This is a genomic window from Sphingobium scionense (genome assembly GCF_014197035.1).
In the GTDB taxonomy this organism is placed as follows: domain Bacteria; phylum Pseudomonadota; class Alphaproteobacteria; order Sphingomonadales; family Sphingomonadaceae; genus Sphingobium; species Sphingobium scionense.
In genome coordinates this window covers 1-54,458 of sequence record NZ_JACIEU010000028.1, presented here as the reverse complement: position 1 = coordinate 54,458, position 54,458 = coordinate 1, and the positions used below count along the sequence as shown (strand labels likewise).

Genomic DNA, 54,458 nt, shown 5'->3' with positions numbered 1-54,458 from the left:
TCAAGCGCGGGACCGTGATCAAATCGATCCGCCTGACTGGCGACCCGCAAGAGATCGATTGTCGATATGATGGCATCAGGGGACTAGTGTTGCGCGCGGAATTTGTGCGCAAGCGCTGATCACATGATCGTGGCTGGGAACGAATAGGGGAGGGCAAAAGGCGCGCAACTACATCGGGATCACATTTGGAGGGCATATGAGCGAAGTATCTGACCGCGTAATCAAGATCGTCATCGAGCATATGGGGGTTTATCCCGATCAGGTGACGCCAGAGGCCAGCTTTCTCGAAGATCTGGGTGGAGACAGTCTGGATGTCGTGGAATTAGTGATGGCCTTTGAAGACGAGTTCGGCATCGAGATCGCTGACGCGGATGCCGAGGGGATCAACACCGTGCAAGACGCCATTCGCTATGTTGAAGCAGCCAAAAAGATCTGATTTTTCCGAGCCCATTTGTGCCCCTGCTGGAGACCGGATGCCGAAATTGGTAGATTGCGCAGAAAGGTGCAACAGCAGCGATCTCCATATCCTGCCTAGTGCTTGTCCTTCATAGCAGCGCCCTCTCGTCGATGCCCCGCCGGAGGCGCTTCAAAAAGACGGCGGAGCTGCCGCGAGAGGCAAACGGCTACGAATATCCATGGTTCGGCGCGTCTTCTGAATGGCGGCGTGGGCGGCAGCCCCGGTGATTCCAAATCGCTTGCCAATTTCCGGTCCGCTCAGGCCTTCATCATAAAGCCGGAGCATCGCCTCACCGAGTGCAAATCTTTCTCCGCGCGCTGCCGCTGCCAGCGAAATCCTCTCCAAATAGCGAGCCAGCGACGGTCCCAGGAGCTCCAGCGCCGGCGATTGCGGCTTGCCAGTCCAGCGATCATGGAAATGCCATCCATAGCGGTCCATCACCGCCGCAATCTCGCAATAGCAAACCCGGTCAAGGTTGGGCAGACGAAATATATCCGCTTGCTCGCATCGCGATAAATGGCTCAGGCGCATTTTCTCGATTGGGGTGCCGGTAACAGTCGATGCCGGATCATCCGCCCTATCCAGCCGCCCGAGGCAGTTGCGCGTTCGCGTAGAGATAATGTGCCAAGCTTCCAGGCTTGCGATCAAAACGTCGACCTTTGGGCGCTTCGTTTCAAGCTGGATCTGGAACATGGCCATAGTTCGCTTTCTCGATCACGCACATATCCTAAACCTTCCGCCACTCCGATGATCATATCAGTTCTGTAACATCTCCGCGAAGCAGTCCGACAATCTTTGCGACCGTGCTGCTACGTCAACTCTGTCCTTTGATGGTATTTTCAATCCAGTTCGACGCGGCCTCCCTGCTGCGTGGCTTGGAAGAGCGCAGCAGCCACGATATGATGATCAAAGATCGGGAGGCCGCCATGTTCGCGCAAGCTCGCTACGCTTATCACGAAAATTCGATGCTTTTCGTCCAGTATGTACTGACGGCGCAGATGATTTTCGCTGCCGTGGCTCTCGCGGTACATATCATATCCTGGATGCTGGGCGCACCTGTCGGCTTCTTCGACACGCCGGCGCTGCTTACCGCGGTAGCGCCTGTCATGCGTGTCATGCTTCTGCCCTCGCTGGGCTGGGCTGCCGGCCTTATCGCGAACTGGTTCCTTGACGATACTATGGACGAAGCTGGTCCCTACCAGCTCATCGGCGATGCGGCGGGCCAGGCTGCATGTCTGCTGCTTTTTCCCAAAGCACTGGCACTGAGCGCAATTGCGATTTGAAGACCGCGCTGAGTTGCAAATATCATGCATAGTCGGTTGGATAGCGCGTTGCATCAAGCGCAGGGGCGATACGGTTCCCTCAGTCCTGATGGAATACTCCGTGTCCGCCATTGCGTCGGAAATGGTCGGGGCATCGTTCCCGACCATTGTCGCACCAAAGTAAAGTCGATATCAATTCCCTCGATCACGCATGGCCAGGCGATCGTCGCACCGCCATCGCATGCCGGTCGCTGCGTTGTGTGGTCAAGGCACTACTCAGGCGAAATTCAGATATTTAACGGTAAGGGACATGGCATTCCCCAAACCAGGCATGGCCTTATGGATCCGGAGTTCAACAGTTGAGTACGCCCAATTTCTACAATGAACGCGCCGCGGCGGAACGCATCGCGGCTGAACAGGAGAGCCTTCCGCAACGCCGTGAGCAGCATGTCCGCTGCGCCGAGCGATGGGAAGAAATGGCGCAGGCCGCACAGGAGACGGAGCGGCGCACGGCTATCAACGAGGCCGATAAGCGGGCGAAGATATTGTCATGACCAGCGCCGGCTTGCAGTTGCCTCCGGACTATCGTCCCTCGACCGACGAGGAGTTCATGAATCCGCGGCAGCTGGAATATTTCCGGCAGCGCTTGCTGGCTTGGAAAAGACAGATCCTGGACGAGGCAGAATCGACGCTTAACGTGCTGCAGATGGAGTCGCTCGGCGAACCGGATCTCAATGACCGCGCCTCGAACGAAACCGATTGGTCGATCGAACTGCGAACGCGCGATCGCCAGCGCAAGGTCATCGCGAAGATCGACGCTGCGCTCAGGAGGATCGAGGAAGGCGAATATGGATATTGCGAAGTGACCGGCGAACCCATCTCGCTACGCCGCCTCGAGGCCCGGCCCATCGCGTCGATGACGCTCGAAGCCCAGGAAAAGCATGAGCGCCGAGAGAAAGTCTCGCGCGAGGGATAAGCGTCACGCCAAAGGAATATCAGCCGCCGTTGGCAGAAACGACCCCGGCCAGGATCGCCTTCGAGGCGGCGCACAGGTCCCCGGCGAAGATCGTTCCAGGCCTGGCCTGGAATGCCGGCGAGGACGCAGGGGCGCGGATGAAACGACGTAGAGCGATAGTTCGCGGACCGCCCGCGTTTCCGCCGACTTCGAACCATATGATCCAGTAATCTCCCGAACGATAGCCGCGAAGGAAGCGTCGCCGTGGCACCGGACCATCAACAAAATCCGTACTGTTGAAGGGGCCGTCTGCTTCAGAGATTCCACCAGAGGCGAAGACCCTAGCGATCTCGGAGGACACAGTTTCCGGAAGCTCGGCCATTTTGTACACAGCCCGCGCGCCGTCCAGATCGCACTGCGGCAGGGTTGGCATATCGGGATGGTTTCTTTCCTGCCAGGTTGCGGGCGGCAGCGCGTTCCCCTGCGGCACTATATCGCCAGGCGCTGACGCCAGCGCGAGCTCCGCGCCAAGAAGCAGGACGACGCTTGCGACGCCCTTCAAGATCACATCACCTGACTGCGCCACATATCGCGTCACGATCTTGCCCTTTCCAGCCATCGACCGTTGAATATCCGCCACCCGATGATACCGGCACCAACACCGAGCAGGCCGCCCAACAGATAGGCCGTGGGTGCGTCGTGCGGAACGAAAAAACCTCCAGCCACATAGCCACTGATCGCGGCCGTTCGTGTAACCACGCCATAGATCGCAGCGACCTTGCCGTGATCGACAGACGGAACTTCGGATTGCAGCAGTGTCCGCACTGCGACATTGTGAACGCTGTTTGCCGCGCCGCCGACGATGAAAGCCAAAGCAACGATCGCCAGCCCACCGGGCACAAGGCCGATGAGCAGCATGGTTCCCCCCATCACCGTGGCTGTACCGAAGGCCGCCAGGCCAAGCCGTTGGCCAATGACCCGTTCGGAAAGCGCTGCGCCGACGAGCATTCCACCGGCCCATAGTGCCGTCAGTATGCCGAAAACCGTTGGCCCTCTTGCCAGCGTCATGGTCACCAGAAATACGAACGCGACATCGGCGACTGCAGTCGCGAAAACTTCCAGACTGAGCGCAGCCGTTGCCATCATGATGCGCCGATTGCCAAGCAGGGGCCGATAGTCGGCGAGCAAGGCACGTTCTCCTTCCTCATGCCGCTGCGGCCTGCGGCGCAACCCGCTGAGCGCCACAATGAGAAGCAGCAACATGAAGCTGGCCGCGTCGATCAGCAAGGCGTTGGTCGATCCCACCCAACCGACCAGCACGCCACCGGCGATGGGGCCGGCAAGCATGCCAAGGCTGCGAACCATTTCAAGGAAGCCGTTGGCACGTGCCAGCGTCATGCCCAGCGCGCTCGCCAACACGGGGATCAGCGTGAAAGTCGCGGCGCTGCTGACAGTGAATAACAGGCTCAGCACGGCGGCGCCAACGAGCGTCAGGGAGGGAATATGAGCGATGAGCGCGATCGCTACGGCCTGCAGCCCAGACGTCGCGATCAGAATATGCGCTGCGTCGCGGCGGTCGATCAAGCGCCCTGCCCAGGGCGCGGTGATGAGACCCGGGAGCAGTTCCGCGATCAGCAGCGCCGGCACACCAAAGGGCCAGGCCGTATCGGCCGTCCGGAACATGAGCGTCAGCAACGTGATTTCGTCGCCAATGGTCGAAACTGTGAGGGTGGCGAGGACCAGCCATCCCCAGCTTCGCCGGAAAACGACCGTCATCTCTCTGCCTGTCCCTTGATCATTTCCAGCATGTGGTCAGCGCGTCTTCGATGCGCCGTGCCCATTGCGCAAGAGGCGTGCCGACATTGGCTTCCATCATGAACCGGCCCGAATGGCTATCGCTGAAATTGCCGGGCCCCTCCAGCGTGAAAAGGGTGCCATCCATCGTTATGAGAATATCTATGAGAATATCCTTGTCGGAAAATCCCGGTGGATCGGGCTGGAGTGGTTCGATCCGCTTCATCTCGCCGATCAACCTGCGCATCGCCGGACAGGTTATGCTGTCGGCTTGCTGCACGGTGCGGCCGCGCGCGCCGCATCCAGTAATCGAGTTGGCGCGTCTCGGGATTGAGCCGGATCGTACCGAACTCGATCCGAGTTTCATCCTGCCATGACGGTTTGATCGTCAGCGTCGCCCAAGCAGGGCCAAGTAGTGATTCCGGAGTTTCGGGTACGGCCCGCGCGACACAGGAGCCGCTGACTGCCAAGGCGAGGGCGCATATAGTTGCCGGGAATCTTTGTGTCATGTCGCCCCCACCTGTGACAAGCCCCGCCATGCTTCCAAGACGCGGCGGGGCCTGGGTCGCGCTACACTGCATAAGGCGTTCCACGGCCCTCGCGACCATGGCGGAGATTACTCCCAGCCGGGACCCATGGCCAAATCATATCACTCCTATATCTGGAATATATTGGAGGGGATGCGACCAAAGCGTGCAGCGACGCCTTCGTCAGCCTGACTGAAACACCGTCATGCGGCGAATACCGGGTATGGCGTCGATATCCGCTTCGATCGCTGCGACCCTTTCCAGGTGCTCGCTTGGCCAGACTCGCGAGACGCTGACATCGCCCTCATCGGTTTCAATTTCAATGAGCCGCGTCTGCGGTGACAGATCGAACACGCGTACCAGCTGGTTACCAACTTCGGGCGTGATGAAGCGGATACCTGGACCTACGATGAGAAGCTGCCAGGGGCGGGAGGCGGGGTCAGTCAAGGTCACCTGCTATCGCGGAGCGCACAAAGCATGCCCGTTCGGTGACTGGAGCAAAGGGAAGCATCATCAGTTCGTATCCCAGTTCGGTATAGACCGCCACCATGGCCTCATAGGTGGCTTCTGCTTCGGCAAAATCCTGCCTTCTCTCCGCGTCGGCCATGAAGATCGCGCGCCAGGGCGGTGCGATGAACACGCGAGGCTGGTAGCGGAACAGCCTTGCCGCCTCGCTCAAATGGGCCGGGACGGGAAGGCCGGATACGCGCAGATAGCCCGACACATCGGGAACGCCGCGATCGAAGATTACCGGGCCTGCACGAGCATGCGCTTCATGCCAGGAGAGCAATTCCCAGGCCAGCATCAACTCCGCAAAAGCGGCGCGGTCCGACCAGGGCAGGGCGGTGCCTCCGATCGCGACCTGATCGCGAATGATAGCGCGGCCCGCTTCGGGCATATAATGAAAGCCTTCAAGCGCCAGAGCGTCGATCAGCGTAGTCTTCCCGGAGCCTGGCCCTCCGGTGATGATATGGAAGGCGGGCGGATTAGCGGGGCGTGGAATCACCGGCTCTCCGGCACGGCAATATCAATGATGCCCGGCGCTGCGGCGATCGCGTCTACCAGGCTGTCGACGGTTTCCATCCGATGACTGGGCCAGTCGCGCGACACGGTGACATAGCCGGCATCGGTCTGCACGTTGATCGTTGCGGTGGCCGGAAGCAGATCGAGGAGCGATGCGAGCTTGTCCTGAATATCAGGCGTGATGCGGTCGATCCCTGGCCCAACCATCAGGAGCTGCCACGAGAGCCGGGAAGCGTCAGTCATGGGTTTGTCTCCTGTATATCCGTGCGCCACATCAACTGGAGGAATGGTGTTGGCTCGTGTAGGCTTGCGCCAGTGACAGTGATGCTGGTCCATGGGCTGTCGGGCGAAGGCAAGGTCGTGATGGTCGCCAGGCGATAGGGAAGCGTCGCCAGGACCAGATGGGCGTGATCGTTGAAAGCGATGATGCCGGTGCGATGCGCGTCGCCATCGACCGCCCACAGCCCAATCCAGGGGTAGAGGGCGCTGAAGCTCTCGCTTGCTGCGACATAGCGATAACCGGCAATGACAGGAATACCGCGACGATCGGGTTGTGGTCGCACATAGCCGGGCCGGTAGGGATCAGCGACAATACGCGGTTTGTCGATACCGGTGACGATGCCATCCTTACCCCAGACGAAATCGCCGCCGAGCCAGCAACCGCTTGTCGACAAACGCACGCCGCTCTGGACCTGATCGACACGAGCAAAGCGGGCGTCGTCACTTTGCAGCATCAGGCCCCAAGCGTAGCGCAGCGCGCCCACACGCTGCTCACCGGGGGGCGGCCATCCCGTGCTCGTGTCATAGCGCCCGCCCACGTCCTCAACGGAAAGGGATGCCGCGCTCAGGGGAACAGTTTCGCCGACCGGAGCCTGACAAGATGGCATCATCGCATAGGCGCTTGTCGCGGGCAGGGCAGCGACCGACAGGACCAGAGCGATAATCCGTCGGGGAGCGCGGAGCGTTTCGATAGCGAAGCCGCTCACCGGCGCCCCATGACAAGGGCGTCCGGATCGATGATCGTTATCGCGTCCCCGGAACTGTTCGCGACTGCATCAGCGATGCCGAACAATTCGACGCGTCCGCCATCATTATAGATGCGCCCAGCCACTGTACCATGCAGGATAGCCCGTGCGCCTCTTTCCACCTTCAGATCGCCCGCGATCGTGCCATGCAGAATGAAGCGCCTCCCGCTGCAAAGCGTGGCGCCGCCGGTGATGGTGCCATAGAGCGCGATATCTTCCTCTATCGCAAACGGACCATCAATGGTGTCGTGGACTGCCTTCACACCAGATTCTCTATCGATACTCTGACCTCAATACGTCGCCTGCGCCCCAAAGTCATGGCAAGTTCCCATACATACCCGCTGGCACTCTCCGGAAAAACCGGGCGCTCTGATTTCCCGGCGGCATCGCCAACTAACAGGGGGAGGGCAAACCCGGCGCGAGTGTCCGGTGCCCGATACCGGGAGCAGCGGACATGGTGGGAAGAATAGGGCCGAGATCACTGCCTGTCATTAGGACGGGGAGGCCCTCGCTATCAAAATCGGATATCCCGCATGTCCCATAGGATATGTCGCGTCGAGCGTATCGTTCCCGCCCAACGGTCTCTCACGCGATATAGGATCGGACGCGCTCGGCCTCCGCAACCGAATGAAATCGGACATGCGCGCCGTCCTGGGGATCAAGTTCAATAGACAGCGGGCGCGCGAGCAAATCGAGCGCGATACCCTGGGTCAGCCGGGACATCTCTTCCTTGCTCAAGGCATAGAGCGGGGTAGGGCCGTTTTCGATCCTTGTCATCAGTGTCTCTCCGTCCCTCTGGCACGGTCTTTGCCGCTAGAACCAGGTTGAGGCCAGAGGTCTTCATCGAATTCACCGGACGAACAGAGCATAATAGTTGGCCACGCAGCCCTGACCACCTCACCAAAGTTGATCGACTTTTGGGGCAAAGTCGGCGCTAGTCCACCGCACGAGCATCGATATTCTAAAAAAATGGCGGGAATTGGACCTTATTTGACACGGGCTGGTCTGTAGTTCCGAATGTCCGGGAGTCCGTTTCCGGACTCCCCTTTCTCATTTCAATAGTCCATCGCCGGCATCGGCGCGGCCTTCTCCTCCTTGGGCAGTTCGGCAACGAGCGCTTCCGTGGTGATGAGCAGCGAGGCGACCGAGGCCGCGTCCTGCAGGGCGGTGCGCACGACCTTGGCCGGATCGATCACGCCCGCCTGGACGAGATCCTGATATTCGGCGGTGGCGGCATTGAAGCCCCAGTTGTAGTCGGAACTCTCGAGCAACTTGCCGACGATCCAGGCGCCGTCTTCGCCGGCATTCTCGGCGATCTGCCGCGCAGGCGCGCGCAGCGCCCGGCGGATGATGTCGATACCGGACTGCTGGTCGTCATTGGCGGCCTTCAGGCCATCGAGCGCCTTGATCGCGCGCAGCAGCGCGACGCCGCCCCCCGGCAGGATGCCTTCCTCGACCGCTGCGCGGGTGGCGTGGAGCGCGTCGTCGACGCGGTCCTTCTTCTCCTTGACCTCGACCTCGGTCGCGCCGCCGACCCGGATCACCGCGACACCGCCGGCGAGCTTGGCCACACGTTCCTGCAGCTTCTCGCGGTCATAGTCGGAGGAGGTGGTCTCGATCTGCTGACGCAGCTGCGCGACGCGGCCGTCGATATCGTCCTTCTGACCCACGCCGTCGATGATGGTCGTGTTGTCCTTGTCGATCGTGACCTTTTTCGCGTGGCCGAGCATGTTGATCGTGACATTTTCGAGCTTGATACCGAGATCCTCGGAGACGACATTGCCGTCGGTCAGGATCGCGATATCCTCGAGCATTGCCTTGCGGCGATCGCCGAAGCCCGGCGCCTTGACAGCCGCGATCTTGAGGCCACCGCGCAGCTTATTGACGACCAGCGTCGCGAGCGCTTCGCCCTCGACATCCTCGGCGATGATCAAAAGCGGCCGGCCGGACTGAACAACCTTCTCAAGCAGGGGTACGAGCGCCTGCAGGTTCGAGAGCTTCTTCTCGTGGATCAGGATATACGGGTCATCCAGCTCGACCTTGAGCTTCTCGGCATTGGTAATGAAGTAGGGCGAGAGATAGCCGCGGTCGAACTGCATGCCCTCGACTGTCTCGAGCTCGGTCTCGAGGCTCTTGGCCTCCTCGACCGTGATCACGCCTTCGTTACCGACCTTCTCCATCGCCTCGGCGAGGATACGGCCCACTTCCTCATCGCCGTTGGCCGAGATGGTCGCGACCTGTGCGATCTCGCTATTTGCGCCGACCTTCTTGGCGTGGCTCTCGAGGTCCTTGACCACGGTGCTCACAGCCAGATCGATGCCACGCTTCACGTCCATCGGGTTCATGCCGGCAGCGACCGCCTTCGAACCCTCACGCACGATCGCCTGGGCGAGTACGGTGGCGGTGGTCGTGCCGTCACCGGCCTTGTCGTTCTGCTTGTTGGCGACCTCGCGCAGCATCTGCGCGCCCATATTCTCGAACTTGTCGGCGAGTTCGATTTCCTTGGCGACCGTCACACCGTCCTTGGTGATGCGGGGAGCCCCGAACGACTTTTCGATGACCACATTGCGGCCCTTGGGGCCGAGGGTCACCTTCACCGCGTTGGCCAGCGTATCCACGCCGCGCAACATGCGGTCCCGCGCGTCGGACGCAAACTTCACTTCCTTGGCAGCCATCTGCCTGCTCCTTTCTTCAATTCCTTCCTGATGGTTAGAGGGGGTACAGGCTGGCTCAGGCCGCCTGCTTGAGCTGCGCAACCGTCTCGATCACGCCGAGGATGTCGCTCTCCTTCATGATGAGCAGATCCTCGCCGTCGATCTTGACCTCGGTGCCCGACCATTTGCCGAACAGGATACGGTCGCCGGCCTTGACGGACAACTCGACCAGTTGGCCGCTATCATCACGGGAGCCCGGACCCACCGCGACGACTTCGCCTTCCTGCGGCTTTTCCTTGGCGGTATCGGGGATGATGATGCCGCCCGAGGTCTTCTCCTCGGCCTCGATGCGGCGGACGACCACACGGTCGTGCAAGGGGCGGAAATGCATGGCAAAACCTCCAGATGCAAAACAGGTTGTGATAGCCCTCCCGTTCGTCAGAACGGCAGGTTTGCGTGAACTAGGAAAGGAGATTTTTCCGTTCAAGAGGGTTTATGAAAAAAATTGGCACTCGATGCATCCAGGTGCCAATGCCGCCCTTATCAGAGGCTTAGAGAAAAAATTTCCTCTTGACTCGACTCAGGGGCGTACCAAAATCTTGGATCGCGTCGGGCGTAGCCCGCGTTTGAGAAAAGGAGCGACAAAAGGAAAGGAGTTAGGCCATGTCGCAGCCATTTTCCCGTTTCCTGCATCCCTTTGACGTCGCGCATCATCCAAGCCTGGAGCCGGAAGTGAAACGCGCCATTCTCGCCTCCTGGGCGTCCGACCGTTCAGCGGTAAAGGACCAGCCGGCGATGCGAAAGCCACCCGGAGTGAAGCGCGCTGTCCCGATCGACGAGATCTTCGCCGCGATGCGCTCGCTCGATCAACTGCGGGCAGACGGCCGATCGCTACAATGAGCGATCGTGCGTTCATCGAGCAGTTGGAGGGCTACGGCCTCACCACGGCCGAAATCCATTATTACCGGCCCGATGCGCCTTCGCTTCTCCAACTGTTCGTCTGGCAGGAATATGATCTGGCACCGGACTTCCCAGCGCTGTTCGACTTCCTCGACCATTGGCGGCGCGAGATCGAGGCTGCGCTTCATTCGGTCCGGATCGCCCATGGTGGGTTGATCGGTCCAAGGGAATGGCGCGCGGTCGACGGCATCATCCCGTTCAAGTGAAACGCGGTCTTGCCGAACGTTGGCGCAGGCGGGGCGGACGCTCGGTGCGCCTCGTCCTTGCCTTCGATGACATCATGGAGTTCGCCCTGGCGCTTCTCTCGGTCCCGCCGGAAGAACTCAAGGCGCTGGGCTGGACCTTCGCCGATCGCAAGCGGCTCCTTGATCATTTCCTGGCATCGGGAAAGGCGGCGCAGGGCGTGCCGCCTGAACGGCTCGGCGCGACCCCGATCGAACTCGACCTGCCCCAGCGCGACGTAGATCGCCTCCAGTATTTCGCGCGGCGCGAACTGCCCAAGGCCGCGAGCAACGCGGGCGCGATCGATCGGGTGCTCAGCGTGCTCGACGCCGCATCGCATCGCGGCTAACGCCGTTCAAACCGCACAGCCCGGAGAGGTGTCTGTCTGTAACTTCAGGAATGGAGCAGTTTCGAGGTCATCGAATATCACCAAGGTCAGGGCGGGCGGCAGCACGAGCGAGATACGGCGCACGGCGTCGCCACCGGTTCGTTCCAGCCACGCGACCAGGCGATCGGCAACGCGCCCACGAGAGGCGGTTTATATCCCGGATTGGCGTTAGCGGGACGAGTCCCCTGTCTCCTCGTCAGGCCGGAAGTTGGAAAAGGACCCGGGACGATCGTCCCGGGCCACTCGTCAGGCCGCTCTCGCATAGATCGGAATGCGGCGGACATTCTCGTTCGCCGCCTCGGTCTTCGGCAGGGTGACCGTCAGTACGCCGTTCCGGAAAGTGGCGCTGACATGCTCGCGGTCGATCCCGCGCGGCAGGGCGATGCGCCGCTCGAACCGGCCGTAGTTGCGCTCCGAATAGCCGCGCGCCTTATCCTCGATCTCGGCGCGCTTCTCGCCGCGCAACGTCAGCACGCCTTCCTCGACGGTGAACTCGACGTCCTTCTCGTCGAGGCCCGGCAGTTCGGCGGTGACGCGGATTTCCCCGTCGGTTTCGCCAAGCTCGACATGCGGCCAGGACAGGCCACGATCGAACCCGCCGGGAGCCGGCGTTCCGAAGCCGCGGAAGACATCGTCGAACAGGCGGTTCACCTCGCGATGGAGCGAGAGCAGCGGGTGGGTCTCGGGCTCGCGCGCATGGTCTGCGCCGACCGCGACCGGGAACCGGTTTTCCTGCCGGCTCCAGAGTATGAGATCACGAATGGCCATGAGGTCATCTCCTTTTCTGGCTGGATGTGGGGTGGGGCGTGGCCTGCCGGCCCGCCCCGGAAGGGCAGGACCGGCAAACCGTCGTTTAGGATCAGGCCGCTTCGCGGGCCTCGTCCTTTGGCGCCTCGATGCGATCGTTGGCAGCCTGGCCGCCGATCGCGATCTTGCGCGGCTTCATGGCCTCGGGCACGACCCGCTTCAGCGCGATCGAGAGGAGACCGTTCTCGAACCGGGCGTCGCCCGCCTCGATGAAGTCCGCAAGCTGGAAACGCCGCTCGAAAGCACGCGCCGCGATGCCGCGGTGCAGATACTCGCCCCGACCGTCATCTTCCGCACGCTTGCCGGTGACGGTCAGCAGGTTCTGCTGGGCGACCACCTCGATGTCCGAGGGGTTCAAGCCCGCGACCGCGAGCGTGATGCGGTAGCTGTCCTCGCCATCCTTGACGATGTCGAAGGGCGGATAGCCGTCATGCTCGCGAGCGCCTGTCTCGAGTAGGTTGAACAGACGGTCAAACCCGACCGTCGAACGCCGATAGGGCGCAAAGTCGAAATTGGTCCTCATATCCAAATCCTCCATAGAAGCGATCTGGGCACAAGGAGCGCCGGTACAGAAGAGCCGACGCCCTCTATGTCCCACCGGACCCGAACACGGCGCCCGGCAGAGCAGAGCTAGGAAAGCTCACAATCCATTTCAAGAGGTGTTTCCGTCTGCAATTTACGCGGGCTCAACCTGACTGGAGGGAGCCCCCGACCGTATGAGTCCATCGCCCAGCATCGTGTCTAAGGGATATGATAGGTTAGAAAAAACCCTTGCCTGTCCGAGGCGATGTCCAGCGCCATTTACGCCGTTTGGAACGGTACAGGTCCGCCCAGGAACATTCTTGGACTGCAGATGAACAACCGCGCCACGCACTGGCTTCTCCAATCTCGGCATCGACCCGCCTATTGGAGCGCCTGTTCGCTACCATTGTAAGGCAGATTGCCTGTGCGGTGTCGCTATTTGAAGAGCGAACTCTGGATCGCGGCCTATGTTGGAGATGAGCAAGCGTCCTGGGCGCGACCTTCCGGTGTCACGGCATCGAGGAAATCGGCTGACGGCACGAAATAGAGAGAACCTGTCACTGCTCGGCTGACGTCGAGCAAACGATCATAATTGCCGGTCGGAAACCCGATAAACATATTGTCCAGCATCCGCTCGATTCGCGTCGGCGAGCGCGCATAGCCGATGAAATAAGTACCGAACTCGCCCTTGCCGACATCTCCAAAGGGCATGTTGTCGCGGAGAATCTGCAACTGTTCGCCATTCTCCTCGATATTGGTGAGGACATTGTGCGCGAAGCTCGGCTTGAGGATCTCATCAAGCTCGATGTCCGACAGCTTCTCGCGCCCAACAATTTGCTCCTGCTGCTCGACGGGAATGGCGTTCCACTTATCAAGGTCGTGCAGATATTTCTGGACGATCACATAACTGCCGCCGGAGAAGGCCGGGTCATCCTCCGGCCCGACTATGGTGGCGTCTCTTGCGGCCTGCTCGACGGGGTTCTCCGTGCCATCGACGAAGCCGAGCAGATCGCGATCGTCAAAATAGCGGAAACCATGCACCTCGTCCGTCACCGAGGCGACGCCGGCGAGTCGCTTCACGATCTGCGCCGCCATCTCGAAGCACAGGTCCTGCCGCGCGGCGCGAATGTGGAACAGGAGGTCGCCTGGTGTGGACGGTGCGTGATGCACGCCGCGGATTTCACGGAAGGGGTGCAGTTCCTTCGGGCGCGGCAAACCGAACAGCCGATCCCAGGCGTCGGAGCCAATCCCCATGATGCAGGAAAGCCCGCCGTCCGCTGCCCGGAACCCGACGCCGCGCACTAGCGAGGAGAGAATGGCGCAAAGATTCCGCACTGCCGTCTCCGGCTTCTCACCCGCGTCCATGGACACGACAAGGAAAATAGCAGCCCGCGTAAGTCGCGCATCGACAGCCTGAGAACGCGCAGTGACGTCTTGAGCGACAGTGGAAGGCAAACTTGTCTCCTGTGATCGGACCCGACCCTCGATATGACACGGAGTCGCAATGTGGTCGATCGCCCGGCTGTGGGCGACCGACTCACGCTCGAACTCTGACTTACGTCAGCTTGTACGATTTCGCGCCGGTTCGCGAGCACTGCGCTATCGCTGCTCAGATAGTCGTCGGGAGGGGCATGCCGTCTTCGTCGCTGGCATATGAACGCGCCTGGACAAGCTTCATGATCGTTCCTCGCGTGCATAAATCGGGCCGGTCGGGCGCCAGGCGCCGGCCTCCGGCCGCTCGATAGGGCAGGCGCATCGTTCACAAAGCGCGGTATAGCCACCCTGTTTGCGCCGGTTGAGCGTTGTTAATGAAGGCTTGTGTCGGGTTAAAATGCAAAGCCATGACATGGTGGAAATCTATGCGATCGGCACGAACTTGTCAGCCGGCAAACAACGGGGGCAATCGGCTTCGCAGCCGTCACACTTGCAACCACTGCACCGGCGCTGTGGGCCTGTTATGCTATGGCGGCCTTTGGCATGGGCTGGGTCTACCCATCGGTCTCCGCGCTCGCAGCCAATTCAGTAGCGTCACATGAGTAGGGAGCGGCCGCGGGAACCGTCGCAGCGGCGCAGGGGCTGGGTGCCAGCCTCGGGCCGAACGTCGGCACCTTCGTCTACGCCAGCGACAATGGCGCGCCGTTCGCGCTGATCGCGGCGATGCTGCTGGTCACCGCACCATGGCCGCAACGCAGCTATGGTGACGCCAGCTGCGGTTGCGGCTAGGCGGGTCTTTCACGAATCCAACAACAAGGAAGTGCAAACGATATGAACAACAGCGATCTTGCCGAAAAGCTGGCCGCCGAGCAGGGCGTTACCAAGGCTGACGCGAAGAAACTCGTCGACGCCCTGTTCGCCGCTATCGGCGATGCTGCGGCCAAGGGCGAGGAAATTTCGCTGAACGGCTTCGGCAAATTCAAGGTGAAGGACAACCCGGCACGCGAGGGCCGCAATCCTGCGACCGGTGAGCCGATGCAGATCAAGGCATCGAAGAAACTCACATTCACGCTCGCCAAGGCAGTCAAGGACAAGCTGAACAGCTAAGCTCGTGGGAGGTGAAGGCGCATCGCCCGGAGATCCGGGCGGTGCGCCGGATCGCTTCATGATCGGCGAGGGATTCCTTATAGTCTTTTCGACATCATCTTTAAAAATCCGTCTCGGCTAACATTAAGACAGGTACATCCTGCCATCTTGTTGCGTGTAATGCGCTTGGGGGGCTTTGAGGTGCCTCACCATCATGCCGTGCGGCGTGAACTACTCGGTCATTTCAGAGCAACGCTGTTGTCGATGTTCCTTCGTTGACGAACTATTCTGAAGGGCTCGGTGGCGCGGGTTTAGCCTTTTCGCGTTGCAGCGCCTCCTCATGAAGTTCACGCGCAATCTGACGACCCAGGAGCCTGGCAAGACGCAGGATCGCAGCCTCCGCGGCAGGCGAGATAGTAGGGCCCATATCCGGAGCGCGCCGCTTCTTCTTCATTGCGGCTTTCCTCCCGAACCTGAATTTCTCCCCGTTGCAGACCCTGAGCGCAGATCCGGGCGGAGCGAGGAAGGAAAGGACGAAGGGGGGAGGATTGGAACGGGCATCCCGCGCACGATCGGGGCATTGTTACGATGGTCGGCCGGTTCCATGCCCATCAAAGCTGTGCTATTCTCCGCTTTGGAAAGGCTCTGCAGATGCAGGATGTTGATCAGCTCGACCCGACACCAGAAGAGACTTTCGCGCCAGCGCCGTCGCCGCGCGCTGCCGACTGGTTCTGGCGCCCATGGTATGCAAAGCTGACCTGGGCGTTGACCCTGCTCTACTGGGTCGGTCTCGAGCTGATGATCACCATTCCCTTCGATCAGCTTAACATTTACCTGGTCAACATCATGATGCTGCTGATCTTCGTCTTCAACCCGATCACGGTCGTAGCAGTGCTGGGATATGGTTTCCTTAAAGCTAAGGTCGCATGCGGCGAATGGGTAATAACGCCGGGACCACCGTCGCAACGGCCAATCCTTGATCCCTATACCGATCCGTTCGACCCGCGATCGGGGGATATGCATCTTCGACACATCGGTGTGATCCAGGACTGACATCATGGATCCCGCCGCTCTTTGAAGCTGGAATCACCGTCAGCCATCCCATTGTCGCGATCGAGCAGTAATCTTCCGGAACTGAGGATCGAAGACTGTTCCATTGATGTAATAGGGCCGGTTACATCGACTGTCCCACGGCCCGCATCCGCTTGCCTCAGGTACCTGTTGCGCAGGCCATCATTCCCAAGTACGCGATCGCCGAGTTCACGGGAAAACGCCTCTTCTGGACGGCCAGAACGCGCAGCCGCTCTCTCTGCCGATGCGATTGCCTCCCGGACATCATAGTTCACAATGTCTATTGAAGAGCGTGCTGAGACGGCAGCCATTCCTCGATCCGAGATGTCGGCGCTCAACTTGCCAGTCAGAGAGCCTGTCGCGCTCCCTTTGCCACCGCCTTTTTCCTCGCCGTCCTTGCCACCTGAGCCAATGCCGCGTGATGCTGAAGCGGTAAGATCACCGGAGATGCTTTGGCTATCCGCGGTGGAATGCTCCGCCGAACGTGACAGCGACCGTTGCCACCCCGTCTGAGCGATGATCGCGGTAACGTCGCGCTCCAGCGTATCGGCCACCTGCGGTTTCAACCGCCAGTTGCCTCGCCGATCCATTTCGAACCCGCCGCGCAGCCAGTTGGCCATGGCGGCCTGACCTTCCGGGCCACTGCCAAGGAAATGCTCGATCGTATCGGGCCCCGCCTGCTTGCCGGCCTCGAACCGCGTACTCGTGTCATTGCGGGCGGACCGACTGAACCCGGTACTGCTGGAGACGAGCAGATCATTGTGAGCGAAGCTGAACCGGGCATGCCCGCCATTGGCGATTGCGCCAAGCTGGCTCTCGTTGATAAGGCCGCCCCGCCACATCTGCGCCGCGAGTTCCGGTGTCAGGTTGAGACTGAGGTCGCCATTCTGGCCCATGGCGATCTGGCGTTTGGACATTTCGACCCCATGCGCGCGCAGCAGCGCCTGGGTGCGGGTAAGGCGCTCCCGCTCGACAATTCCGGTCAGACGCTCGTTGCGCGCGCGATCGGTGATGCCTTCCGCGCCGCCCTCGGCCATATCGACCTGGTTGCCTGTAGTACCGGCGAGTGCGCGGATGAACGAATCGAGGCGAGCCGCTTCCCGGACCGATACACCGGCGGCCGCAGCACCCTCGGCAAAGCCCGCATTATCCGCCTGCCGCCGCTGCTCGCCGATCTGGGCATTGCTGCGTACCCCGTCGGGTCCGATCTCGCGCTGCGCGTCAAGCTTGCCAGACCGCTCGGCAAAATCATAGCCCGCAGCCTCCCGCGTGCGCCCATAGACGCTGGTGCCTTCGCGCGCCGCCTCTGCGGTCGCGCCATCGGCCGTGCCGACCTGTGCGGCGGCATTGTAACTCTCCAGCGCGCGCAGGACCTGCGCCTCGTTGCGCCCGGTCGAACGGGAGAGTTGGCTGATCGCGGTCGATCGCGCCTCGCCCGAAAGCGCATTGATGAACCCGATGCGCCGGCTGGTTTCGGTGACGGAGAGGCCCAGCATGGCCGCCGCCTGCCTTTGTCCCTGATTGCCGCCGGTTCGATGCGCCTGCTCGGTCGCGACATTGCCGCGCTCGACGGCGGCAACCCTGTCGCCCGCATAGTCGCGCCGGCCTTCCATCGCGCCGAGCTGCGTCTGCGCCGCGGTCAGGTCATTGCGCAGCATCTGCTCCTGATCGAAGGTGTTGGCGGTGAGTTTGGCAAAGGTCGGATCGGCACCGGCCTGAGCAATGACGGTGGACGCCTTCAGTGTCGCATCCTTCGCGTCATAGCCGCTGCGTTCAAAATGCCGCTGTGCGCCCGACTGCATCATCTCGTAGGCGCGCTGGTCACCGAACGCCTTCCATTGCACCATGTTCTGCGCGAAGGCTGCAAAGGCGCGCTCGCCGCCCCGGCCTTGTCCGAAATAGGTGGTACCAAGCTTGCGCAGGGCATCGCCCTGGGCATAGTTGTGGATCGCCGAGGTCGCGGCATTGGCGCGTACTGCGCGCGCCGTCGCCGGATCGCTCAGATCCCGGCCCACAAGGGCAGGGGAGAGCCCGCCCAGTTCCCGCGCGGCGTCCGCCCGGCCGAGACCGAAGGCCGCCGTTCCCGCTGCGCCGCCACCCTGTTCGCCGAGCACGGATCCGGCCGACGCGAAGCTACGGTCGAGACCGAAGCTGCTGCGCTCGCCGAAATCGCCGAAGCCCGACGATGCCGCGCGCCGTGACATGGTGCCGCCGGCCGAGGCCTGCGCTTCCAGCGCCGAGGCATAGCCTTCGCTGGTTCCGACCGTCGCGGCCGCCATGCTGCCCTGACCCTGCACACCGAGCATGCCGGACGTGAAGGCAGTGAACATGTTGCCCGAGAAGCGGAAGACGGTGAAGACGAAGGCGCCGGCAAGACCTGCCGCGGCCGTCCGGAACGACCCGAAGATGGCGAGCGCCTTCATCGCCGCCGAAGGCGCGAGGATCCAGCTGTCGGCCGCGACATTGGTTGCCCGCAGTTCGGCCAACACGTCCATCGCCCGACCGAGGGTGAGCTGGTAGATGCCGGCATCGATGACGCCCCAGAGCGCGACGAACACGAACAAGCCAAGCGCGAAGCTTGCGACCCGCAGGTTGATCGGCGTCAGGATGAAGAGCAGCGCGATCGGCATCATCATCAGCATGATCGCGAAGACCGACGCGCGGATGGTCGGCATCCATTCGTTGGCGGTGGAAAGCGTTGCGAGCCCGTTGGATTCGATTGCCCGGTTCGCCATCACGCGGGCGGTCGCCGCCGGGGAATCCTCGAACAGGACGTCGCCAACAGTTTGGCCAAGCAGGATGTTGGTCAGGAACTTCTGCCGGCTCATGGAATGACCCAGCATCATGTCGCCCAGCGCATCGATCTGCTGGCGACAGCGATCGCGCTGGGCCGCCTGGGTCACGTCGAAGCCGGTGCGCGCGCAGACCTGGTCGCTATAAGCGTCGAACAACGTGCTGTCCGACAGGCGATCGGCGATATAGCCCCATGCCGCCTTGCAGCTCATCGTCGTGCCGGCCTTGTCGCTTGCCGTGTACACGGTCGAGAAGGTTGCCGGTCCCGCCATCGCCGCGAAGGAGGCGGGAAGATCGGTCGACGTCCGGAAGAGCTGATCGTCATCGACCCCATAGGCCGGCGACACGCGGGCGACAGGATAGCATTGCCGCACATAATCCTTCACCGTCGCATCGAGGAAGGTGTCCACGATCGGGCTGCGGGGACTGACGGCGTTCAGAAACAGGTCGAAAGCATGACCGCCGGCGCCGAATTCCAGCTTGGCATTGGGATCGGTGGTATTGTCGTCGATCGTCTCGGCGAGCGCCCGCTCCATAAGGTTGGTGACGCCGGCGACGAGCACGATGAGGTTGGGCACATCACCGACCGGTTGATAGGCGTTGCGCACTCGGTCGTAGATGTGGATCGTGCCGGTCGTAGCGATCATCCCGGCGAACAAGCCGATACCGATCAGCATCTGGAAGCCGAAGGCGACAAGGCCCATGCCGGAGCCCTTGATGCTCGCCAGGACCGCGCCCAGCCCGATCCCGGCAACCGCGATGATCACGACCAGTGTTTCGTAGCGCGGGTCGCCGAACATCATCGCGACCAGATGAAACGCATCCACGGTCTCGGAAAAACCGTCCCATGTGTGATAGCTCGCGTCGATCGCCAGCGCGGGCGTCGCGCCCAGACACCCGACAAGGGTGAGAATTAAGCGGATGATGTGACGCATGGCCCGCCTCACCGGTTGCGATTGGCGTTGGCGCCAGCGGCGTCGCGGGCATCGCGGTCGCGCTGGCGGACGACACCCGCATAATTCGCCGAGAGGTTCGCCTGGTTCATGGCCGCCATGTAGGACTGGCGCATCTGCGCGCGCTGGCGCAGCACCTCGTCTCGCAGCTCGCGCAACTGCTCGATGCCCTTGGTCAGGATGCGCGTCTGGCAGATGTTCGTGTTCTCGGCATCGGAAGCACCCGCCGTCGTCACACCGCGTTCGGCATTCTGCAGTGCGAAATCGATTGAACGGGTCAGATCGTTCAGCATCTGATAGGCGAGGGTGAGCGCCACCAGCTCATCGGTGTCGGCTATGACGCTATCGGTAAGCCCCTGTCGCACGCCCCATTCGAGCAGGCGATAGACCGGCAATGTCCGGACATTGGCGACGAACTGCTTTTCGTCCGTGGTCAGCGCCGCGCGCGTCCGGATCTTGACGGAGATCGCCTCCATCCGCTCGCGCGCCAATATGAGCGCGCCGCGGCCCGTGCCGTTCACCGAACAATCCGCGGCGGTCGAGGGGATGTTGAGCGCACGGGTCGGCACGCGACCGGTCAGGAAATCGTCGGCGCTCTCGGTATCCTGGCGCGGACAGGCAGGAATGGCCGAGAAGAGCGGCACCTTGTCGTTCGCATCCCAGCGCATGTAGACGTCGCCGACCCGCGCCCGCATGACGCCTGCCCAGTCGGATGCGCCGACGCGCGCGGCGGCGTGCGCGAGCAGCGATCCGGTCTTGAAGATATCCGTCACCTCGGCCGGGCAATTGGCGAGCGCCTCCTTCAGATCCTCGGTCGGATTGCCCTTGTTCGCCTGTATCTTCTCGCGGCTCTGCTGCCAGCTATTGGCATAGCCTTCGCGGATGGACTTGTAGCCGGTCATCTCCTCGACGATCCCCGACATATTGTCGTCGCCCTTGGCGATCTGAACCATGCGATTGGCGAGACGACAGTCGTTCACCTGAATAGAGTTCAGGAAATTGGTAGCCGCCTCCATCTTTGAAATAATATTACCCATCTTCTCGTCCAGTGTTTCCAGCAGATACTGGAAGGCGACGGCCGGCGCGGCCTGCAGGATGGTCTCCAGCTTCTGGACGAGATAGTCCGGATCGAGGAACGACATACCGCCAAGGAACATGTCGATGCCGCCGCAGCCCGCCTTCACCTTGGGCAGCGTCAGGCTCATCAGATAATCGTCATGCACATCGACCCTGCCCGACATGCCACCGGCGGTTACATAGCCGCGTGTCTGGTCCTCGAAGCTGCCGGGCGAGGTATAGGTGACGTTATCGAACCAGGTCTCGGCCCAGCCCTGGGCGTGAGCCGAAGCTGTCTGGCCGCACGAAGCTGCAATCAGGCAGAGCGCGAGGAATGGGCGGCGTATATGATAGGCCATGACAGATTTCCTGAAGGCAAGAGTTGACGACACAGCCCCGGCACGATCAGCGTCCTTTCCGATTGGAAGAGACCGGCGCCCTCACGCCGACAATTCCCGTAAATTTCGACATGGCGCGCACACCCACGGCGGCACGCGCCCCGGTCAGCATCCGGGCGGCAAGCCAAGCATTGCGAGCGATATTGGCGCCATGATCGCTGCCGATCGCAATCGGCACCATGCGACCCGGATCAGCCAGTGGCCGCACCCATGCGACCGGGTTTCCGACCCAGGGAAGGCCAAGCCGCCCCGATCGGAGCGCCGCCTCATCAGGCCCAAGCGTTCGGACCTGCCAGCCATAGCGTCCGCGGAATGCGAGAAGCTTCGTCCAGAGATCGCCGCAGGGCAGGCAGCCGGGCGCCGTGCTCATCTCGATCACATAGAGCGATGCCTGGCCGCGCAGCATGGTCTCGAAGTCGGGCGGAAAATCGCGCGTCACCGGCACGCGGGAGAGCCACAGGCGCATGTCCGCAGCCGTCGATACCGGATGGATGGCCGCCTGCCGCGCGACGTCCCGGTCTGCCTGCTGTGCCCAGGCGCTCGCTGGCAGCACCATCAATGGCGCCAGCAGCGAGACGCCGCAGGCCAGCGTGGAACCCAAGCGCCTCATGGCCTGCGTTCCCTGGCATCGATGAGATCGCCGCCGACCACGCGCGGATCGGTCGAGGAGACCGGGCCATTGGCCAGCGCGTCGAAGAAGCCGTCTTCCTCCCCCGCGCCGGTCAGCCACTGCTCGGGGCGTATATCGCCGCTCAACAATCGCACGGCCTGATAGGCCATCTGCGCAAGATTGGGATAAGTCTCGACCCCCGCGGCAATCACCATGCGCTGGGGACTGCCCCGACGGATGACCATGGTGGTCGGCGTCACCTCCACCCCGAAACGCTGCTTGAGGTCGGGCCTGCGATCGAGATTCATCAGGCTCACCTGCCAGCCCATGTCATCCTGGAACCGCTGGACGATTGGCCACTGCACCTTGCAATAGCCGCAGGATTCCCGGGCAAACATGACGAGCGCAAATTCCCCGGCGTGCGCCCGCAGATATTGGAGGCGCACCTGGTCCTTCTGCGCGCCCAGCGCATCGCGGGCCTCGCCGACCATCGGATTGGCGGCTTTGGCATTGAGTTCGGGATGGGTCAGCATGGCCAGCTGGGTGACGCCGGCAAAGGCGCGGGCCTTGCGCCGGGCAAAATCCTGCAGGCGCCAGAAATCCGCGACCGCGTCGATCGTGAGGACGGTTGCGGCATAGTCGCGCTGCTCCACGATGAGCTTCGCGATCCGGGGCGGCGACCATTTGGCTAGTTCCACCATCGGCGGGATGACTGGCTTGGGGACCGTTTCATCCTGCGCCTCATCATCAGCGCCGGATTTGGGGGGCTCGTACCACCAATAGCCCCGTGCCGTACGATCGGCCGCGCTCACAGGCGCCGTTTGCGCGCACGCAGGACCGGCGGTCAGGAGCAAGGCCATGCCCAGGATGAGCATGCGCTTCATAGCAGCTTCTCCATGCGCGTGAGCCGCTCGGTCGCCACCGGGCCATAATAGCGGCTGTCATATCCGTCGGGATGCCGCGAACCGACGAAGATCATCCCCTCGGGAATGCGCGGGCTTTCCGGCTGCCAATGCGTGAGTGCCTTGCCATTGCGTGCAGCAGGTTTGCTCACGCCCAACAGAGTGCCATTGCAATAATACCAGCCATTCAGGGCCGGCCCGCCAATCCCATGCCTCTCGACCATGCTGATGCGGTCGCCAGGCAGGCAGAGGGCATATTTGGTAATGGCGACGGGCTTCGGGCCGGCTACGGGATCGGACAATGTGAAGGATATGAAGTCGCCGCGATAGATCGGACCCGGAGATCGATGAACGACCCATGCGTCGATCGATGGCGTCATGACCAGGGTGATCTGCGGCATCGCCCACCAGGCGAAGAGACCGATGGGCAGCACGATGCCATAAGCTTTGAGCAGCTGGGCAGGCCGCGCCGGTTGCCCAAGACCGCTTGCGCCGAGCGCCACCGCAGCACGCAGCGGCAGATCTTTGAGTTCGCGCCAGAGGCGGTTACCGGCGCGCCAGGTGAGCAAGAGCATCTCGCACCTCCTCCTTGCCGCCAAGGCGGCCATATTCCTCGAGCAATCCCGATAGGGCAGCGTCGCCCAGCACGATGTGCGCGGCTCGCGAGCTGGCCTCGTCACGCTCGCAATAAGGGAGGGTCGGATCGCCCGGGACCATCGCCAGCGCGGGCACCTGGGTGACGCCATGCTGGCGGAACACCAGGGGATCGACGATGACCAGCACGTCGCGCATGGCGCAGGCGGGGCCTTCGCAACCGGGCTCGCGGCGCAATATGGCGGCCGACAATTTCGCCATCGGCGCGACCTGCCGCATCCCGCCCGGCATGCCGCGGAAGGCCATCACGCCGCCGGCGCGTTCGAGCTGCCCGGCATAGCTACGCAGCGTCTCGACCGGCATGGACGAGGAAACGAACAGGACGGGAACCCAGCGTTTCGTACCACCGGTGGATACGACGCCGGCCAGCGCTGCCTCTTCAGGCCGTTCAAGGCCCAGGGCCTGGGCGATACGACGGCTGGCGGCCTCCCGCTCGACGGCCAATGCATCGCGGGCCGCCGTGACATCGGCCTCCACTCGTTTCGCCATGGCGGGATCCTGCTTGCGCCTGTTGATCCCCTCGAAAGCACGGCGCTGCGCGGCGGCATCGGCTTTGGCCGGTAGAGCTGGTGAAGGGGGCTTGGCGGTCTTTGCTTTGTCGGCGGCGCGCTTCACGCGCTCCATCGCCGCCTCGCCCTGATCCTGGATGCGCGTGCGGGCATTGCCGTCCCGTTGCTGACCGCCCGTATCCTGCAGTTCGCTCGCCCCGACCAGCAGCGGGGCGAGGGCAATGGCTGCCAACAGGCGCGCGCGCCTAGTTGTTGATCGTCTGCATATAGGCATCGATCTTGTCCTTCATGTCGATCTGGATTTCGGATTGGGCGCGCGCCTCGACTTCCGCATAATATTCCGACAGGTCCATTCGCGAGAAATCGAGCGCCTGGAACTCCTCGGGCGTGAAGCCCCGGCAATAGGGCTGCTTGGGCGTACCCCAGCCGATCGCGCTGAAAGCCTTCAACTGCGGCCGGCCCTGCTCCTGGATGATCCGGCCGAGCTTGGTGTTGAAGCAGCAATGGCCGCGGGCCTTCTGGACGCAGATGCCAAGAATCTTCGAGGAGCAGTAGCTGCCGACCTCATGGCACATGCCCGACCCGCGCAGCATGCCCACTTCCATGTCCTGCTGGTCGCAACCGGAAAGCAGGAAATCCATCATGAAGTTGATGGCGAGGCTGATCGCGATCGATGTGGGGTCAATGCCGACAACGATCGCATTGGCGCCGGCGCTCGCGGCCTGGCCCGCCGTCGCGCCCGCCTTGAACGCGCCATAGGCCGCTTTCATGCCGGTGAACACGCCCTTGGCAACGGCGATCTTGGTGCCGATCGACGAGATCGAGCCACCCATGCCGTCCTTAACGATCTTGCCCTTGTCCTTGCAGCAATTCGAAAACGTGGTCTTGAGACCGGCCGGGCGGCACCGCGCGGCGCGGCCCGAGAAAATCTCGATGGTGCCAAGACAATTGCCGTCGGCATCGACGTCGCCATCCGCCTCGACACCCGGATCGTCGACGACCGGATCATCGACGATCGGATTGGTGCTGGTGTCGATGCAGGCGTTAGGCGAACAGGTCGGCGCGCCGCCGCTGGCCGGCATGGCGCACGCATATTGATCGCCGAGCGGGCAATGCATCGCTCCGGCTACATCCGCCTCGCAGCGCGTTTCGCCGATCGGGCACATCCATCCGCCCGAGCCGGTCAGATGGCAGCTCGCCGTCTCGCCGTCATCGGCCGCATCACCATTGCCGTTCAGATCGACCGCGCACAGCTGCTGGGCCATGGCGGTCGCCGGTACCAGCGACATGCTCGCCCCGACAAACAGGAGCGTCGAAAGAAGGGCGCGCACCGGCGTCATCGAACGGCACCCGTGCAGATCATATCCGCCCCGCCCAGACGCACCGTCTGCATCATCACCACCGCTTCGGGGAAATCATCGATGCAGCCGCAGCCCTGCACCAGTTCCTCGCCCTCTCCGGCGGGGCAGACATTGCTGTCCTGGCAGGCGTGATAGAAAAAGTCCCAGCCCGTTGGATTGGTCTGCTTCGAACCGGTCACGCCATCAGGCGCTGCGGCGCTATTGGCCTGAGCCTTGCGCGTCTTGCAGATGGGCTCGCAGGTATTGACGCTGCCACGATCGGGAAGCGCAAAGTTGCGGGTCGTGAGGCTATGGCCGCCATCGGCCGTCCGCACCCGGTCGGCCAGCAGCGTCTCGGTCGAATGATCGATGATATAGGCGCCGCGCGACAGATCGGGTTGGGGGACTGCACCCTGGTCGACCGTGCAGGCATAATTGCGCTGGCGCGCGAAGAAATCGCGGCTGATCTGCATCGCGCAGGCGCCCGTGCCCATCTGGCGGGTCTGGGGCAGCGGGCTGAGCCCGGTCTTGACGCCCTTGCGGAAGGTGGTGACGCCGTCCACATCCTCATCGTCGAGCCGACATGTCGCATTCGACGCATAGCCCGAGCAGGTATCGACAAGCTGCTCGGACGCCTTGCAGCCGGCATCCAGCTGCGCCTCGATCGAGGCATAGGCCTCGCCGCCATCGGCAACCGCGACACGCAGCCATATGTCATGATCGCCCTGCGTCAGCCTGCCCGCGATATCGAGATTGGGGTAGGCATAGAAGGCGCCCTTCTTCTCGCATTTTCCCGGCGGCAACCCCATGCCGGTCCAGCCCTGCGGCCCCGACCCCACCAGTTCGCCGTCGATCCGGATCTGCGCCCAGTCATCGGCTCCGAAGCGGGTCAGGAGAACCTGCTGCAGCCTGTCGGGCTCCTTGACGCGCAACGTCATGTGGAAATCGAAGATGGTGCAGGATCCGCCGGAAAGACTGTTGTCGGCCGGCGACCCCATGAGGAAGATGCGCCGCCCAGGCACCGAGTCATCGGTCGCATAGCCGCCCGAGACCCGATCGATGATCTTTTCCGGCGTGATCTCCTCGAGCGTGATCTGACGGGTCACGGTGCAGCTCCGATTGATCTGCGACCGGCCGGTTCCTGTGGATGAAGCCGACAGCGCCTGGAACACGCTGCTCGCCTCTGCCGCGTTGAAGGCATCGCCGGGAATCGCATTGGGATTGGCCTTGTAGGCGGTCGCACCGATGTGTGGTTGCGCGGCGCAGGAGGTGGTCTGCGCGCCGATGTAGCGGATGACGGGCCCCTCGATGGCGGCCTGGGCGATGCCGATGCGTGGATCGCTCGTGGTGAGCGCGCCCACGACACCGCCACCCAGATCCTTGAGCACCGAGGCCATATTGCCCCAGACGAGATTGCTGCCGCAGCTGTTGTTGACGCAGTAACAGCCGGCAAGATCGGTCAGCTCGACCTCGGTGAGCTTGAGCGATCCCGACGCGGCCGTATCCCAGAGGAAGAAGCGGCAGGCGTTCCAGCTGCCCGGCGCACAGGAAATGAGCCCGTTCGCGCAGATCCCTGAAACCGGAACCGGGACTGTCAGCGCTTCATCGAAACTGCCGTCGAGATCGCGGTCGCGCGAAATACTGAGCGTTCCGATATCTCCGCTCGCATTGGGCTGCGCGAGCAGTTCGAGCAAAGTCGCGCTTTTCTGGCAGGCGAGATTGGGCGTGAACGTCCTGGAGGAATCGACCGTGCTGATCGCCTCTCCAGCCAGCCCCGGCGTCACATAGTTGCCGAGAATCGCGTCGCTGTCGGCACTCTTTGCCCGGGAGGCCTCGGCCGCCGCGCGGGCGCGATCCTCCGCCGTCTGGGCATGAAGCGCTACGGGCAGGCTGAGCGCCGCCATAAGAAGCAGGGCGCGCTTCCTCATGGCCGAATCTCGCTCGGAACGATCCGCCGGGATCCCCGCCGCAGCCGGAACAGGAGCGTGGATGGAACCGGGCCGGGCAGTTCCGCCCGAAACACCGCCTGTCCTTCGAAAACGGTCAGCGCGGCCACGACGACATGCGGCGAGGAGGGGGGTACCGCATCATCGTCTGTCGTGGCCACGCCGACCGTCCGGCCGGCACCGCGGGGGCTATGCGGCGCCGGTCTAGCCGCGCAAGGAACGCCTGGCTCCAAGGGGTGACGGGAAGGCCATCGGCTAATCCCAGGCGTACGGGCGCGGATCTGGCGAGACAGACGGCTCATGGCGTCGAGATCCCGGCGCAGCAGATCGTCTTCTCGAACAGCATGAACTGGGCATTGTCCTTGCCCGGCGCATGCTTGCCACTGGTCCAGAGCGCGCCTGGCCGGCCGACATTGACACACTGGCCGCCCTTGACCGGCTCCATCAGCTGGAACTTGTAGCGACTCTTGGTCCAGACCGGCTGGGGGATGAACGAGCAGCCGTCGGCCGAACTGATGGTGAGCGCGCCGAGCCGGCCCATCATGAAGACGCCGCGCGCGGCGAGCCCCGCCCAGGCTTCTACACTGTCCCCGAAATGGATATCGCCCGCCACCGGATAGGTCGCGCCCCAGGAACCCATGCACCAGAAGAGCGGATCGACGACCTTGCCGGCGGCTGCAGCGGCACTGTCGGCCATGCAGGCTAGACCTGCGGCCGGATTGCCGAAGAGGATCGCCTCGGGCTGGATGATCGCGCCCAGCGTGGCCGATTGCCAGGTCGGCAGCACTTCGGTGATCAGCGCCACATCGAAGCCATTATCCTCGATGCACGGCAGGTCGGTGAACATGTCGAGCATCTTCCAGACCGGCGCGATATAATAGTGCATCTGCGCGAACATCTTGCGGCTATTGGTGCCGTCCGAGATGCTGGTCTGGCTGCCCTGGAGCCTGCCGCCGGTCGGCATGATGTCGGCGCCGAGCGCCATCATGCACCCCGGTTCGGTCACCACGTCGACCATGCGATTGGGCGACCAGAAGCTGACCTTGACGCCGAACCAGAAGGTTACGCCCTTGCGGCAGGCGCACAGCGGCTTGGAGGCGGACTGGGCATCGAGCGCCTTGCCCAACGGATCGCTCGGACCCACCTTTACGCCGCCGATGGTGATCGGGAAAATGCAGTTCCAGCGCACTTTGGTGATCGGGTTGAACACCGTGCCCGCCTCGCATTTGGAGGCATGGGCGGGAGCCGCGACCGCCAGTGCGGCAAAGCCGCAGCCCAGCGCGAGCAATCTGCGAAGCGACGATAGTTTCATCGCACTGCCCTCCGGTCGGTTTTGCGCCTGTCGACCTCGGTCAGCACCAGCTTCTGTCCGGCCTGCGCGACGATTACCGGCGCAACCGTCAGGCCAAGCCGCGCCTTGACGCGTTCCTCGAGCAGGAAGAGCGCCCTGCCGTGACGCTCGCCGAGCGTGATCGCGTCGGCATCGCCGGGGCCACCGGCCGCCAGCAGGATGAAATCAGCCGGCCTCGCGGTGCGCAGCGCCCAGGCGAGATCGCGCGGATGGACCACGATGAGCCGCTGCGGGAGCGACACATAGGCGAGGGGATTGAAGCTATAGCCCCTGGCGTAGAGCAGCTTGCCGTCGGGGAGCCGGATGTCAGTATCGAGGGTATAGAAGGGCACGACTGTCCGGGCCCTGTCGGCCTGGGCGATCCCGAGCGTCGCCGCCTTCATCGCCGACCAGTTCTCGCGCGGCCCGAAGGCACTCTGCATGTCGGGGACATGGGCGGCCCGGCCCTCGATCTCGCTCAGCGCGTCGGTCTCGGCGATCGGCCAGGTACGCCCGATCTTGCTGGTCGCCGCCATGCTCATCGACGGCGTCAGCACAGCCATAGGCGCCGCGACCGCAGCGAGCAGGAGCAGGAGCAGGAGAGGACAACGGCCGAAATGCCGATGCAGCGAACTAGCGACCATGGCGCCGTCTCCACCAGGGCTGCGAACTCTCGCGATCCTCGCCGATCGCGGCGCTGATGAGGGCCGCCATCGCGACGATCGCCGTGACGGCCACGAGAATGCGGAACAGGGTCGGCACGGCCGGGAGCTGCCAGGCGATAAACGACTGCACCAGGAGCAGGCCCTGGCTGCCGATCATGAGCCGGATCGGTCCCGGCGCGGGCGTGGAGGAGAAGATGCCGTTCATGGCCGCCCGCCTCCTCGAAAAGGAAGGCCCGGATGCACCGGGCAACCGCAGGCCAGCCAATAGCCGTACAGAACCGGACCCAGGCAGGAGAAAACGAACAGCAGCCTGGGCCAGGCAGCCGGTTCATCCCACCAGACCAGCCTGACGACGATGATCCCCAAAGCCAGCAGCAGCTGGATCGCCAGGCACATGCGCCGCGACCAACGCGCATCCTCTTCCTCGCGCGCTTTCCAGCATGCATAGGTCTCGATGCTGATCATCGATCGGCCGGTTCCGGGCTCGAATGCCGAGGCAGAGGGGAACATGTCGGTCATGCGGGCCTGGCCTTCGCCTCTTCCGGATCGGCCGGACGCAGGCGGCAATAGAGCCTGAACCCGGCTTCTTCGATGACAGGCCAGAGGCATACGATGCCAAGCCACAGCCCGTAGAGAGTAACGGGCCAGCCGATCAGGAACATGAACGGAATGAGCGGGACAACGGCCCAGCAGCTTTGCAGGAGCGGACCCAGAAAGGGGCGTCTGGCGTCCTGCGCCATTTTGGCGATCAGGTCATAAGCGCTCTCAAGGTCTCGCGCGCATTCGCCATTGGCGTTATGAAGCGTCAGGATCGCGCGACCCAGAAAATCATTCTGGCTCTCTCCAGGATAGCGCTTGCACCGGCACATCACGCCGAAGTCCTCGATCATCCTGGGCGTGAACGGTTCGATCCTGTCGGTCATTTGTGCCTCCATTTCCGCAAGCGCGAGAGAAGCATCCCGCATGCGCCCGACAGGCCGATCAGCAGCATCCCGCTCGCAAAGCAGGCGGCCGCCACGATGAGTCCCGTGCGGACCGTCTTGAGTACAGGCTGGTCGAGCGCGATCCCGGCCGCGATGACGAGACCGCCCATCATGCAGGTTTCGATGGCCACCAGCCGCAGTCGCCACTGGAAGGCGGCGGCTTCGGCGCGCTTCGCCACACGCGCCTCGATCAGCGCCTCGATCGCCGGATCCTTTTCCCAGTCGAGCGCGAGCTGGTCGGGATGGGGAAGGGCCTTGTGTGTCATGCGACCCTCCAGCCTTGAGGGCCGGCGCCGCCCAGCACTTCGACCGGATCGACGCCGGCCAGTTCGCACACCGCCTCCAGCGGATTGCGGCCGGCCCGCACCAGCGCCTCGAAGGCGGCGACCTCATTGGGCGCAGAGGTGTTGATCCAGTAGCTGAAGGGGTCGACCACCAGCCGCGCGATGCCGAGCCCGAGCGGGCTGTCGATGAAGACCTCGCTATAATGGGGCTTGGCGTTGCGGACCGACTTCAACAGGTCGAGCACGAACCCCGAATAGTCGAGGATCTTGTTATCGACCGCCTTGTCATAGGTGGAGCCCTGCAGCAGGAATTTGGTCGCGGCATTTTCCAGGATCACCTGGCCCGTGCCGCCGAAGAGCATGAGATCGTTCATGCTCTGGAGTACGATGCCGAAACTGCCCTGATATTTGCGCGCGCGCCGATAGCCCTGACCGAACGCCTCGGCGAGGCGCGAGAGATCCTGCCCGTCGCTGCGCGTCATGAACTGCGCGGCCTCGTCGCACAGGACAAAGCGCGGCTTGTCGCGCGCCGAGAGATAGAGCTCCTGGGTGACGGCGTTCACCACCACCATCACGATCACATTGAACAGGTCCGGAAGAGCCTTCAGCCGTTCGAGTTCCAGCACCACGAACTCGTCGCGGGAGATATCGAAGGTGGAGGGGCCGTTGAAGAAATGGCCATAAGCGCCCTGCGACCCGAAATCGCGCAGATTGAACGCGAGCTCGCGCGCGACCGGCACGAGATGATCGACCCGGTCGAGATCGGAGACGGCATTGTCGGGATAGCGGCCGAGCCAGTCGCGCACCGCGTCGATGCCGTCTACGCCCCGTCCGCTGTCGACCGTCCATTGCACGGCTGACTTGAGAAGGTTCCATTCCGACGTGGTGACGGGCTTGCGCGTCGAGGCATTGGCCATCTCGGCGACGATCGCGACCGCCATGGCAATGGCCGACTGCTTGTCTTCGCCATCGAGCGCCAGTCCCATGTCGAACGGGTTGAGGACGAGGCGCTCCTCGCCGATGTCGATATAGCGCCCGGAACAAAGCGTGCAGAGCTTCCTGTAGCTGCCACCGATATCGATGATGCGGATGAGCGCGCCTTGCGCATAATATTGCTGGCAGAGATTATTGAGCAGGAAGCTCTTGCCCGCGCCCGACTCCGCCGAGACGATGAAATTATAATTGTTGATGCGCGGATCGAAGAGATCGAGCGTGATAAGCTGACCTTTGCGCCCGACATAGAGCAGGGCAGGGCGGCCGCCACCGCGGAAATCGGTCTGCACCGGCGCCATCAAGGTCGCCGCCTTGACCGGCATGCGGAAGTCGCGCTCCAGCAGCTTCAATGTGCGCTTTTCCGGGTAAAGCCCGAAGGGCAGGCTGGCAGCGAGCAGCACCGGCAGCAGATAGCTCTCCTCCTGCACCATGAAGGGCAGGGGTTCGGATTCCCACAGCCGCTTGGCCCGCGCCGCCATCTCCCGCGCCTGCGCGCTGTCGCGGCCGAACACCCACATGGTCGGGATCACCGAGACGAACCGGCTGTTCGACGCTTCGTCCAATATCCAGCCGATCTCCTCGATCTGCTTGCCGACCTCGACCGCGAAGCTGCCGGCCGCCTTCTGCGCCGAAAGGATTTGTGCGCGCTTGTGGATCTCGAACTGCGAATGATCGAAGAGGACCGAAAGACAGTAGAGGAACGGTCCGCCGATCTGGTCGCTGTCCTCGGCGCTCCCGCGCATGCCACCCATGAGCCGGTTGGCGCGCTCGGCAGTGATCCGCCGCGCCGGGGCCTTGGGCGTGAGGCATCGCGCGACCTGGTTGCCCAGAAAGACTTCGGGCCCTTCGAAAAAGAGGTCCGGTCCTGCCTCGATGATCTGGCGCGCAACCGAGGGCGCGGGCATGCCGCCGACGCTTTCACTGAGGAACACACCGGGCGCGGGGGCAAAGACTCCGTTGAAGATCCGGCGATAGAAGCTGACCAGTTCGTCCGGCGGCAACCGCCGGATGCCCATCTTCGCCAGCTGCTCCTCGACCTGGCGGCGAAGATCGGCGCCGAGCTTCACCCGCGTCTTGATGACGAGGAACAGCCGGAAATCGCGCACCGGGATCGAATGCAGCGCATCGAGTCCCTTGGTTCCGCGACGCAGATAATCGGCCGTGCGCCGGGCCGAGGCCTGGACCAGCGGGTCCGGTCGCACCTTGAGGTCGAGATAGGCGTCGAGCGCCGGATCGATCAGCGGATCGGCGAAGGTGATGAGCTGGAGGACCGTGCCTTCAGGGAAATGGATGTTGAGAAGGCCAAGCAATGCCTGCTGGACATGGGCGAACATATAGGCGGCGGGCACGAGTTCCCAGGCCTGACCCCAGCCATCGTCGATGCACAGGAAGGCTTCTTCTTCCTCGACCCAGGCGACCATCGGCAGGAAGTCCGAATAGGCGTCGCGGGTAACGGCGGCGCGGAGCCGCTGATGGCTGAGGGTCCTGTGGGCGGCGTTCGCGCTCATGGCCGCTTCTCCGGCTCGATCGCCATCGGCGCGACCTCTTCGGTCGGCGCGTCCGCGGCGCCGGGCTCGGGCGCGCGCATTGTGCGCAGAACCGGCGGGGAAGGGCTGCGTCCACCCGGCTCGACCAGATAGTCGCCAACGACCCAGGCCGGGCGATTGAGGATCGAGTAGACGTAGCGCGCCATGTAAAGCCGGTCGGGCCGCTGCTTGTCGGCATAAGGCAGGATCAGGGTGCGGATCGTGCGCGACGGGCGCAGCATCGGCGAACCGGCCCCCTCGATCACCGCGCCGACATTGGCCTGGCCAGCTTGGGGTGAAACAACGGCCGGTCCTTCCGCAGCTTTCGCGCTGCCCTTGCCCGGCACGAGCGCTCGCCCCTTCCGGTCGGGGCTGAGCAGCTTGCGGTCTTTGGTGACCGACGGATCGGATTTCGACGCCCGCCCGGCAACCGCGTCGGCATAGGCCTGATCGGGATGGATGCACTGGCCATGGTCGCTATTCTTGCAGGAGAATTTCTCGCTATAGGGCGACATCATCGATCCGACGGTGGCGCAGCCGGGCAGCGCGAGAAGCGACAGACCAAGAAACGGCATGACAGCCAGGCAGGGATGCAATCTCTTCATCGCTTTAACTCCAGAAGGGGCGCGCATCAGAATTTCACTCCCGCGCCGGGCTTGATCTCGAGGGTCGCGCCCTCCTGGATCACCACGACGACATCCTTTGCCGCGCCCACCTCGACGATGGGACCGGCCTGCCGCGCGAGATCGAGATAGAAATCGGTGAGCTTGTCGGAGGATTTGGAGAGGCCGCCCGCAATGCCCGATTTCGCCGCGTCGCCCGCGTCGAGCGTGCGGACTGTTCCCAGCGCCGAGGTCGACATGTTGCCGAACGTGCCTTCGACCGACTGGGATATGCCGCTGATGGTGCCGGCGATGAAGGCACGCGCCAGCGTGGCCCCGGCCCGCGTCACAACCTTGCCCGACAGGCCTTTCTTGCCGTCGGTATCGACGAAGAAGCCCTTGACCGGCTGATCGACGATGGAATGTTCGTCGAAGTCGACGCAAGACAGCGAGACGAGCTGGACCTCGACCCGTTCCTTGGCGAGGCTCCCCGTGGCGTTGCCGATCACGAAGCATCCGGCAAGGTTCGCCTTCACCTCATTGGGCAGCACCGCAGGCGCCTGTACACGGGCGATGATGGGTTCGGGATTACTGGTCGCGTCCCGGCTCGCCAGCGCGTCGATTCCGGTCAGCAGCCGCGCTTTCATGAAACCAGGCGGCAAATAGATCGTCCGATTCTTTTTTTTGGACGAGGCTGAACCATCGGCGCCCTGGGCCACGACCTGGCCGGTCGCCGTCCCGATCGCGCCCACCGTCTTCTCGACCGGCGGTGCGGGCGGGGCAGGCGGCGCCGGCAGCTTGTCCGCGTCCGCGCTGACGTCGCCGGTTTCCGGGGGATAGGGAAGGGCGGGCACGCTGTCCGGCAGGGCAGGCGGGAGATCGCCATCGACGCCCCCGGCCGCCCCGCGCCCCGGCGAGCGTGATCCAGGGACGACCTTGCCCTCCTCGATCGCGCTGATCCGGTCACCGAGCAGTTGCTGCCCGTCAAGGACTTTCCTGAGGTCACCGCGCAGCTTCACCTCGAGGCTGTCGCCGCGCAGGCCCGCACCCATGTTGAGCGAGGACGCGGGGTTGGCGGGCTTCGCCTCCTCCTTGCTGCCGGAGACCGTATAAAGGCCGATCCCGATGGCGCCGACCGCGACGCCGACGGCAAGCTGGCGCGCGCGCAGCTTCTGGCGGGCGGAAAGCTTGCTCCATTGCGCCTTCCAGTCGAGGAGCGCCGGCGAGGGACGGCGCATCGCCTCATCCCTTTCCCGCGCGTCTTCGCCGGCAAGATGCGCCTGATAGGGCGACAGCTCTTCCGGCGCCTGTGCCGGATCCTTGTCCATTTCGCCGCTCATTGCCCGGCTCCCCGGCGAACGACGACAAGTCGGGCCGTTTCACCCGCCTCGAGACGGACCCGGTCCAGGGTGAGCGAGAAAATCCGCTCCCCAAGCACCGGGTCGACCAGCGCCCGTTCGTCGAGCGTCACTGGGGCGGTCGCGCGCAGATGATATTCGGACGCCGAAAGCCCGGCGCCCTCGACCGCGATACGCCGCCGTTCGGTGATCGACAGGCCCGGGGCCGCTGGAGCGCCGACCGTGCCGCCAGACGGCGCGACCTCGCTGAACGAGGCAGGGATGCGATCGTCGAGCAGCGACAGGGTGATCGAGACGGCGCGGTCCTCATCGGCGAGTGCCGCCATCAGCTCATTGTTCGCTTGCGCGCGCTGGCGGGCGCCCGGCATCAGCACCACTGTCTGCGCTGGTATCTCCGCCGGCTCGGCATAGAGCGGGTAGGTGGCACCGTTGCAATGCACGAAGAATTCGGAGGGCTGCGTCACATAGGTGCGCGTCACCTGGCCGGCATCGTCGACTTCCCGGGCCAGGAACTTGATCCAGGCATCCGCGCCGCCCTTCTCGACGGCGAGGCCCTTTTCGGCCGAGAATTTGATATGCTCGATCTCGCCGCCCTCGCACACGACATGGTTGATGTCGCGGTTGGACAGGCGGATATGGCTGGTCTGATCGGGCAGTGCGTGGATCGTCTGCGCCGACACCGGCGGGCCCCCAAGCAGCAGGCAAAGCGCCAGGGCCCGGCGCATCGGCGCGGCGCAGCATTTTCTTGTTTCCGTGATTTCCGAGCCGGCAGGCGCTGCCGCCTCCTTCGAAATCACTTCAGCGGGTTTCGGCATCGAACTGCTCCTCGGAAAGGCGCGTCAGCCAGAACCGGCCATTTTCGATGGCGTAGCCGATGCGCAATATGCCCCGGAATTTGCGGATCACGCCGCCGATGACGCGCACCTTCTCGACCGGCACCACGATCTCATGCGCGGTCCACCGCACCGGCTGATCGCCCCGGATATAGGTGGCGATCGACAAGGTCGGGTTGTTCGCCAGTTCGTCGAGCAGGGCATTAAGGCTGTCGCGCATCGCCCCATAGGCGGACGGGTGCGCGAGCCCGAGCAGCTCCTGGAACTGACGGTCCGCCGAATAGGCCGACCAGGTGCCCGACAGCGCGACAATGTTGCGCGTCATCGCGACGATATAGGCTTCGGACGGCTTGTTGCCCGAGACATGCAGATCGCCGGTGGCCCCGAAGGGCACGATGATGGTCCGGGCATTCTGGTTGGTGGTGTAGATCACCACGCCCAGCACCGCGGTGACGCCGAACATGCCGGCGATGGCGACCTTGAGCAGCCGGTTCTCCTCGAACAGGTTCGCCGAGCCCTGCAGGTAGCGATGGATGCCGAAGCTGGCGGGTTTGCCGAGCAGCACATCCTCCTGGCTCCCTTTGCGACCGAACATGCCCATGGCCCTCATTCGAAGAAGCGGGTCTGGGTAGGACCCGGATAATGGGGGAAGGAGACCAGGCCCCAGCGCCACGCGAGGTGCGCGAGATAGCCCCTGGGCTTGGTCCGCTTCCACGGGATGAAGAGGAGAAGGGCAGCGATGAGCGCCCAGCCGACAAGTCCGCCCACGATCGCGGCCACGAACACGCTCGAGGTCGCGAGCAGGAACTCGTCCGATCCGAACCACAGGATCTGGACCGGCCGATGCAGATATTGTGGAAGGCGTTCGTCCACTTGCCCTTCTCCTCCTGCTTCATGACACCTGTGAAGGTGCCGGTTTCCGGAGGCCGACCATCGGCCCCCAGCACGTGCCGGTGCGAATGCGTCTGGCTGCTCAGCCAGCGCGCGGCCGCAGGCGGCGTCTCAGACGACCATCCCGAAGGTCTGGAGAATGGAGTCCGCCTTGATCAGGCAGACGGCTGCGACGATGGTCGGGATGCCAATCATGATGTTCGAGAAGAGGCGCGAAACGCCGAACAGGAAGGCGGCGACCCCGCCCACGAAGCCGAGCGGGCCCTTCACCCCCTGGTTCACGACGATATCGTAGATATCGTAGCCGAGGTCGCCGGCGGCCGGCGCCGAGAAGGCGTGGGCGGGAGCGCCCACCAGGGTCATCGCGCCCAAAGGGAGACCGAAATTGGCCACCGCCAGGGCCTTGTTACCGAGTTTACGCATCATGGCATTGCTCCAAAGAGAAGCCGTCCAACAAAAGCCTGCCGGCATCGAAAGAGGATCGGTGTCGGCCGGGGCGTCGGTGGACGGCTCCAAGAGCCCGTCGCCGCCGGCATCCGGTTCATCCGCCGGGCCGCGTCGGCCCAGGCTGGATGCCCTCCGAAATCAGATCGTCGCTTGCCGCGACGGCGTGGCTGAACTCAGCGGGACGCATCGCTCGCCGCCTTTGCCGCCGCGGGCCTCGCGTGGCTGTCGAGGAAAGCCTCGAGCTCGGCCTGCTGGAACCCGGAAATGAGCTTGCCGTCGGCGATCAGTGTCGGCGTTCCCGAAATGCCGATCCTGGCGACCAGCTCGGCATCATCGGCAACCTTGGCGCGCCCTTGCGCGCATTGCGCCAGCCCGGCCGGACTCTGGCCGGAATAGGCCGCCTTGAACGCGGCCTCCCGATCGGGCGAGCACAATATATGTTCCGCTTTTGCAGCCGCAGTCGGATGGATGCCGCTCACGAAGAAGATGAGCCGCCGCACCGGCTTGCCCTCCGCTGCCTTCGCGGCCCAGAAGCGATCGAGCGCCTGGCAGTAGGGACAGTCGGGATCGGTGAACTCAATGACCGTAGGCGCGCCGGCAGGACCGATCGCCAGCGCCTTGGCGGGATCGATCGCCTTCAGGCGGCGCGTCGCGCCTTGTTCCTGCGCCAGCGCGGTCAGATTGACGCCATTGCGATCATAGACCGTGGCGAACAGGATATGCTCGCTTTGCGGCGCGTAGTAGACGATCCGGCCGCCGGCGCTGGCCTGATAGATCGGGCCCTCAACAGGCGAGGGACCAAAATCCTCGAAGCGGAGGTTGGTGAAGGTCTGCTGGAGTTGCCGTTCCGCTTCGTCCGCAGCCTTGGCAAGCGCAGTATCCGATGTGCGGCCCTGATCCTCTTTCGCGAAGGCGGCGCCAGGCTGCAGGAGGGCGAGCAATGCCGCTCCGCAGATACCGCTCACCCATTTGACCGACGCCGGCGCATCCCGGCCAATCGACCTGCGGCAATCCTGGTAGGATGGCCAAGAAAACAGGCGCTCAGCCGCAACTGGAGGGATCGCCAATGGGAAATGTCTGTGCGAAACTGACATAAGCCTCCTTCATCCGGCGCGCAGTTCTTTGCGCGTCGGGTTTCGTCATGCGGTTCGGGCTGGGAGCATCGTTTAAGGGCTGTGCTCGCCGTCACCGTGTTGTTCGGATGGATGAAGGATGAAACGTCAGACCAAGCCACACAATGGGCGGGGTACTGAGATGCCGATTCGGCACCTCAATACCGATTTCGGCATCTCAGTACCGATTTTTCCGCTTTTTCGGGGTCATTGGCCCGTCTCTATTCGCGGAGACACTGTAGCAATGACCATGATCGGACCGCGAATCATGCAAGGGGACGGTGCATGAGGACCTCGAGGACTTACAAGCTTCAGCTGTCGGAACAGGGAGTCGACCAGTTCCTTGCCTGTCATTGCAGGCTCGCGCGAATGACCCGGGAATTCATCCCTTATGGAACGACTCTTAATGTTGCCATCAGCATTCTCGATCGCTGCGACCCTTCCGAGATCGCCGCGGAACTCGAATCACCCCTATGTGGGCAGCTCGGTGGCCCGTCCTACCGCTTTGTCGGCACCACATCCCGACTGGCTGCCGTCGTGGACCGGGTCGGCAGGCGCCTTATCGAGAGTGGGGAATGTGGAGCCGGGGTGGCGACATGGCGCCTCTATAATGTAGCGCTGATCATGTTCCTGACTTCCGAAGACCGGGAACTGCAGACTGCTTATAAGATAGCGACGGCATTGGCCGGTTAACGAAATGTTATAACTGTCTGTTTCACTGGATATTCAAGCGCCAAGCTAATGCTTTCAATTTGAAAGCAAAATAGTTTGACCATTGGTGCGACTAACAACATTTTACATCCTTGGGCTGTGCACGGGAGCTTTGAGCCATTGGCAGGGAGACCTTGTCATGCCGCTTCAGGCTTTGCCCAATGCACGTGACCCCTCGGTTCTTGCGACGATCAAACTGATGTCCGGGAGGCGCATAGAGATGATGAGACGATTCGGGAGAATAACGCAGGAAGACTTCGCGGCGACCGTCGGGATCGGAACCCGCTGGCTACGCGAAATCGAAGCCGGCAACCCAAAATCGCGGCTCGACGATCATTTTCGTTGTGCGCATGCGCTGGGTCTCTCGACCGGGCATCTCGTCATTCCTCTTCTTTTCATCGAGCATGGCCGTGTGTTCCCGCGCGGACTCCTTGAAGGCGATCTCTCGAAACTCGAAACGGTCTGCATCGACGCCATCGCGCAACATAATCTCGACACGCTCTCACGCCAGCTCCTGACGCCCGCCGCCGATGACGATGCCGATGAGAATACGGACGAGTGATTTGTCATGTCGCCTGGAACACGTCATGCCGAACAGGTCTACCGAGACCTTAAGCACGCGCTGCTTTCAGGCGGCTATGCCGGATATTCCGATCTTTCGGTGCCGGACCTTGCAACTGAATTCGGGCTCAGCTCCTCGCCGATCCGCGACACGCTACACCGCATGTTTGGTGAGCGGCTGCTGGAAGTGGGGCATCATCATGGCTTTCGCGTCATTGGCTGGACGCCGGAAAAATTGCGCGGCTGCTATACATGGCACGGTCAACTCATTCGCCTGGCGCTGAAACCCGGCGTGAGGGCCAACGCTCAGCTTCCCATAGCGCCGGATGGCTGGTTTACCGACTACACGACGCCGGAAGCGATCGTCGCTACGACCGAACGCATGTTTGTCACGCTGGCGAGCGTCTCCGGTTCAGAGGAGATTGTCGCGGCGATTGCTAACGCCGGAGAGCGCCTGCGGGCCGTGCGACTCCGGGAGATCGAGCGCTGGCAAGACTGTGCCGACGAGCTCAACTCTGCCAATATATTGGCAGTTTCAGGGACAGGAAAAGCCCTTTTGCAAATGCTCTGGAACTATCATCGGCGCCGTATCCGGGCCGTATCGATGTTATGTGAGCCATAGCCAAGGGTTTGATAATGAAAGATAAGGCCGCATCCAGGCGGAGTTTTCTTTCTTTGTCTCGAAGAGCACAAATAATGCTTTCAAAATGAAAGCATATATTGCTGAATATATTTGTTCCCAAGCCTAGCCTTCAACTCGCCACGGACCATGTGGCGACAGAAGGAGGCAAATATGGAACGCGAATATGACAAGTCGAGCGACGACGTGATCGAACTGGGCGTTGCCAGCGCGGTGACGAACGGTGTCGGGCAGGGATCCATCGACCTTCCCGCCAAGCAGCAGGCGCCGGGCATCCTCGACGACTGACACCCAGAACGGTACCTGGTCCGTGCCCAGGGCTGGATCAGGTACTGTTGCTATCGGAGGGCGCGGTGGAACATGTCATTCTCAAGCAGGATGTCGGCTACTGCGAGTTGGAAGGCCATCTCTACTTCCTTGACGTCAGCCGCGATCGCTACCTTGGCGCATCAGCCAGTTTGGCAGCAACTGTCGACCAGCTGCTGCAAGGTGGCGAGTTGTCTGAATCCTCCAGAAAACAGCTGATTGATACTGGACTATTTGTTGACGCCGAGGGAAGGCAGAAGGTTCTCGAGCCGCCTTGTCAGCTGCATTCAGTTCACGCCATTACCGGGCGTTCAGACAAGATCTTTCCGGTCTTCACGGCTATCTACCTTCTACCGTGCGCTGTGCTCTTCCTGGCAATATTTCATGGTTTGATCGGAAGAGTACATCTGAGAACGATCATACATCTTTCTCAGTACACTTTGAGAACCAAATCCATCGACGTGCTACCCTCAAACATCGAACCGATGCTCCACTGCTTTACCCAAGCATTGCGACTATTTCCACGGAAGGACAAATGTCTGCCAGATGCGCTTGCTCTGCGCGCCTATCTCGGACTTCAACGAATCCGCACAAAGCTCGTGTTCGGCATTCAGCCGTCGCCGTTCATGGCACATTGCTGGATACAGCATCATGACACGGTCTTGGGACAAGATTTGGAGGCGGTGGCGGATTTCCGTGCAATAAAGGTTGTGCCGTGAACACCTCATACCGCATCGACCTACGGCGGGGAGTGGAAAGTTCTGCGGAAGCTCAAATTTTAGGTCACCGACCGCAGGGCATCCAATTAGAGCATAGCCCAGATTTGAACGTTGCCCGCGCTGAAGATGGGAAAGTTCTTATTCTGGGAGATTGCTTTCCTTACGATGGAACGAAATCGCCATTCAGCAGGGGATCAAAGGGCGCGGCCGAACATGTTCACGATGTCGCGCGGAATTATTGGGGTAGGTTCGTTGTCGTCGCGCACGATCCTGACAAGCGCCTTACCGCCATATATCGCGATCCGTCTGGCATGATTCCATGCTACTATGCCGTGGAGCCCGAGCGCGTGGTCGTTGGTACGAGCGCCGTCGAGATGACAAAGGTTCTGGCAAGCCAAGCGCGCATTGATTGGATGAGCGTCGCCGATTGCCTCATGGCCTCTGATCTCCGGGAGCATCGCACCTGTATCGATCAAATCATTGAAGTTACGCCTGGGGAGATGGTTGTAATTGACACGGACGGTCCCCATCACCAGTTGTACTGGGATCCATCTGCATTTCTTGGCAGGAACGACGAGTATAGCTTTGAAGAGGCGGCGGAGAATCTATGGAAAGTTTTGAACCAGGTATTGGCTGCGTGGTGCGCTCGCTATCCTCGGGCCGCGGTCTCCGCATCAGGAGGATTTGACTCCTCAGCCATTGCTGAATTGGCTACCCGACACGGAACTGTCGAACTTCTTCATTTCTACACAAGATCGCCTGGCGGTGATGAGCGAGCCTATGCGGAACAGCTGGCCAACCATCTGGATAAAACTGTCCGCTGCGAATGCTCCGAAGCCGACAGCATCGATGTTACCGAAAATCGGTCCGGTTTTCGACCAAGACCTTCTGCGTGTTCGTTCACGCAGGTTTTTGATGATGCTTCAGAGAGATTTGCAACCGCAATCGATGCCTGCGCGCATTTCAATGGAGGTGGCGGAGACAATGTCTTCGGTAAGCTGCATTCTGCATACCCGCTGGCCGAACTTTACCGACATACCGGGCTCTCGCGCTCGCTGGTTTCGACGGCAATCAACATCTGTGACGTGACCGGCGTTGAACTATGGTCGGTTTTCCGGCAGGCGGCGCAGGCCATATGGAATCCAGGCCGAATAGCCGCTTCTTGGCCGCGACAGACCGAACTTATGGCATCGTCGGCTATATCTATGGCCAGCAACGAGTCTCATCCATGGTTGCAGTCAGCCAGAAGCGCTGGGCCTGGGCAGAAGCAGCATCTGCGAAACATCGCACGTGGTATCGCAACAACGGACTATTTGAACATCCGCAGCACTCGACCCACGATCTACCCGCTTCTCTCCCAGCCTGTAATCGAACTATGCCTGTCGATTCCGACCTGGTTTTGGTTCATGGGCGGGCGAGATCGCGCACTTGCGCGTACCGCTATGCAGCCTTTTCTGCCCATGCCCATCATCAACAGAAGCACTAAAGGCGCGTTCGATGGGCTGCTGTATCAGATATTTGCGCTCAATCGCGATCAAATATTCAGGGATTTGAACGACGGAACGCTTGTCTCTCACAAACTGATCGACATGGATCAGATCACACATCTCCAAACGCAGGATGCTATTTCTGCGTCCCAGCGTGCTCGTATTCTGCAACTGCATGAGACAGAAATCTGGTGCCGGAATTGGTGCTGATTGCTGGATTTATAGAGTTATGGCGAAAGCTGCTTCTGCAGCCATGCTATATTCCTACGGTATATCGCCAGACGATGGGCCGGATGCACTTTTACGTGTCCTTCGTCAGGATAGACAAACATTTCGATTGGCCATCCACGTCCCTTGAGTTCGCGATATGTGGTAAGAGCCATACGATACTCGCCGGATGATGCCTGAATAAGCATTGGTACAGGACGTGCTCTCGGTGCATCCATTAGAGACCCCTCCCGCCAGAACCCCGGATTTGCGGCGAAGGAAGTAGGATAGCCAATCTCTACGTAGAAATCGTGCAAGGCTTCTCCGGCGAGCGCCAGCGTCGAAGGCGCCTCACAGCAGGTGCTGAGAATCGCAGCTGAAAATAGTGTCGAGTTCGACAAAGCGAAAGTTGCAGTCGATGCGCCATCGCTCAAGCCTGTGATCGCAACACGATTGGCGTCTACTAGGCCTTCATTCACGAGTTTATCAATAATTACCTTCAGCGAGGACAGATTGCTTCTGCGATCGGCCCAGCCATTTATGCTTGCTTTGAGAAGCTCAATTTGGTCCTTGGGCTTGTGCAGTGATCCGTACCACGTGGGGCGGTTGAAGCTAAGTACAGCGAAACCTTGTGCGGCCATGGCCTGGATTGGATATTCGTCGCCAGTGCCGCCGCGGAGAAAGCCACGCGAATCATATTGAACAATGACGAGCGGCAATCTTTTCCGTTCTCTAGGGCTTGGAGGAAGGACGAGATCACCGAAGGTCGAAATGTTGAATTCGTTAGACCATTCCAGCCGCCTGACTGAGCCCGAGGACAGCTTGTCAAACCACGGATTCGGATCGAAAAGGGTGTGTCGACGTCCATCGCTCGGCGAGACCGCGATGATCCTGCGCGGCTTCGTCGATGTTTCTTGGGCGCAGACAAGCTGCTGCTGCCACGGTCGACAACCAAACACAGCGTCAATCGTACTTAGGAACCGGCGCGGCTTCCCGCTCCCAGGTGACCAGATGAAGAATTCTGTACGGTTATCTCCAATGCCAGCATATCGTTGATATAGAAGATGTTTTCCATCATCTGACCACCACATCGCGACTATGTTGGAACAAGCATCCCATCCGCATGCAATATCATGCTTTTCCACCTTCACCTTCAATGCCGTCTCACCGCTGACACTGTCGCTTTCGCGGATGGTCCAGGCCAGACGCGAACCATCGTTCGATTCCGCAAATCTGATGCTTCCTGCAGGTCGCGAGGCAGATGGATGCAGCGCGCTCACATCATCGGGACGGACGGCTCGGCCAGCACGATTTTGGACGTCTATCGCCTGATCAATTGATGGAATATCGGACGAAAGAAACGGGCGGTCACCGGACAGCGGCCAGAAGCGACCGTCATAGTGGTAGCCTTGGCGCCCCTCCGCTTCGATTGCTGCAAGGGCGTCCATCTTTCCTGGACGGCTTGAAAACAACAAGGCTGTACCATCAGGCGACCACGAAAGAGCCTCAATGTCTACTGCGCTCGAGAGCAGCAGATGTGACGACGCGCTAGCCAGTTCATATATCCAGATTTCAGATCGGGTTCCGGCGATTTTTGTATATGCAAGGCTCCCACCGGATGGCGACCAGCGCAAGAGCGCCGCTTTTGGCCCTCCGACCGGGATATCGGCAATTCCGTAAATGTCACCCGTCGCTGGTGCGATGTCCCCACCATCGTCAATGACCTTCGTCCTTTTCTTTGAGTCCAGCGGGACGAGGGCGATCGCGGTGCAATAGCTATCGTCCCCCACGATGGCACGCCGAGCGCGCACGGCCAGGAACGCTCCTCCCGGCTGAAGCTCAAAGGCGTATGATGACGGCGAGACCCCAGAGTCGCCAAAATCCGTCAGATTGGCGAGATCTTCCGCAGATATCCCTCGCTTGCCTTCTTGCCCGAACATCTCACGAGGCGCCAATTCGCACCGTTTCGATTCAGCGAAGGCGGTCTCCGAAAAGGAACCGAATGCGAGAGCCGCGACAAGGCTCAAGCCGGTTGTTGCACGACACCGGGCCATATATTCACTCAGAGAAAGTTGGATGATATTCTGCGGTCGGCTCAGAAGTCCTTGGCTATTGTGAGGCTTATGAACCGGCCAATGGCGGAGAAATTCGTAGAGTCGTAGTTTGCGTAATAGTTGTAGCCGCCGCTCGGAGCCGCGTATGGGGGACGCTTGTTAAAGACATTCTGGGCATTCAACGTGAAGCTTATGCCGGAGAAATTAGCGAAGTCGTCCGGCAAGGTGTAACGCAACGACAAGTCGACCGTAGTTTGTGATTCAAGATCGACGTGAGGTTCGATCCGATTATCGGTAATTCCGGCAATATGATTGATATAAACAGCGGCCGCCGATCCACCATTGGTCCAACCTACGCTCGCGCGACCCTTGAACCTGGCGGGATTAAAAATTGTCCCGGCAAGCGGCATCCAGCCTGCATTCGATGTCAGTTCCTGCTTGGACCAAAGCCAGGCGCCGTTGGCGTTCAGAAGCAGTGTCGAACTTGGGCTTACTGCTATCCGGTAGTCCAGCGAGATATCAACACCTTCAATACGCTGCCGAACAGCATTCGTGTTCCTGTTATGAAGGATCGCGACGACGTTATCGACCTGCGACGAACCGGAATAGTTATAGAACTGGGCAGAGTTGGCGATGATTTGATCGATATCGGTCTGCGAAGGGCTATAGGCGACAAAATCCGAGAAACTTTCGTCCGACAGGGCCTGAAAAATGGCAGTTCCCGCGACGGGCTGCACGACACGGTCTTTGTAGTCGACATTGAAATATGTCGCTTGAAAGCTGAATCCGTCCAGGAAATTTGGACGGATCGCCGTCGACACTGACCATGACGTTGCTTTTTCCGGTTTTAGATTTGGGCTTCCGCCAATATCGACGAGCAATGTCGAGCCGCTGGGAAAGCGATCTCCACCAAAATAGTTCGCGGGATACAGGTAGCTGTAGTTGGTCGCGAACTGATCGTAGAGACTTGGTGCCTTGAACGACTTCCCCCACGTACCTTTAATTTCGATTTCGTCCGAAATCCCGTAAATGACCCCGAACTTGGGGACCGCGACCGAGGCGATTTGGGGGTAATGCTCGAAACGCAGTGCTGCGTTGAACTCCAGCTTTTTCAGGAAATTTATATCCTGAGCCGGCCCGACGATCGGGATCGAAATTTCCGTAAAGCCGTAATAGCTCTCAACTGAGCCGCGAGAATCCGGCAATGCGGCCTCGTCGCGAACAGCGATATGCTGGTTGTATCGATAGCCGCCGCCCGCCACAACCTTCACGGGGTTGCTGTTAAGCTCGGCGACCGACCCTGTCGCGAAGGCTTCCACATTGATCAGCTCATTGCAGTAGCAACCGCGGGTATGGCTCATGGTGGTGCCATTCGATACCCACGCCTGATCAAACCGAATACGGTCACGTCCATAGGTGCCGGATACGGTTACGTCCCATCCACTTCCTGCGTCGATTTTTATGCTCGGTGATACAGAATAGGAGGTCGTAGTTGGCATATTCTCATAAATATACTCAGCCGATTCGCCATACGATCGAAAAGTTGTTCGCCGACTATATGTTGCATCGACTGAAAAATTTACTGTGTCGGAAAGGGCCTGCGTGGCAGAAAGGAGACCACTCGTCTGACTCACTCTGGGATAGAGAGTGTTGCCGTCTGGCATGTATGCCGTATAGGTCCGATCCTTCGCGTCAATCTGGGAATTGTGATCGTAGCTGATTGCCGCCATCACATTGCCAGATTTCCAACTTTTTCCCGCAACTGCACTGTACTGCTGTCGGACATTCCCTCCACCTGTCGCGCCCCCGATTGTGCTCGAAACCGATATGCCTTCGTAGTTACGCTTGAGGATGATGTTTACCACGCCGCCGACAGCATCCGTGCCGTAAACTGCTGATGCCCCATCCGGGACAATTTCGACCCTATCGACCGCAGCAAGCGGAATGGTGCTGAGATCAACGGCCTGAACGACGGACCCATAGGACAGGCGATGGCCGTTCAATAGCGTCAAAGTGGCATCGCCGCCGAGGCCACGCAGATTGGCGGATGAGCCAGATGAGAGATCGAGGTTGTTCACCCCGACCGCGCCGGACAGTACACCCGGGTTTTGTCCGCCGCCGAAATTCTGTGGCAACGTTCGAAGCGCCTGCCCGAGATCCGTTTGGCCTGCAAGCTTTATGGCGTCAGCGTCTAAGCGGATCATGGCCGAAGCGGAATCCGCTGTCTCAATTCGCGACCCGGTCACGATGATGTCACTTTCGCCGTTTCCCAATCTGTCGCTTTTTGCCGAACGGACATTCTCGCGAACAATCAGGGCTCCTTCGGCGACTTCAGCCGTCAGCTGTGTTCCAGCAAGTAACTGCCGGGCAGCCTCTTCAATCGTGAATGTTCCTGAGAGACGCTTTGACCTTTTGCCCCGCAACGGATCGGCGGGCGCAGAGAATTCCAAACCACCTTCGCGCGCAACCTTGCGAAGAGCTTCCGTAAGCGATTGGGCTGGAAGATCGAAGGCGACAGACTTGTCCGCCTGCGCCGAAGCCGGAGAAACTGCGACCAAAGCACTGACTGCAATGCCTACAAGAAAACCGCTACGAACCGCTCGCATGCCTATCCCCCAGACCTGATGAAAAGCGCATCCCTGGATGCGTTCAGTGGGTCAGACGGGAGAAATTCCGAAACTAGCGGCCGTGGCGCTACTTCTTGAGGATGATCTTGTCGTTGCCTTGAAACTCGACGGTTAGACCGAGAGAACGGGCAAGATGTTTGGCGACATTCTGTGGGTTCCGGATATGCAGATCGGCGCTGACGCGCATGTTTGCGATCTCGGGTGTATCGGCAACCAGTTGTACCTGCGAATAGAGGTTAGCTTCAGCCAATATCGAACCAACGGTTTCGTCATTATAACTCTTCACGCCGGTCACCCATTGCCCTTCGTTTTCCGGCGCCGGTTCAGGAACAGCCGGCGCTTCCTGGCTAGCAGCCGGAGAATAGCGAAGTCTTTCACCGGGTTCGAGATATCGTTTCACAACCGGGCCGTCGACCCGTCGCGGCTGACAGGGCGGGGTGACGGCGACCTTTCCTTCGAAGAGCACGATGTTCACCTTGCATTGCGCCCGCCGTTCCACATCGAACACCGTTCCAAGCGCCGTTGTGGAGCCGCCGTCAGCCATTACGGTGAACGGGCGAGAGCGGTCATGCGCCACCTCAAAATGAACCCGCCCGTGGTCGAGTTCGAGATCCCTTCGGTCCGATCGCATCCACACCAGCAGGCGGCTGTCGCTATCGAGCGTCACCACCGATCCATCCGCAAGCGTGACCTTGCGCACCTCTCCCCTTTTCGTGCTGAAAACGAGGGGGTCGTCTTGGACGCGACCTCCTACCGCGACCTCTCGCTGTCCTTGCGGTTGACCCGCTTCCTTCTTGAAGCCCAATACGCCGATGACCAGCAGGCCTATCACCGAGGCGGCGATCGCGAGTTTCCAAAGCCCTTGATGAGAAGGGCTGTTCTGGACCTCGGGTTGGCTGGAGCGGAGACTCTCGCCGGCGGCATCGAGCCGAAGTATTTTCGCCTCAACTTCGTCGAAGGCTACCCTATGTTCGGGAGCCTCATCGCACCAGCGCATCGCTGCGGCTCGCCTCGCCGGATCATCTTTCGATTCGAGCACCCAAAGTGTCGCCTGCTCCTCGATCGAGAGCTTGGGATCATGCCCCTCCGTCATCGGTCATCCATCCTTGCCATCAGATGGCCCAATGTTTTGAGCATGTTCCTCTTCACCGCCCACTCGCTCAGCCCCATGCGCTTTCCGATATCGCGAAAACTATAGCCATCAACGCGGTTGAGGAGAAATATCTCTCGATCAAATGGTTCGAGTTCCAGCAGCAGTTTCTCACAAAAGGCCAGGTCCTCGCGCGCGGCCAAGACGCGGTGCTGATCTGAATCGCCCGGAAGTTCAGCAGCGTCCGACAGGGGGCTTTTCAGTTTTGCCACGCGGGTAGAAGAACGGTCTACCCAATCGCGCAGCAGGTTGGTCGCGATACGCCGGAGATAGTGCTGCGGCGAGGTCAGCATTTTTGCCGCGCCGCTCCGGACGAACCGTAGAAAGGTTTCCTGCGCAAGCTCATCCGCTTCCGCGCGCGTGACCGAGTTTCGGTAAAAATACCGCACCAGCCGGGGATTCTCCTCCTGATAGAGGCGGACGATCAGATCATCGTCATCGGCCGTTTGGGCAGCATCGCTACCAGTGTGGGCATCATTAGCCATGGCATTCGCTCGCCGCCGGACGAGCCGACAGTCCCGATGTAACATTGCCATCGACCGCGTCGATCACCGCGGCCGCATTGCCCTGATCTTTCGATTGATCTCTTCGCCCCATTCGCCGCACCTATGTCCGCTCGGAGCGACGGCCGAAGCCGGATGTTGGAAACCTGCCTGTCGGTCAGGCGCATGCGCCTTTACCGTTGCCGGCTGGACATACGCACATGCCACCCGGCCGAAAACCGACCGAGTTCCGACAGGATTGGGGTTTCCACGCCCCACTCCCAGATTTCATGGGAGCACAGGCATTTGTGCATGGGAACTGTGCGGAGGCAAGAGCTATTTGACAGCCGGTGCATCGAACACCACGCGGCTGAATCCCCTTTGGAACTGAAAGGCGGTTCATCTCATCGGCCGTCGATCAAGGCATCAGCGGGTTTGGTACCGTCGCCAGCACGGCAACGCGTATCGCACACGCCCTAAATTTCCTGATCAGTAGATATGGACAGATTGTCAAATATTCGATAAATCAGCCATATTCACTGGGCATAAAATATGTTGAAATATGAGGCTGAAGAACGCGAGCTGCTGGACGGCCTGATCGGTGCGATCGGGATGCTACCAGATGGCCATGCCGAAATCGATGGGCTCGAGGTTGCGATCGGACCGCGTGGGCGGGTCGATGCGCTGGTTGACGCCCAGATCGGCGGGCAGGCGGTCCAGCTCCTGGTCGAAACGAAACGCGAGGCCTTTCCGCGCGATGTCCGCGAAACCGTCTGGCAGTTGCGCAACCATCTCGCGCACATGCCGGCCAATCGCGAAATCCTGCCTTTCTTTATCGCGCGTGCCATCTCCCCTGGCGCGCGTGACATTCTGCGAGAAGAGCGGGTTGGTTTCTACGACCTTGGTGGATCGCTCTACATCCCCGCCCGCCATGCCTTCGTTTATGTCGATCGCCCCGTCCCGAAGAAGAATGCCAAGAGCTTTGGTTCCCTGTTCCACGGGCAGAAAGCGCGGGTCGTCCAGGCCATATTTGATCGCCGATCCGAATGGCTCAGCGTCAAGGAGCTGGCGGAATCGACCGAAGTGTCACCGGCTACCGTCTCAGCGACTCTGACTGAACTGGAGCGACGTGAATGGGTCGACGTCGAGGGCGCTGGCCCCTCCAAATTGCGGCGCCTGCGCTCAGCCAAGGCGCTGATCGACGCATGGTCCAGCTACGTCGCCGACCAGAAGCCGCCGAAACTCGCACGCTACTATGTTCCTGGCAGCAACGCGCTTGAACTCGCCCAGCAGTTGGATCGGGCTTGCCGCGATGCCGATGCGGGCTATGCCGTGACGGCCGAAGCGGCCGCCCAGCTCTATGCGCCTTACCTGTCGAGCATCTCACAGGTGAAATGCCGGATCGAACCGGGGCGCCGGCAGGAAGAAGCCCTGGAACGATTGAATGCGCGCGCCGTCAGCGAAGGCTGGAACCTCGGGCTTATCGAGACCCGCGCCCGGGGCGATGTCACCGTGGCAGAAAGCATCCAGGACGTGCGGCTCGCTTCGCCGCTGCAAGTCTATCTCGACTTGCTGCAAGGCTCCGGCCGCTCTCGTGAGATGGCCGCGCACCTGCGGTCGGAAAGGCTCGACGCGTAATGACCAAGCCCCAGACGATCGGCGGCTACGGCACCGCCGTAACCGAGGCATGCGAACGCGTGCTGGTGACCTTGCTGCGCGGTCTCGGCCCATGGAAGGATTCGGTCTTCCTGGTCGGGGGATTGGCGCCCCGATACCTGGTCACCGCCCGCCCGCCCAAGGTGCCGGCCCACGCCGGGACCGGCGATGTCGACATTGTCGTCGATGTCGGCATCCTCACGAACACCGACGCCTACAGCACGCTCGAAGAGAATCTGAAGGCGATGAAATTCGAGCGCGCCGAGAACGACAAAGGTGCCAAGCAGTCCTGGCGTTGGCAGACCGAGATCGATGGCGGCGCCAGGATGATTCTCGAATTCCTGGCGGACTCCCCGGAACTGGGTGGCGGCAAGGTTCAGGAACTGCCGACCGAAGGCAATGTCACCGCCATCAACATCCCGCATGCGTCGATGGTGTTCGATCTGCACGAACGGGTCGAGATAACGGCGGATCTGCTGAACGGCGGCGGCCGGGCCACCGAGACCATCCGCTATGCCGACATCGTCAGCTTCACCTGCCTGAAGGCATTCGCTTACGACCAGCGTCATGAGCGCAAGGACGCGCATGATCTTGTCTATTGCATCGAACATTATGACGGCGGGTTAGAGGCCGTCCACAAAGCATTCCACCAGGCACTCGAAGGCAAGCACGCTGACGTCATCCACGAGGCGATTGCTCGACTTACTGCCCGCTTCCGCGATCCCAATGCCGACGAGAGCTATCTGCGCGATGGACCCGTTGCCGTCTCCCGGTTCGAGGACGACGATGCCGATGTCGATGTCGACGAGGAACTTCGCAATGCCCGGCTTCTCCGCCAAAGGCGCGCCGCCGATGTCATGGCCGCATTCCTCGGTCCATGGTTGAACTGACGAGCCGCCAGCGTCTGCGCGATTAAGTCCTCGATTTTCTCCCGCCGGCCCCCTTTGGGAACGGGCTGTGTAGGCGTCGCCGGACCATAGCATTTGCCAAGTAATAGCTAGCTCCTCAGCGGTGTGGCGCTGGTAGGAGCAGCCCAACAAACAGGCGGTGCCGGGACGTTCCATTACCCCAACTTCCGCCGGCAAATGACGCAGCTTTAGCGGCGGGCGAACAGCTCATCAAAAAGGCGTCCGGCTTCTTCCCGTCCCTCTGCCGTCAGTTCGACGGAGCGGGCCTTGCCGACCGGATTGGTGATGAACCCGCGCTGATGGAGCCGTTCCATCGCATCCCAGTCAAAGCCTTTCCAGGCCATCCCTGTACCGCGCAAATTGTACCACAACAGCGCGAGCACTGCCGCGTCGATCCGGCCCGTGTCGATATCGTCACTCATCCCAGGCCGACCCTATATCGATCCAGAAGCTGTCGCATAGCCCCGGATCATGCCCTGCCTCCATCAAGATGATCTCGCTTATCACGGAAACAGCAATTTCGCGAGATCATCCATCACCTTGTCTATCCCTGCCCTTGTCCGCGCCGACAAGCGGATGAAGCTGCGCCGATGATCGTCAGGGTGTGGAATCCGGTCGAGCATTCCGGCCTCAACCATTTCGACTGTCCTGCGAAAGCCTGTCGTTTCAGACAGGCCCGAGAGACGTGCAAATTGTCTGAACACCTCCTCCATGTCCTTCTGCTCGATCATGTAAAGATCGAGAAACATCATCCATACCGGCCACTGGCGTCGACCGAGGCCCAGTTCACTTTCGGTGAAGCCGGGTTGTTCGACCAGGGCATTGCAGATGCGGCGGCGGACCATCTCGGCTCATCCATCTTCGGCCGGCGAACCGCCCAAACCTGGCAGGATCCGGCCCGCACGATAATCCGCGATCAGCCGTTCCTGCTCGGGGCGAAGAACATCGATCGCGCCCTGCGCTCCATCGCCTATGGCATTGAGCAGCAGGGATGGGCATCGCCCTTCATGGGTTCCGAGATTCGGTCGATGCGCCTGATATCCGGCGAGCGTCATGAGAGACCGCGGCAGGGATCGCGCAATCTCGGGCGGATAGGCTAGCCACGGCAGTTCATAGGGTTTGAGCCAACCGAGACTGTAGCTGATGATCATGCCGCGGCGGGAACTGGCCGACTTGTTGGCGCCGCCCGCATGCAGGGTGGACCCAAGGAATATCAGCGCATCGCCGGGATCCATCTCTGCTGCGATCGCATCTTCGGCGGGCATCACGATCTCGTCTTGCCGTCGGTGACTGCCGGGCCAGATCAACGTCGCACCATTTTCCGCCCGGTACGCGGAGAAGGGCCACATCACGTTGATCATATATTCGACGCCGGCAGTGTGGACGGGCCACATGTCCTGATCGCGATGCGGGGGCTGTGCCACGCCGCCTGGTTCGATCTCGATCGCCTGCGTCAGGTTGAGCTGGATCGTGTCGCACCAGGGCTGGAGGAACCTCTCGACGACCGCCACCACAAGCGGGTCGAGCGCAAAGCGCCCCATGTGGCGTGATCGCCGCAGGAGACCGTGGAAACGCCGGGTCGTCTCGCCATAGAACGGCCCCACCGAATGCGGGGTCGCTGCGAAATCCTGTTCGAGATCGCATGCCAGCCTGTCGACCAGGCTGGACGGAACGGCGTTGCGGATGATGCAATAGCCTTCCGCCTCGAGGCGCTCGCAGCACGACTTCGTATCCGGCACCAGCCGGTCAAGAGCAATGATGGTCATGGGATGTCTCCGTCAGGCTGCGGCGCGGCCGTCAGCGTGGGCGTGGACGATGCGCATCGGCACATAAGTGCCTGCAGTCCGCAACTTGTCGGGCGTGTCGCCGTCGATCTCGATCACGAGAGCGCCGGTACTCAGGCCCGCGATCTCCCTGGGCAGGCCCAGCGGCCGACAGTCCCATCCGAGCGACAGGATCTGGCTCAGCCATCCTGAATCCGCGATGCACGTGAAACGGCGAATGCCCCGAAGCAGCGCAAACTCGACCACGGCCGTCGTGACCGCATTGCGAACCTGCAGTCTCCGCGCCGCGCGGTTGCGCGGCGAAAGGCAGGCGCGGCTGAGCTCGAAGATATGTTCGCCAGATGGGATCGGGCCATCGCACAGTTCGGGGAAGATATTGCCCAGGACATGCGGGCGAACGCTCGGAAGCAGACGGATCGAGCCGTCATGCTCGCCGCGCTCATTGGTCGCGACGACGTAGATCGCATGCTCGTCGTCGAACTGGTCTACTTCATAGACGCTGTCGACGACCGGCACGTCCCAACCCAGCAGATCGACGAATATCCTTTTCCGGTCACGATACATGCCGTTCAGCACGGGAGAGCCTTCGCCCCATTCCGCGCCTTCGAAAATCTCGATCATGATGATGCTCCTTCATTGGTGGAAAGGGCATCATCGGTGCGATCAACAACAGACTTCCATAACCGGAACTGGGTATTGCTAGTGGATGGAATCTAACGCTTGGTGCCCGCGCTTGACGGCGGCGATGATTTTGTCGGGATCGGCGGCCCAGGTGAAGGGCTTGGGCTGCTGGT

Annotated in this window: 65 protein-coding genes (1 of these 65 running past the window's edge); 19 read left to right on the top strand and 46 right to left on the bottom strand. The window is 61.5% G+C overall.

Annotation, left to right across the window (positions count from 1 at the left end; genetic code table 11):
- On the top strand, window positions 1–119 hold the 3' portion of the coding sequence (locus GGQ90_RS23675) for an alkylphosphonate utilization protein (RefSeq protein ID WP_188084178.1). It extends 190 nt beyond the left edge of the window; only the last 119 of its 309 coding nucleotides appear in the window; its start codon lies off the left edge, out of view; it ends in the stop codon at window positions 117–119.
- Between the two features lie 77 nt (window positions 120–196).
- Window positions 197–436 (top strand): acyl carrier protein, encoded by a 240-nt coding sequence (locus tag GGQ90_RS23670; protein WP_188084177.1) that lies wholly within the window; start codon window positions 197–199, stop codon window positions 434–436.
- Between the two features lie 150 nt (window positions 437–586).
- Here the strand turns inward: GGQ90_RS23670 and GGQ90_RS23665 are convergent, their stop codons facing one another.
- Window positions 587–1,156 (bottom strand): hypothetical protein, encoded by a 570-nt coding sequence (locus GGQ90_RS23665; RefSeq protein ID WP_188084176.1) that lies wholly within the window; start codon window positions 1,154–1,156, stop codon window positions 587–589.
- A 131-nt stretch (window positions 1,157–1,287) separates the two neighbouring features.
- Here GGQ90_RS23665 and GGQ90_RS23660 point away from each other — a divergent pair, with 131 nt between their 5' ends.
- The 3 genes from GGQ90_RS23660 to dksA all read left to right on the top strand — a co-directional run bounded on the left by GGQ90_RS23660 (window position 1,288) and on the right by dksA (window position 2,695).
- Window positions 1,288–1,740, top strand: a complete 453-nt coding sequence (locus tag GGQ90_RS23660) for a hypothetical protein (protein WP_223178416.1) — start codon at window positions 1,288–1,290, stop codon at window positions 1,738–1,740.
- A gap of 338 nt (window positions 1,741–2,078) precedes the next feature.
- Window positions 2,079–2,273: a hypothetical protein gene (locus GGQ90_RS23655; RefSeq protein ID WP_125999426.1), complete on the top strand. Its 195-nt coding sequence runs from the start codon at window positions 2,079–2,081 to the stop codon at window positions 2,271–2,273.
- Window positions 2,270–2,695, top strand: coding sequence for an RNA polymerase-binding protein DksA (gene dksA, locus GGQ90_RS23650; protein ID WP_188084174.1), 426 nt, complete (start codon window positions 2,270–2,272; stop codon window positions 2,693–2,695). Before GGQ90_RS23655 ends, dksA begins: the two co-directional genes overlap by 4 nt.
- Window positions 2,696–2,714: 19 nt before the next feature.
- On the opposite strand, the gene GGQ90_RS23645 is transcribed toward dksA, so the two are convergent.
- The 11 genes from GGQ90_RS23645 to groES all read right to left on the bottom strand — a co-directional run bounded on the left by GGQ90_RS23645 (window position 2,715) and on the right by groES (window position 10,088).
- Window positions 2,715–3,293: a hypothetical protein gene (locus GGQ90_RS23645; protein WP_188084173.1), complete on the bottom strand. Its 579-nt coding sequence runs from the start codon at window positions 3,291–3,293 to the stop codon at window positions 2,715–2,717.
- Window positions 3,269–4,450, bottom strand: coding sequence for an MFS transporter (locus GGQ90_RS23640; protein WP_188084172.1), 1,182 nt, complete (start codon window positions 4,448–4,450; stop codon window positions 3,269–3,271). The genes GGQ90_RS23645 and GGQ90_RS23640 overlap by 25 nt, the downstream gene beginning before the upstream one ends.
- Before the next feature lie 19 nt (window positions 4,451–4,469).
- A complete protein-coding gene (locus GGQ90_RS23635; RefSeq protein ID WP_188084171.1) occupies window positions 4,470–4,835 on the bottom strand; it encodes a hypothetical protein in 366 nt (121 codons plus the stop codon).
- Between the two features lie 343 nt (window positions 4,836–5,178).
- Complete coding sequence (locus tag GGQ90_RS23630; RefSeq protein ID WP_188084170.1) at window positions 5,179–5,442, bottom strand: hypothetical protein; 264 nt, start codon at window positions 5,440–5,442, stop codon at window positions 5,179–5,181.
- Window positions 5,435–6,001 (bottom strand): AAA family ATPase, encoded by a 567-nt coding sequence (locus tag GGQ90_RS23625; protein ID WP_343054054.1) that lies wholly within the window; start codon window positions 5,999–6,001, stop codon window positions 5,435–5,437. Before GGQ90_RS23625 ends, GGQ90_RS23630 begins: the two co-directional genes overlap by 8 nt.
- Window positions 5,998–6,261 carry a hypothetical protein gene (locus GGQ90_RS23620; RefSeq protein WP_188084169.1) on the bottom strand — a complete coding sequence of 88 codons (264 nt, stop codon included), beginning with the start codon at window positions 6,259–6,261 and terminating at the stop codon, window positions 5,998–6,000. Before GGQ90_RS23620 ends, GGQ90_RS23625 begins: the two co-directional genes overlap by 4 nt.
- The gene (locus GGQ90_RS23615; RefSeq protein WP_188084168.1) at window positions 6,258–7,004 is read right to left on the bottom strand and encodes a hypothetical protein; all 747 of its coding nucleotides are present in this window, start codon (window positions 7,002–7,004) and stop codon (window positions 6,258–6,260) included. Before GGQ90_RS23615 ends, GGQ90_RS23620 begins: the two co-directional genes overlap by 4 nt.
- Window positions 7,001–7,306 carry a hypothetical protein gene (locus GGQ90_RS23610; RefSeq protein ID WP_188084167.1) on the bottom strand — a complete coding sequence of 102 codons (306 nt, stop codon included), beginning with the start codon at window positions 7,304–7,306 and terminating at the stop codon, window positions 7,001–7,003. Before GGQ90_RS23610 ends, GGQ90_RS23615 begins: the two co-directional genes overlap by 4 nt.
- A gap of 322 nt (window positions 7,307–7,628) precedes the next feature.
- Window positions 7,629–7,820, bottom strand: coding sequence for a hypothetical protein (locus tag GGQ90_RS23605; protein WP_188084166.1), 192 nt, complete (start codon window positions 7,818–7,820; stop codon window positions 7,629–7,631).
- Between the two features lie 278 nt (window positions 7,821–8,098).
- The gene (gene groL / locus GGQ90_RS23600; protein ID WP_188084165.1) at window positions 8,099–9,718 is read right to left on the bottom strand and encodes a chaperonin GroEL; all 1,620 of its coding nucleotides are present in this window, start codon (window positions 9,716–9,718) and stop codon (window positions 8,099–8,101) included.
- Window positions 9,719–9,773: 55 nt separating this feature from the next.
- Window positions 9,774–10,088, bottom strand: coding sequence for a co-chaperone GroES (gene groES / locus GGQ90_RS23595; protein WP_188084164.1), 315 nt, complete (start codon window positions 10,086–10,088; stop codon window positions 9,774–9,776).
- On the opposite strand from groES, the gene GGQ90_RS29105 reads away from it, so the two are divergent.
- The 4 genes from GGQ90_RS29105 to GGQ90_RS23580 are packed head-to-tail and all read left to right on the top strand — an operon-like array spanning window position 10,087 to window position 11,228.
- Complete coding sequence (locus GGQ90_RS29105) at window positions 10,087–10,398, top strand: hypothetical protein (RefSeq protein ID WP_223178420.1); 312 nt, start codon at window positions 10,087–10,089, stop codon at window positions 10,396–10,398. The two genes, groES and GGQ90_RS29105, sit on opposite strands and share 2 nt — an antisense overlap.
- Complete coding sequence (locus GGQ90_RS23590) at window positions 10,361–10,597, top strand: hypothetical protein (RefSeq protein ID WP_188084163.1); 237 nt, start codon at window positions 10,361–10,363, stop codon at window positions 10,595–10,597. The genes GGQ90_RS29105 and GGQ90_RS23590 overlap by 38 nt, the downstream gene beginning before the upstream one ends.
- Window positions 10,594–10,863, top strand: a complete 270-nt coding sequence (locus tag GGQ90_RS23585) for an usg protein (RefSeq protein WP_188084162.1) — start codon at window positions 10,594–10,596, stop codon at window positions 10,861–10,863. Before GGQ90_RS23590 ends, GGQ90_RS23585 begins: the two co-directional genes overlap by 4 nt.
- Window positions 10,860–11,228: a hypothetical protein gene (locus GGQ90_RS23580; protein ID WP_188084161.1), complete on the top strand. Its 369-nt coding sequence runs from the start codon at window positions 10,860–10,862 to the stop codon at window positions 11,226–11,228. Before GGQ90_RS23585 ends, GGQ90_RS23580 begins: the two co-directional genes overlap by 4 nt.
- Before the next feature lie 285 nt (window positions 11,229–11,513).
- Here GGQ90_RS23580 and GGQ90_RS23575 read toward each other — a convergent pair whose 3' ends face one another.
- The 3 genes from GGQ90_RS23575 to GGQ90_RS23565 form a co-directional block, all read right to left on the bottom strand.
- The gene (locus tag GGQ90_RS23575; RefSeq protein ID WP_188084160.1) at window positions 11,514–12,035 is read right to left on the bottom strand and encodes an Hsp20/alpha crystallin family protein; all 522 of its coding nucleotides are present in this window, start codon (window positions 12,033–12,035) and stop codon (window positions 11,514–11,516) included.
- Window positions 12,036–12,126: 91 nt separating this feature from the next.
- Window positions 12,127–12,597, bottom strand: a complete 471-nt coding sequence (locus GGQ90_RS23570) for an Hsp20 family protein (RefSeq protein ID WP_188084159.1) — start codon at window positions 12,595–12,597, stop codon at window positions 12,127–12,129.
- 464 nt (window positions 12,598–13,061) lie between these two features.
- On the bottom strand, window positions 13,062–14,051 hold the full coding sequence (locus GGQ90_RS23565; RefSeq protein WP_188084158.1) for a Dyp-type peroxidase: 990 nt from the start codon (window positions 14,049–14,051) through the stop codon (window positions 13,062–13,064).
- An 810-nt stretch (window positions 14,052–14,861) separates the two neighbouring features.
- On the opposite strand from GGQ90_RS23565, the gene GGQ90_RS23560 reads away from it, so the two are divergent.
- On the top strand, window positions 14,862–15,137 hold the full coding sequence (locus tag GGQ90_RS23560; protein WP_188084157.1) for an HU family DNA-binding protein: 276 nt from the start codon (window positions 14,862–14,864) through the stop codon (window positions 15,135–15,137).
- Window positions 15,138–15,704: 567 nt separating this feature from the next.
- On the top strand, window positions 15,705–16,169 hold the full coding sequence (locus GGQ90_RS23555) for a hypothetical protein (RefSeq protein ID WP_246428406.1): 465 nt from the start codon (window positions 15,705–15,707) through the stop codon (window positions 16,167–16,169).
- A gap of 2 nt (window positions 16,170–16,171) precedes the next feature.
- Here the strand turns inward: GGQ90_RS23555 and GGQ90_RS23550 are convergent, their stop codons facing one another.
- The 22 genes from GGQ90_RS23550 to GGQ90_RS23445 all read right to left on the bottom strand — a co-directional run bounded on the left by GGQ90_RS23550 (window position 16,172) and on the right by GGQ90_RS23445 (window position 38,225).
- A complete protein-coding gene (locus GGQ90_RS23550) occupies window positions 16,172–19,915 on the bottom strand; it encodes a conjugal transfer protein TraG N-terminal domain-containing protein (protein ID WP_188084155.1) in 3,744 nt (1,247 codons plus the stop codon).
- An 8-nt stretch (window positions 19,916–19,923) separates the two neighbouring features.
- Window positions 19,924–21,348: a conjugal transfer protein TraH gene (locus GGQ90_RS23545; protein ID WP_188084154.1), complete on the bottom strand. Its 1,425-nt coding sequence runs from the start codon at window positions 21,346–21,348 to the stop codon at window positions 19,924–19,926.
- Between the two features lie 46 nt (window positions 21,349–21,394).
- A complete protein-coding gene (locus GGQ90_RS23540; protein ID WP_188084153.1) occupies window positions 21,395–21,997 on the bottom strand; it encodes a hypothetical protein in 603 nt (200 codons plus the stop codon).
- Window positions 21,994–22,881: a conjugal transfer protein TraF gene (locus tag GGQ90_RS23535; protein ID WP_188084152.1), complete on the bottom strand. Its 888-nt coding sequence runs from the start codon at window positions 22,879–22,881 to the stop codon at window positions 21,994–21,996. The genes GGQ90_RS23540 and GGQ90_RS23535 overlap by 4 nt, the downstream gene beginning before the upstream one ends.
- Entirely contained in the window at window positions 22,878–23,474 is a 597-nt protein-coding gene (locus GGQ90_RS23530; protein ID WP_188084151.1) for a S26 family signal peptidase, read from the bottom strand. Before GGQ90_RS23530 ends, GGQ90_RS23535 begins: the two co-directional genes overlap by 4 nt.
- Window positions 23,446–24,294: a type-F conjugative transfer system pilin assembly protein TrbC gene (locus GGQ90_RS23525; protein WP_246428405.1), complete on the bottom strand. Its 849-nt coding sequence runs from the start codon at window positions 24,292–24,294 to the stop codon at window positions 23,446–23,448. The genes GGQ90_RS23530 and GGQ90_RS23525 overlap by 29 nt, the downstream gene beginning before the upstream one ends.
- 13 nt (window positions 24,295–24,307) lie before the next feature.
- Window positions 24,308–25,402 carry a conjugal transfer protein TraN gene (gene traN / locus GGQ90_RS23520; protein WP_188084149.1) on the bottom strand — a complete coding sequence of 365 codons (1,095 nt, stop codon included), beginning with the start codon at window positions 25,400–25,402 and terminating at the stop codon, window positions 24,308–24,310.
- Window positions 25,399–27,330: a hypothetical protein gene (locus tag GGQ90_RS23515; RefSeq protein ID WP_188084148.1), complete on the bottom strand. Its 1,932-nt coding sequence runs from the start codon at window positions 27,328–27,330 to the stop codon at window positions 25,399–25,401. The genes traN and GGQ90_RS23515 overlap by 4 nt, the downstream gene beginning before the upstream one ends.
- 316 nt (window positions 27,331–27,646) lie before the next feature.
- Window positions 27,647–28,660 (bottom strand): TraU family protein, encoded by a 1,014-nt coding sequence (locus GGQ90_RS23510; RefSeq protein ID WP_188084147.1) that lies wholly within the window; start codon window positions 28,658–28,660, stop codon window positions 27,647–27,649.
- Entirely contained in the window at window positions 28,657–29,322 is a 666-nt protein-coding gene (locus GGQ90_RS23505; protein WP_185703318.1) for a conjugal transfer protein TraW, read from the bottom strand. The genes GGQ90_RS23510 and GGQ90_RS23505 overlap by 4 nt, the downstream gene beginning before the upstream one ends.
- Window positions 29,312–29,548 carry a hypothetical protein gene (locus tag GGQ90_RS23500; protein WP_185703316.1) on the bottom strand — a complete coding sequence of 79 codons (237 nt, stop codon included), beginning with the start codon at window positions 29,546–29,548 and terminating at the stop codon, window positions 29,312–29,314. Before GGQ90_RS23500 ends, GGQ90_RS23505 begins: the two co-directional genes overlap by 11 nt.
- Window positions 29,545–29,862 (bottom strand): hypothetical protein, encoded by a 318-nt coding sequence (locus GGQ90_RS23495; protein ID WP_188084146.1) that lies wholly within the window; start codon window positions 29,860–29,862, stop codon window positions 29,545–29,547. Before GGQ90_RS23495 ends, GGQ90_RS23500 begins: the two co-directional genes overlap by 4 nt.
- Window positions 29,859–30,233 carry a hypothetical protein gene (locus GGQ90_RS23490; RefSeq protein ID WP_188084145.1) on the bottom strand — a complete coding sequence of 125 codons (375 nt, stop codon included), beginning with the start codon at window positions 30,231–30,233 and terminating at the stop codon, window positions 29,859–29,861. The genes GGQ90_RS23495 and GGQ90_RS23490 overlap by 4 nt, the downstream gene beginning before the upstream one ends.
- 29 nt (window positions 30,234–30,262) lie before the next feature.
- Entirely contained in the window at window positions 30,263–30,592 is a 330-nt protein-coding gene (locus GGQ90_RS23485; protein ID WP_185703310.1) for a hypothetical protein, read from the bottom strand.
- On the bottom strand, window positions 30,589–33,111 hold the full coding sequence (locus GGQ90_RS23480; protein ID WP_185703308.1) for a TraC family protein: 2,523 nt from the start codon (window positions 33,109–33,111) through the stop codon (window positions 30,589–30,591). The genes GGQ90_RS23485 and GGQ90_RS23480 overlap by 4 nt, the downstream gene beginning before the upstream one ends.
- Entirely contained in the window at window positions 33,108–33,734 is a 627-nt protein-coding gene (locus GGQ90_RS23475; protein WP_188084144.1) for a TraV family lipoprotein, read from the bottom strand. Before GGQ90_RS23475 ends, GGQ90_RS23480 begins: the two co-directional genes overlap by 4 nt.
- A 26-nt stretch (window positions 33,735–33,760) precedes the next feature.
- Window positions 33,761–35,071 (bottom strand): TraB/VirB10 family protein, encoded by a 1,311-nt coding sequence (locus GGQ90_RS23470; RefSeq protein WP_188084143.1) that lies wholly within the window; start codon window positions 35,069–35,071, stop codon window positions 33,761–33,763.
- Entirely contained in the window at window positions 35,068–35,814 is a 747-nt protein-coding gene (locus tag GGQ90_RS23465; protein WP_188084181.1) for a type-F conjugative transfer system secretin TraK, read from the bottom strand. The genes GGQ90_RS23470 and GGQ90_RS23465 overlap by 4 nt, the downstream gene beginning before the upstream one ends.
- A 73-nt stretch (window positions 35,815–35,887) precedes the next feature.
- Window positions 35,888–36,517 (bottom strand): TraE/TraK family type IV conjugative transfer system protein, encoded by a 630-nt coding sequence (locus GGQ90_RS23460; protein ID WP_380766387.1) that lies wholly within the window; start codon window positions 36,515–36,517, stop codon window positions 35,888–35,890.
- Between the two features lie 11 nt (window positions 36,518–36,528).
- Window positions 36,529–36,795, bottom strand: a complete 267-nt coding sequence (locus GGQ90_RS23455) for a type IV conjugative transfer system protein TraL (RefSeq protein WP_014076300.1) — start codon at window positions 36,793–36,795, stop codon at window positions 36,529–36,531.
- A gap of 129 nt (window positions 36,796–36,924) precedes the next feature.
- Window positions 36,925–37,239, bottom strand: coding sequence for a hypothetical protein (locus GGQ90_RS23450; protein ID WP_125999395.1), 315 nt, complete (start codon window positions 37,237–37,239; stop codon window positions 36,925–36,927).
- 194 nt (window positions 37,240–37,433) lie between these two features.
- Window positions 37,434–38,225 carry a disulfide isomerase DsbC N-terminal domain-containing protein gene (locus GGQ90_RS23445; protein WP_188084141.1) on the bottom strand — a complete coding sequence of 264 codons (792 nt, stop codon included), beginning with the start codon at window positions 38,223–38,225 and terminating at the stop codon, window positions 37,434–37,436.
- A gap of 516 nt (window positions 38,226–38,741) precedes the next feature.
- On the opposite strand from GGQ90_RS23445, the gene GGQ90_RS23440 reads away from it, so the two are divergent.
- From GGQ90_RS23440 to GGQ90_RS23415, 6 genes are all read left to right on the top strand, one after another.
- Window positions 38,742–39,065, top strand: a complete 324-nt coding sequence (locus GGQ90_RS23440; RefSeq protein ID WP_246428404.1) for a hypothetical protein — start codon at window positions 38,742–38,744, stop codon at window positions 39,063–39,065.
- Window positions 39,066–39,222: 157 nt separating this feature from the next.
- Window positions 39,223–39,645, top strand: coding sequence for a helix-turn-helix domain-containing protein (locus tag GGQ90_RS23435; RefSeq protein ID WP_125999393.1), 423 nt, complete (start codon window positions 39,223–39,225; stop codon window positions 39,643–39,645).
- A 6-nt stretch (window positions 39,646–39,651) separates the two neighbouring features.
- The gene (locus tag GGQ90_RS23430) at window positions 39,652–40,266 is read left to right on the top strand and encodes a GntR family transcriptional regulator (RefSeq protein ID WP_188084139.1); all 615 of its coding nucleotides are present in this window, start codon (window positions 39,652–39,654) and stop codon (window positions 40,264–40,266) included.
- Between the two features lie 171 nt (window positions 40,267–40,437).
- On the top strand, window positions 40,438–40,572 hold the full coding sequence (locus GGQ90_RS23425) for a benenodin family lasso peptide (protein ID WP_188084138.1): 135 nt from the start codon (window positions 40,438–40,440) through the stop codon (window positions 40,570–40,572).
- Between the two features lie 65 nt (window positions 40,573–40,637).
- Window positions 40,638–41,309 carry a lasso peptide biosynthesis B2 protein gene (locus tag GGQ90_RS29870; RefSeq protein WP_188084137.1) on the top strand — a complete coding sequence of 224 codons (672 nt, stop codon included), beginning with the start codon at window positions 40,638–40,640 and terminating at the stop codon, window positions 41,307–41,309.
- Window positions 41,306–43,006, top strand: coding sequence for an asparagine synthase-related protein (locus GGQ90_RS23415; protein ID WP_188084136.1), 1,701 nt, complete (start codon window positions 41,306–41,308; stop codon window positions 43,004–43,006). The genes GGQ90_RS29870 and GGQ90_RS23415 overlap by 4 nt, the downstream gene beginning before the upstream one ends.
- Window positions 43,007–43,023: 17 nt before the next feature.
- Here GGQ90_RS23415 and GGQ90_RS23410 read toward each other — a convergent pair whose 3' ends face one another.
- The 5 genes from GGQ90_RS23410 to GGQ90_RS29440 all read right to left on the bottom strand — a co-directional run bounded on the left by GGQ90_RS23410 (window position 43,024) and on the right by GGQ90_RS29440 (window position 50,117).
- On the bottom strand, window positions 43,024–45,030 hold the full coding sequence (locus GGQ90_RS23410; protein WP_223178414.1) for an Atxe2 family lasso peptide isopeptidase: 2,007 nt from the start codon (window positions 45,028–45,030) through the stop codon (window positions 43,024–43,026).
- A gap of 68 nt (window positions 45,031–45,098) precedes the next feature.
- Complete coding sequence (locus GGQ90_RS23405) at window positions 45,099–47,663, bottom strand: TonB-dependent receptor (RefSeq protein WP_188084134.1); 2,565 nt, start codon at window positions 47,661–47,663, stop codon at window positions 45,099–45,101.
- A gap of 88 nt (window positions 47,664–47,751) precedes the next feature.
- Window positions 47,752–48,777, bottom strand: a complete 1,026-nt coding sequence (locus tag GGQ90_RS23400; RefSeq protein ID WP_188084133.1) for a FecR family protein — start codon at window positions 48,775–48,777, stop codon at window positions 47,752–47,754.
- Window positions 48,774–49,319 carry an RNA polymerase sigma factor gene (locus tag GGQ90_RS23395; RefSeq protein ID WP_188084132.1) on the bottom strand — a complete coding sequence of 182 codons (546 nt, stop codon included), beginning with the start codon at window positions 49,317–49,319 and terminating at the stop codon, window positions 48,774–48,776. The genes GGQ90_RS23400 and GGQ90_RS23395 overlap by 4 nt, the downstream gene beginning before the upstream one ends.
- A gap of 612 nt (window positions 49,320–49,931) precedes the next feature.
- Entirely contained in the window at window positions 49,932–50,117 is a 186-nt protein-coding gene (locus tag GGQ90_RS29440; protein WP_246428403.1) for a hypothetical protein, read from the bottom strand.
- Between GGQ90_RS29440 and GGQ90_RS23390 the strand changes: the two genes are divergently transcribed.
- Window positions 50,118–50,954 carry a type IV toxin-antitoxin system AbiEi family antitoxin gene (locus tag GGQ90_RS23390; RefSeq protein WP_246428402.1) on the top strand — a complete coding sequence of 279 codons (837 nt, stop codon included), beginning with the start codon at window positions 50,118–50,120 and terminating at the stop codon, window positions 50,952–50,954. It begins immediately after the preceding gene.
- Window positions 50,954–51,862 (top strand): hypothetical protein, encoded by a 909-nt coding sequence (locus GGQ90_RS23385; RefSeq protein WP_021228336.1) that lies wholly within the window; start codon window positions 50,954–50,956, stop codon window positions 51,860–51,862. Before GGQ90_RS23390 ends, GGQ90_RS23385 begins: the two co-directional genes overlap by 1 nt.
- 206 nt (window positions 51,863–52,068) lie before the next feature.
- Here GGQ90_RS23385 and GGQ90_RS23380 read toward each other — a convergent pair whose 3' ends face one another.
- The 4 genes from GGQ90_RS23380 to GGQ90_RS23365 form a co-directional block, all read right to left on the bottom strand.
- The gene (locus GGQ90_RS23380) at window positions 52,069–52,302 is read right to left on the bottom strand and encodes a DUF6429 family protein (protein ID WP_021228337.1); all 234 of its coding nucleotides are present in this window, start codon (window positions 52,300–52,302) and stop codon (window positions 52,069–52,071) included.
- Window positions 52,303–52,383: 81 nt separating this feature from the next.
- A complete protein-coding gene (locus tag GGQ90_RS23375) occupies window positions 52,384–52,725 on the bottom strand; it encodes a helix-turn-helix domain-containing protein (protein ID WP_021228339.1) in 342 nt (113 codons plus the stop codon).
- A 6-nt stretch (window positions 52,726–52,731) separates the two neighbouring features.
- Window positions 52,732–53,646: a phytanoyl-CoA dioxygenase family protein gene (locus GGQ90_RS23370; RefSeq protein WP_188084131.1), complete on the bottom strand. Its 915-nt coding sequence runs from the start codon at window positions 53,644–53,646 to the stop codon at window positions 52,732–52,734.
- Window positions 53,647–53,658: 12 nt separating this feature from the next.
- Window positions 53,659–54,285 carry an acyl-homoserine-lactone synthase gene (locus tag GGQ90_RS23365; protein ID WP_021228341.1) on the bottom strand — a complete coding sequence of 209 codons (627 nt, stop codon included), beginning with the start codon at window positions 54,283–54,285 and terminating at the stop codon, window positions 53,659–53,661.
- Window positions 54,286–54,458 lie beyond the last annotated feature (173 nt).

Bases quoted from the DNA above. Each gene is read 5' to 3' on its own strand.
- GGQ90_RS23670 (WP_188084177.1), top strand. From the start codon at position 197: ATGAGCGAAGTATCTGACCGCGTAATCAAGATCGTCATCGAGCATATG.
- GGQ90_RS23665 (WP_188084176.1), bottom strand. From the start codon at position 1,156: ATGGCCATGTTCCAGATCCAGCTTGAAACGAAGCGCCCAAAGGTCGAC.
- GGQ90_RS23660 (WP_223178416.1), top strand. From the start codon at position 1,288: ATGGTATTTTCAATCCAGTTCGACGCGGCCTCCCTGCTGCGTGGCTTG.
- dksA (WP_188084174.1), top strand. From the start codon at position 2,270: ATGACCAGCGCCGGCTTGCAGTTGCCTCCGGACTATCGTCCCTCGACC.
- GGQ90_RS23645 (WP_188084173.1), bottom strand. From the start codon at position 3,293: ATGGCTGGAAAGGGCAAGATCGTGACGCGATATGTGGCGCAGTCAGGT.
- GGQ90_RS23640 (WP_188084172.1), bottom strand. From the start codon at position 4,450: ATGACGGTCGTTTTCCGGCGAAGCTGGGGATGGCTGGTCCTCGCCACC.
- GGQ90_RS23635 (WP_188084171.1), bottom strand. From the start codon at position 4,835: ATGAAACTCGGATCGAGTTCGGTACGATCCGGCTCAATCCCGAGACGC.
- GGQ90_RS23620 (WP_188084169.1), bottom strand. From the start codon at position 6,261: ATGACTGACGCTTCCCGGCTCTCGTGGCAGCTCCTGATGGTTGGGCCA.
- GGQ90_RS23605 (WP_188084166.1), bottom strand. From the start codon at position 7,820: ATGACAAGGATCGAAAACGGCCCTACCCCGCTCTATGCCTTGAGCAAG.
- groL (WP_188084165.1), bottom strand. From the start codon at position 9,718: ATGGCTGCCAAGGAAGTGAAGTTTGCGTCCGACGCGCGGGACCGCATG.
- GGQ90_RS29105 (WP_223178420.1), top strand. From the start codon at position 10,087: ATGGCAAAACCTCCAGATGCAAAACAGGTTGTGATAGCCCTCCCGTTC.
- groES (WP_188084164.1), bottom strand. From the start codon at position 10,088: ATGCATTTCCGCCCCTTGCACGACCGTGTGGTCGTCCGCCGCATCGAG.
- GGQ90_RS23590 (WP_188084163.1), top strand. From the start codon at position 10,361: ATGTCGCAGCCATTTTCCCGTTTCCTGCATCCCTTTGACGTCGCGCAT.
- GGQ90_RS23585 (WP_188084162.1), top strand. From the start codon at position 10,594: ATGAGCGATCGTGCGTTCATCGAGCAGTTGGAGGGCTACGGCCTCACC.
- GGQ90_RS23575 (WP_188084160.1), bottom strand. From the start codon at position 12,035: ATGGCCATTCGTGATCTCATACTCTGGAGCCGGCAGGAAAACCGGTTC.
- GGQ90_RS23570 (WP_188084159.1), bottom strand. From the start codon at position 12,597: ATGAGGACCAATTTCGACTTTGCGCCCTATCGGCGTTCGACGGTCGGG.
- GGQ90_RS23560 (WP_188084157.1), top strand. From the start codon at position 14,862: ATGAACAACAGCGATCTTGCCGAAAAGCTGGCCGCCGAGCAGGGCGTT.
- GGQ90_RS23555 (WP_246428406.1), top strand. From the start codon at position 15,705: ATGGTCGGCCGGTTCCATGCCCATCAAAGCTGTGCTATTCTCCGCTTT.
- GGQ90_RS23550 (WP_188084155.1), bottom strand. From the start codon at position 19,915: ATGCGTCACATCATCCGCTTAATTCTCACCCTTGTCGGGTGTCTGGGC.
- GGQ90_RS23545 (WP_188084154.1), bottom strand. From the start codon at position 21,348: ATGGCCTATCATATACGCCGCCCATTCCTCGCGCTCTGCCTGATTGCA.
- GGQ90_RS23540 (WP_188084153.1), bottom strand. From the start codon at position 21,997: ATGAGGCGCTTGGGTTCCACGCTGGCCTGCGGCGTCTCGCTGCTGGCG.
- GGQ90_RS23535 (WP_188084152.1), bottom strand. From the start codon at position 22,881: ATGAAGCGCATGCTCATCCTGGGCATGGCCTTGCTCCTGACCGCCGGT.
- GGQ90_RS23530 (WP_188084151.1), bottom strand. From the start codon at position 23,474: ATGCTCTTGCTCACCTGGCGCGCCGGTAACCGCCTCTGGCGCGAACTC.
- traN (WP_188084149.1), bottom strand. From the start codon at position 25,402: ATGACGCCGGTGCGCGCCCTTCTTTCGACGCTCCTGTTTGTCGGGGCG.
- GGQ90_RS23515 (WP_188084148.1), bottom strand. From the start codon at position 27,330: ATGAGGAAGCGCGCCCTGCTTCTTATGGCGGCGCTCAGCCTGCCCGTA.
- GGQ90_RS23510 (WP_188084147.1), bottom strand. From the start codon at position 28,660: ATGAAACTATCGTCGCTTCGCAGATTGCTCGCGCTGGGCTGCGGCTTT.
- GGQ90_RS23505 (WP_185703318.1), bottom strand. From the start codon at position 29,322: ATGGTCGCTAGTTCGCTGCATCGGCATTTCGGCCGTTGTCCTCTCCTG.
- GGQ90_RS23500 (WP_185703316.1), bottom strand. From the start codon at position 29,548: ATGAACGGCATCTTCTCCTCCACGCCCGCGCCGGGACCGATCCGGCTC.
- GGQ90_RS23495 (WP_188084146.1), bottom strand. From the start codon at position 29,862: ATGACCGACATGTTCCCCTCTGCCTCGGCATTCGAGCCCGGAACCGGC.
- GGQ90_RS23490 (WP_188084145.1), bottom strand. From the start codon at position 30,233: ATGATCGAGGACTTCGGCGTGATGTGCCGGTGCAAGCGCTATCCTGGA.
- GGQ90_RS23485 (WP_185703310.1), bottom strand. From the start codon at position 30,592: ATGACACACAAGGCCCTTCCCCATCCCGACCAGCTCGCGCTCGACTGG.
- GGQ90_RS23480 (WP_185703308.1), bottom strand. From the start codon at position 33,111: ATGAGCGCGAACGCCGCCCACAGGACCCTCAGCCATCAGCGGCTCCGC.
- GGQ90_RS23475 (WP_188084144.1), bottom strand. From the start codon at position 33,734: ATGAAGAGATTGCATCCCTGCCTGGCTGTCATGCCGTTTCTTGGTCTG.
- GGQ90_RS23470 (WP_188084143.1), bottom strand. From the start codon at position 35,071: ATGAGCGGCGAAATGGACAAGGATCCGGCACAGGCGCCGGAAGAGCTG.
- GGQ90_RS23465 (WP_188084181.1), bottom strand. From the start codon at position 35,814: ATGCGCCGGGCCCTGGCGCTTTGCCTGCTGCTTGGGGGCCCGCCGGTG.
- GGQ90_RS23460 (WP_380766387.1), bottom strand. From the start codon at position 36,517: ATGTTCGGTCGCAAAGGGAGCCAGGAGGATGTGCTGCTCGGCAAACCC.
- GGQ90_RS23450 (WP_125999395.1), bottom strand. From the start codon at position 37,239: ATGATGCGTAAACTCGGTAACAAGGCCCTGGCGGTGGCCAATTTCGGT.
- GGQ90_RS23440 (WP_246428404.1), top strand. From the start codon at position 38,742: ATGACCCGGGAATTCATCCCTTATGGAACGACTCTTAATGTTGCCATC.
- GGQ90_RS23435 (WP_125999393.1), top strand. From the start codon at position 39,223: ATGCCGCTTCAGGCTTTGCCCAATGCACGTGACCCCTCGGTTCTTGCG.
- GGQ90_RS23430 (WP_188084139.1), top strand. From the start codon at position 39,652: ATGTCGCCTGGAACACGTCATGCCGAACAGGTCTACCGAGACCTTAAG.
- GGQ90_RS23425 (WP_188084138.1), top strand. From the start codon at position 40,438: ATGGAACGCGAATATGACAAGTCGAGCGACGACGTGATCGAACTGGGC.
- GGQ90_RS23405 (WP_188084134.1), bottom strand. From the start codon at position 47,663: ATGCGAGCGGTTCGTAGCGGTTTTCTTGTAGGCATTGCAGTCAGTGCT.
- GGQ90_RS23400 (WP_188084133.1), bottom strand. From the start codon at position 48,777: ATGACGGAGGGGCATGATCCCAAGCTCTCGATCGAGGAGCAGGCGACA.
- GGQ90_RS23395 (WP_188084132.1), bottom strand. From the start codon at position 49,319: ATGGCTAATGATGCCCACACTGGTAGCGATGCTGCCCAAACGGCCGAT.
- GGQ90_RS23390 (WP_246428402.1), top strand. From the start codon at position 50,118: ATGCCGGCCAATCGCGAAATCCTGCCTTTCTTTATCGCGCGTGCCATC.
- GGQ90_RS23385 (WP_021228336.1), top strand. From the start codon at position 50,954: ATGACCAAGCCCCAGACGATCGGCGGCTACGGCACCGCCGTAACCGAG.
- GGQ90_RS23380 (WP_021228337.1), bottom strand. From the start codon at position 52,302: ATGAGTGACGATATCGACACGGGCCGGATCGACGCGGCAGTGCTCGCG.
- GGQ90_RS23375 (WP_021228339.1), bottom strand. From the start codon at position 52,725: ATGGTCCGCCGCCGCATCTGCAATGCCCTGGTCGAACAACCCGGCTTC.
- GGQ90_RS23370 (WP_188084131.1), bottom strand. From the start codon at position 53,646: ATGACCATCATTGCTCTTGACCGGCTGGTGCCGGATACGAAGTCGTGC.
- GGQ90_RS23365 (WP_021228341.1), bottom strand. From the start codon at position 54,285: ATGATCGAGATTTTCGAAGGCGCGGAATGGGGCGAAGGCTCTCCCGTG.